The following is a 57,671-nucleotide window of genomic DNA, read 5'->3' as shown; positions in this document are numbered from 1 at the left end:
GACGATGTCGGTGCGGTCACGGGTGTTGTCGCCAATGGCGGCACCACCGACGACACGCGTCCGGCGATCGCCGGCACGGGCGCAGAGGCCAATGCCACGATCTCGGTCTATGATAATGGCACGCTGCTGGGCACGACCACGGCCAATGGCGCGGGCGCTTGGTCGTTCACGCCGGCTGCGGCGCTTGGCCAAGGGGCGCACAGCTTCACCGTCACCGCGACCGATGCGGCGGGCAATGTCAGTGCACCGTCGGCTGCCTATACGGTGACCGTCGATACGGCTGTCCCGGGCGTGCCCGTGATCGCCTCGGTGACCGATGATGTCGGTGCGGTCGTCGGCGTCGTGGCCAATGGCGGTGCGACCGACGATACGATTCCGGTTATCGCCGGAACGGGTGCCGCGGCGAATTCCACGGTCTCGGTCTACGACAATGGCACCTTGCTCGGCACGACCACCGCCAATGGGGCGGGCGCCTGGAGCTTCACGCCGGCTGCGGCGCTCGGTCAGGGTGCGCACAGCTTCACCGCGACTTCAACCAGTGGCGGCGGCAGTGAGAGTGCGCCGTCGGCGGCTTATGCTGTGACGATCGACACCGCGGCACCCGCCGTTCCGGTGATCGGTTCGATCACCGACGATGTCGGGGCGGTCACGGGCGTTGTCGCCAACGGTGGTACCACCGATGACACGCGCCCTGCGATCGCCGGTACGGGAGCGGAGGCCAATGCCACCATCTCGGTCTATGACAATGGCACGCTGCTCGGCACGACGACGGCTAATGGCGCCGGCGCCTGGTCCTTCACCCCGGGCGCCGCGCTCGGCCAGGGCGCGCACAGCTTCACCGTGACCGCAACCGATGCCGCGGGCAACGCGAGTGCGCCGTCCGCGGCCTATGCAGTGACGATCGACACCGCGGCACCCGCCGTTCCGGTGATCGGCTCGGTCACCGACGATGTCGGGGCGGTCACGGGCGTGGTCGCCAATGGTGGCACCACCGACGATACGATTCCGGTCATCGCCGGGACGGGTGCCGAGGCCAACGCGACTATCTCGGTCTATGACAATGGCACCTTGCTCGGCACGACCACGGCCAATGGGGCGGGCGCCTGGTCGTTCACGCCGGCCGCGGCGCTGGGGCAGGGCGCGCACAGCTTCACGGTGACTGCGACCGATGCCGCGGGCAATGTCAGTGCGCCGTCGGCCGCCTATGCGGTGACCGTCGATACGGCTGTCCCGGGTGTACCGGTGATCGCCTCGATGACCGACGATGTCGGCGCGGTCGTCGGCGTCGTCGCCAATGGCGGCGCGACCGACGACACGATTCCGGTCATCGCCGGAACGGGGGCCGCGGCAAATGCCACGGTTTCGATCTACGACAATGGCATTTTGCTCGGCACGACCACCGCCAATGGCGCGGGCGCCTGGAGCTTCACGCCGGCCGCGGCGCTCGGTCAGGGCGCGCACAGCTTCACCGCGACTTCGACCAGCGGCGGTGGCAATGAGAGTGCGCCGTCTGCGGCCTATGCGGTGACCATCGATACCGCGGCACCGACGGTGCCGGTCATCGGTTCGGTCACCGACGATGTCGGTGCGGTCACCGGCGTCGTTGCCAATGGTGGCACCACCGATGACACCCGCCCGGCGATTGCCGGCACGGGAGCGGAGGCCAATGCCACCATCTCGGTCTACGACAATGGTACGCTGCTGGGCACGACGACGGCCAATGGTGCTGGCGCCTGGTCGTTCACGCCGGCCGCGGCGCTGGGCCAGGGGGCGCACAGCTTCACCGTCACTGCGACCGATGCTGCGGGCAATGCGAGTGCGCCATCGGCTGCCTATGCGGTCACCATCGATACTGCCGCGCCGACGGTTCCGACGATCGGCTCGGTCACCGACGATGTCGGGGCGGTCACCGGTGTCGTCGCCAATGGCGGCACTACCGACGATACGATTCCGGTCATCGCCGGAACAGGTGCCGAGGCCAATGCCACAATCTCGGTCTACGACAATGGTACGTTGCTGGGCACGACGACGGCCAATGGCGCGGGCGCCTGGAGCTTCACGCCAGCCGCGGCGCTCGGGCAAGGTGCGCACAGCTTCACCGTCACCGCGACCGATGCCGCGGGCAATGTCAGTGCACCGTCGGCCGCCTATGCAGTGACCATCGACGCGACCGCGCCTGGCGTTCCGGCGATCGCTTCGGTCACCGACGATATCGGCCCGATCGTCGGCATCGTCGCCAATGGCGGGTTCACCAACGATACGATTCCGGTCATCGCCGGGACAGGGGCGGAGGCGAATGCCACCATCTCGGTCTACGACAATGGCACCTTGCTCGGCACGACCACTGCGAACGGTGCCGGCGCCTGGAGCTTCACCCCGGCCGCGCTTGGCCAGGGCGTGCATAGCTTCACGGCGACCGCAACCGACGCGGTGGGCAATGTGAGCGCACAGTCGGCCGCCTATGCGGTGACGGTGGACACGATCGCGCCTGCCGCGCCTGTGATCAATCCGACCAATGGTGGTGCCGTCACCGGTACCGCCGAACCTGGAACGACCCTGAATCTCGATGTCGGCGGCAATGGCAGCGTCGATGCGACGGTGCCGGTCGATGCGTCCGGGAATTGGAGTTATACGCCCCCGGCGACGATCCCGGACGGCACGACGATCACCGCGACCGCGACCGACGCGGCGGGTAATGTTTCAGGCCCGGCCAGCGCCATCGTCGACGACGGTGCTCCCCCTGCGACGCCGGTGATCACCTCGATCACCGACGATGTCGCGCCGGTCCTCGGCACGGTCGCCAATGGCGGCGGGACCAATGACACGATCCCGGTGATATCGGGGGCGGGCGCCGAAGCGAATGCCATCATCTCGGTCTATGACAATGGCGCATTGCTCGGCACGACCACCGCGAACGGTGCCGGGGCGTGGAGCTTCACCCCGGCTGCGGCACTCGGCCAAGGCGCACACAGCTTCACGGCGACCGCAACCGTGGGTGGCAATGTCAGCGCTCCGTCGCCTGCCTATGCCGTGACCATCGATACGGCTGCTCCCGTCACGCCGGTGATCGGTTCGGTCACCGACGATGTCGGTGCGATCACGGGTGTCGTCGCCAATGGCGGTATCACCGACGACTCCCGCCCGGCGGTCGGCGGCACGGGCGTCGAGGCGAATGCCACGATCTCGGTCTATGACAATGGCACGCTGCTGGGCACGACCACCGCGAACGGTGCGGGCGTCTGGAGCTTCACCCCGGCCGCGGCGCTTGGCCAGGGCGTACACAGCTTCACCGTGACCGCGACCGATGCGGCGGGCAATACGAGCGCGCCTTCGTCTGCCTATGCGGTCACGGTCGACACCGCTGCTCCCGCCATTCTCGTGATCGGTTCGGTGACCGACGATGTCGGCGCAGTCACGGGCGTCGTCGCCAATGGTGGCGCGACCGACGACACGCGTCCGGTCATCGCCGGCACGGGTGCGGAGGCCAATGCGACGATCTCGGTTTATGACAATGGCACATTGCTCGGCACGGCGGTCGCCAATGGTGCGGGTGCCTGGTCGTTCACGCCGGTATCCGCGCTTGGGCAGGGTGCGCACAGCTTCACGGCGACCGCGACCGATGCCGCGGGCAATGTCAGTGCACCGTCCGCTGCCTATGCGGTGACCATCGATACGGCCGCGCCGGGAGTTCCGGTGATCGGCTCTGTCACCGACGATGTCGGGACAATCCTGGGCGTTGTCGCCAATGGCGGCATCACCGACGACACCCGTCCGGCAATCGCCGGCACGGGCGCGGAGGCCAATGCGACGATCTCGGTCTATGACAATGGCACCTTGCTCGGCACGACCACCGCGAACGGTGCCGGGGCGTGGAGCTTCACCCCGGCCGCCGCGCTTGGCCAGGGTGCGCACAGCTTCACCGTGACCGCGAGCGATGCCGCGGGCAATACGAGCGCGCCGTCGGCGGCTTATGCGGTCACGATCGATACCGCTGCTCCCGCCGTTCTGACGATCGGTTCGGTGACCGACGATGTCGGGGCAATCCTGGGCGTTGTCGCCAATGGCGGTGTGACCGACGATACGCGTCCGGCAATCGCCGGCACCGGAGCCGAGGCCAATGCGACGATCTCGGTCTATGACAATGGCATCTTGCTCGGCACGACCACCGCGAATGGCGCGGGCGCGTGGAGCTTCACGCCGGCTGCGGCGCTCGGTCAGGGCGCGCACAGCTTCACGGCGACCGCGACCGATGCCGCGGGCAATACAAGTGCGCCGTCGGCCGCTTATGCGGTCACGATCGATACGGCCGCGCCGGCGGTTCTGACGATCGCCTCGGTCACCGACGATGTCGGGACAATCTTGGGTGTCGTGGCCAATGGCGGTGTCACCGACGACACGCGTCCGGCGATTGCCGGCACGGGTGCGGAGGCCAATGCGACCATCTCGGTCTATGACAATGGCACCTTGTTGGGCACGACCACGGCCAACGGTGCGGGCGTCTGGAGCTTCACACCGGCTGGGGCGCTTGGCCAGGGCACGCACAGCTTCACCGCGACCGCGACCGATGCGGCGGGCAACAGCAGCGCGCCGTCGGCCGCTTACGCGGTGACCATCGACACGACCGCGCCCGCATTCCTGACGATCGCTTCGGTCACTGACGATGTCGGCACAATCACGGGCATCGTCGCCAATGGCGGCGTCACCGATGACACGCGACCGGCGATCGCCGGTACGGGCGCCGAGGCCAACGCGACCATTTCGGTCTATGACAATGGTACATTGCTCGGCACGACGACGGCGAATGGCGCCGGCGTCTGGAGTTTCACGCCGGCTGCGGCGCTCGGCGAGGGCGCGCATGCCTTCAGGGTGACGGCGAGCGATGCCGCGGGCAATGTGAGCGCACAGTCGACGGCCTATACGGTCACCATCGACACCACGCCGCCTGCGACCCTGGTGATCGCTTCGGTCACCGACGATGTCGGGCTGTTGGTCGGCACCGTCGCCAATGGCGGATTCACCGACGATACGCGCCCGGCCGTCGCCGGCACGGGCGCGCCCGCCAACGCAACGGTCACGGTCTATGACAATGGCACATTGCTCGGCACGACGACTGCCAATGGTGCGGGCGCCTGGAGCTTCACGCCGGCTGCGGCGCTTGGCCAGGGTGTCCACAGCTTCACTGCGACCACGAGCGATGCCGCGGGCAATGTGAGCGTGCCGTCTGCCGCCTATGCGGTCACGATCGATACCGCGGCACCCACGGCCACGATCGCGATCACCGCCCTGGCGGACGATACCGGCGCGTCGGGTGACTGGAGCACGGAAGACCGTTCCCCCACGATCCTCGGCACGTTGAGCCAGGCGCTGGGTGCGAACGAGCGTGTCGAGATCAGGATCGATGGCGGCGCGTGGACGGAAGGGACCGACAATGGAACGACCTGGTTCTACGGTTACGGTACGCTTGCCGCCGGCAATCACACCATCGATGTCCGGGTGATCGATGCTGCCGGCAATGTCGGCAATGGCGACACCCAGCCGATCACGATCACCAACACCAATCAGGCGCCGATCGTCCAGGCGAACGAAACCGCACTGCTGGGATTGATCAGTGCGGAGACGCTGGGTCTGCTCGACATCAACGCACAGTCGCTGGTGGCGTTCGATCCCGACAATAATCTCAAATCGGTTCAGGTCCGCTATAATCCGCTGATCAACCTGAATCTGGGCGCCTATGAACTGACGGCGTCCGAACTGCTTGCAGCAGAACTGGGATTGAAGGTCGCCGTCAAGAACGACCCCGGTCTTCTGGGCATTATCGGCCCACTCTCGGAACTCACGATCACGGCCATCGATGGCGGCACGATCGACAATCGCGCGGTCAACGAACTTCTGGCGACAGTGCATTTCGAGCAGGACCTGACCCTGCTGGGACTGCAGGTGCTCAATGAGACCAAGATCACTGCAACCGACAGTCTGGGGCTGAGCGACAATGACTTCACCGGAACATTGCTCGACCTGAGCCTGCTCAACAGCAACGGCAATTCCAACATCAAGCTCGGAACCGTCGGCGCCGAGACGCTGACCGGGGGCGATGCCAACGAACGTCTCTACGGCTTTGCCGGCAACGACACGCTGCTGGGCGGCAAGGGCAACGATCTGCTGCGCGGCGGTGACGGCAGCGACAGCCTGAATGGCGGGGAAGGCAATGACGTCCTCGTCTATGACGCTCTGGACGTGAAGATCGACGGCGGTGTGGGCTTCGATACGCTGCTGATCGACAAGGGAACGGGGACCGTCCTCACGCTCGATGGCGGCGCGACCAACATCGCCAATATCGAGCGGATCGACCTGGGTGTCGGCGATCCGGGGCGCAGCATCACATTGACCGAGGCTGGCGTGATCCAGGTCACCGACAGTGATCGGGAACTCTATGTGACCGGCGATATCGGTGACTCGGTGACAATGACCGGTGCCGCCTATGAGGGGCAGATACTCGTGAACAACCACGCCTATAATCAGTACGGTCTGGGCACCGCGACGATCTTTGTCGAAGCTTCGGTGACCGTGATCGCCTGATCCGGCCCGCAACCGGCCACCCCCGGCCGAAGGCTCGCCATCCCCTTGGACGGGCCTTCGGCATGGGGATGGCCGGAATCGACCGATATCCCGTTGCAATCCGAGACTGGCTGTGCAACGATCCATCCGTGGCGAGGAGTTCGCCACGGATATATTTTCGAGGGAGCCTCGAATGCACGGACAGGATTTCGGCGTCTTTATCGGACGCTTTCAGCCTCTGCACATCGGCCACGAACATGTGGTCCGCGAGGCGCTTTCCAGGACAGACCATCTCATCGTCCTGATCGGATCGGCGAACGTCGCGCGCGATCCGCGCAACCCCTTCACCTATGACGAGCGGCTGGCGATGTTTCGCAAGGCCTTTGCCTATGAAATGGCGAATGGCCGGCTGGTCGTGGAGCCGCTGGACGATCATCTCTATTCCGACGCCGCATGGTGCGGCGAGGTGCAGCAGCGTGTGAAGCGGATCGTGCTGGAGCTGGGCAATCGCGGCGGTTTCGCCGCAAGCGGAATGGCCGATTTCAACGTCAGCCTGACCGGTTACGGCAAGGATGCCTCCAGCTACTATCTGAAGATGTTCCCCGAATGGACGAACATCCAGATCGACAGCCAATATGGCACTTTCAGTTCCACCGATGTCCGCAAGCAATATTTCCAGAGGATTCCGGCGGTTCCCGCATCGATCCTGTCCCCCGGCATCGCCGAATGGATGGAACAGTTCAAGCTGGGCGAAGAATTCCGCACCTTGCTGGCCGAGCGCGAATATCTCGACGATTATCCGCGGCAATGGGGCAAGGGGCCGTTCGTCACCGCCGACGCGGTGGTGATCCAGTCCGGCCACATCCTGCTGGTCGAACGCGGGCAATTGCCGGGCAAGGGGTTGCTCGCGCTACCCGGTGGCTTCGTCAATCCGGCCGAGCGCGTGCGCGACGCCGCGATCCGCGAACTGCGCGAGGAAACCGGAATCTCAGACGGCAAGGGACAGATCCCGCCCGCCATGCTCGCCTCGTTCATCGATGATGGCCGGACGCGCATCTTCGATGCGCCCGACCGGTCGCTGCGCGGGCGGATCATCACCCATGCCTATCTGTTCCGCATGCCCGAGCGGCGGAACCTGTTTTCGGTAAAGGGCGGCGACGATGCCGCGCATGCGCGCTGGTATCGCATCGGCGACCTTTCCGCCGAGCAGTTCTTCGAGGATCACTGGTCGATCATCAACCTGATGGCTGACCTTTGAGAGTCTGTTTGGAAATTCGCCCAATGGGAATTTCCAAACGGGCTTTGAAATCCGCGCGCCGGGGAGTCCGGCACGCGGCCAATATGTGAGGAGTTCACATCATGACCAACCGTATCCTGGCGACTGACAGCTACAAGCAGAGCCACTTCCTCCAATATCCGCCCGAGGCGCGCAAGATCTCCGCCTATATCGAGGCGCGGTCCAATCCGTTCAGCGAAGACCTGATCTTCTTCGGATTGCAGGCCTTCCTGATCGATCATCTTGCCGAACGCATCGACATGGCGGACATCGATGAGGCCGAAGCGGTCTGTGCCGCACATGGCGTGCCGTTCAACCGTGCTGGCTGGGAAGCGATACTGGCCGATCATGACGGCTTCATGCCGCTCGCGATCAGCGCACTACCCGAAGGGACGATCGTGCCGACCGGCGTTCCGCTGATCCAGATCGAGAATATCGATCCGCGCATGCCCTGGCTGAGCACGTTCATCGAAACTGCCCTGCTTCGCGCGATCTGGTATCCGACGACGGTCGCGACCCTGAGCGGCAAGGCCAAGCGGATCATCCATGCCGGGCTGGTCAGGAGCTCCGACGATCCGATGGGGCAATTGCCGTTCAAGCTGCATGATTTCGGCGCGCGCGGGGTTTCCTCCGGCGAAAGCGCGGCGCTGGGCGGGCTGGCGCATCTGGTCAATTTCCAGGGTACCGACACGATGGAGGCGCTGGTTGCCGCGCGCCGCTTCTATGGCGCGGACATGGCGGGCTTCTCCATTCCCGCTGCCGAGCACAGCACGATGACGAGCTGGGGCGAGGCACGCGAGGAAGCGGCCTATGCCAATATGCTCGACCAGTTCAAGGGCGAGGGGCGGACCGTCGCGGTCGTTTCCGACAGCTATGATCTGGACAATGCGATCGAGAATATCTGGGGCGGCAGCCTGCGCGATCGCGTCCTGGCCGAGGGCGGCACATTGGTGATCCGTCCTGACAGCGGCGATCCGGTCGGGACGCCGGTGCGCGCGCTGCACACGCTGTGGGAGAAGTTCGGCGGCGCCGTGAACGGCAAGGGATATCGCGTGCTCGATCCGCATGTCCGGCTGATCCAGGGCGACGGCATGAATCTGGACAGCATCGCTGCGCTGGTCGACCGGGTGATCGGCGCGGGCTTCGCGATCGACAATATCGCGTTCGGCATGGGCGGCGGGCTGCTCCAGCAGCTCAATCGCGATACGCTGCGCTTCGCGATGAAGGCGAATGCGATGCAGTCCGACGACGGCGTCTGGCACGATGTGCACAAAGCCCCGGTGACCGATCCCGGCAAGGAGTCCAAGGCCGGGCGGCAGGCCGTGGTGATGGATGGCGGCCGGCTGGTCGCGCGGCGGATCGAGGCGGTCGGGACGAGCTTGCTCGAGCCCGTGTGGCGCGGGGGCGAATTGCTCAGGCGGTTGAGCTTTGCCGAAGTGCGGGAGCGGGCGGAGCGGCAGCTTTTGGGGTGATCAGCCTATCTCCCCTCCCGTTTACGCGAGGGGGCGCCGTGCCTATCGCACCACGTCGTCATAGCGCGGATCGATGTCGACGGCACGTTCGGCGTCGATCCGCGGGCGGGGGGGGTGGCCCCCCCCCCCCCGCGGCGGGTGTCGCCGCGCTGGCGGTATAGCTGGCTGCGGACATAATAGCCGCGCGCCGCGCGCGGATCGTGACGGATCGCCTGATCGAGATCGGCGATCGCGCGGTCGAGATCGCCCTGGCGCCGATGGGCGAGGCCGCGATTGAGATAGGCGAAGGCGTTGCGCGGCGCGACCGCGATCGCCTGATCGAATGCGGCGACCGCGGCATCGTCATCGCCCTCCCATGCGCGCGCCAGCCCGTCGGTGATATGGGAGGCCGCGCGTCCGGTGGCGCCCTTCGCACCGGGATCGACCAGCCGTCTGCAGCCTTTCAGATTGCGGGTCGGATCGTCGACGGTGCAGGCGTTCCAGTCGCCGCGCCGTTGGTCCGCCTTGCGCTGCACACGCGCGCCGGTCACCACGATCGAGCTGTTATCGGTCTCGGTTTGTTGGACCCGCGAGCCGGTCACGACGATCGAACGGTCGTCGGTTTCGGCGGCCGCCGGCCTGGGCGCCGCTGGCGGCGGTGGGGCAGGGGCCCTTCGCTGTAAAGCGGATGATGGCGCCGTCGCCGCCGCAATCTCGGCACGCTGGGTGTCTGCCCTGACACGTCCGGCGCTCTCATTCTCCACGGATATCGCTGCCGGTGGCGGCGGCGGCACCGCCAGAGCCATTGCAGGCACATCGGCGAGTGCGATTGCAGGCGCCGCAACGGCTTTGGTCGCGGGCGGCGGCGGAACCGTTGCGGGTGGTGCGACGGGGTTTGCTGGCGATGGCGAAACGGCGACGTCCTGTGGCCGGGCGGGCTCCTCGACCGACATCGGCGCTTCGGCGGTGTTGGTGAGCGCGTCCGGTGCATGAGCGGTCGGGCTGTTCTCGATCGACATCCAGATCGCGGGAATGCCGACCAGCGCGACGAGGGCGACGCTGACCATCGCTCCGATTTGCGGACGGCCGAGCTGTCGCCACCAGGGCAGCGGTTCGGGTCGCGCGGGTGTGTGCCGCCGGGTATCGGGTGGTGTTCCCGCGCCGGCCGCATCGAAGCGCCGCAGTGCCACCTCGATCGCGGCGTCGCGCCGGGCGGGCGCGGGCGGCGGCGGTTCGGGCAGCGATGCGGCGATATCGTCGTCGTTCACCGTTCGGCCTTTCCGGCCGCACACATGGTGCGACCAGGGCCCGACAAGCGGCCGCGTGACCGGTTGCGGCGGGGAGGAAGAAACGACATCGGCGCGCCTTATACCCGAAATAGCGGGCCGGTCGAACGCAGGATCGCGCCCGGCCGGCCTGTCACTTTCCGGGGTTCTAGCCCGGCATCGACCGTGCGGCCTTTGCGGCGCGAATGAGCTGGATGAGCTCGGCGCGATAGCCGAATTCATCGTCGCCGCGTGCCGTCGAAACGAGCCTCAGCACATCGTCATAGCTCATCGATCCGCTATGCCGGCCGCCGCGCAGCAATTCGGCAAAGGCGGCGACTCCCGTCGCGAAGCGTGCATCCTGCGGTGCGGCATCGAAGCTGGCGACTTCGGAACGGCGATCGATCGGCGTCGCGATGAGCCGGCTGGTATCCGATTTGGGCAATTTGTAGCGGATCTTCACAAAGCCATATTCGCTGCCGAGATCGGGTTGGGCGATGCGCCGCTGCGCAAGGATCGGGGCCGGCGTCGAATAGCGCAGATCGCCGATCGCACGCGGTCCGCCGACGGGCACGATCTCGTACAAGGCAGTCACGGCCTGGCCCGACCCGACATCGCCGGCATCGACCTTGTCATTGTCGAAATCGTCGCGGTTGAGCAGTCGCGTCTCATAGCCGACCAGGCGATATTCGGCGACGGTCGCCGGATTGAATTCGACCTGGATCTTCACGTCCTTGGCGATCGGAAACAGCGTCGAGGTCGCTTCGTCGACCAGGGTCTTCCGCGCTTCACCGACGGTGTCGATATAGGCGGCGGTGCCATTGCCGTTCTGCGCCAGCGTCTGCATCAGCGCGTCATTGTAATTGCCCATGCCGAAACCGAGCACGGAGAGGAATACGCCCTTGCTCCGCTCGCGTTCGATATAGCCCTTGAGTTCCCCCTGGTCGGTGATGCCGACGTTGAAATCGCCATCGGTGGCCAGGATGACGCGGTTGACGCCTTTCGGATCGAAATTGCGGCCGGCGAGCGTATAGGCTTGGCGGATGCCTTCGGCGCCGGCGGTGCTGCCGCCTGCGCCGAGTTGATCGATCACAGCGCGGATCCTTTCCCGCTGGCGGGCGGGTGTCGGCTCGAGCGCGGTGCCGGCGGTGCCGGCATAGGTGACGATCGCGACACTGTCGTCGGCGTCGAGCTGATCGAGCAGCATGTTGAGCGACTGCTTGACCAGAGGCAGCTTGTTCGCCTGGTTCATCGAGCCAGACGTGTCGATCAGGAAAACGAGATTGGCGCGCGGTCGCGTGGCCTGCTGGATCGCATAGCCCTTGATGCCGATCCGGACGAGCTTGCGTCCGGGCGACCAGGGGCTCGGGAACACCGCGATATTGCTGGTGAAGGGTTCGGCGGCGCTGCGCGGCGCCGCATAGGCATAAGGGAAATAGTTGACCATCTCTTCGGTCCGCACGGCTGCGGGCTGCGGCAGGACATTGCGGTTGAGCGAAGCGCGGACGAATGAATAGGACGCGGTGTCGACGTCGATTGAAAAGGTCGAGACCGGCTCCTCACGCGCAACCTTGAAGGGGTTTTCGGAGATTGCGGTGAAGCGGTCGCGCCCGATAGGCGGCGGCATGGGGATGTAATGCTGGTCGGCATAGGCCGGCACGCGCGCCATCAATGCGCCGGTGGCAACCATTGGGGCCGGCGGTGGGGGAGGCGGTGGCGGCGGTGACACCACGGATCGCGCTTCTTTGCGCCGCGACTCTGACAGCATATCGGCCCGCCTGTCCAGGCGCTGGCTGGTCACGACGATCGACTCGTCTTGCGCGGACAGTTCCGGCGCCGCCGTGGATTGTGGATCGGCGCCCGATCCGGCGCAGGATGCAAGCGCCAGACCGGCAAGGCCGACGGCGATCGCTGGGTGCAAACGGTGCATGACAATCTCCCTGATGACAGCGGCGCACAATCGTCCGCATGTCACTGGGACGCGCCTCACCGGGAAAAGCTTGGGTGATCCTGAAATTTTTTTTGAAAGAGATGATTGAGCTCAGCCGGCACCACCGCGATCCTCGGCGATCAGTCGCCGGACTTCGTGCATCCGCCACGAGACCGTCGATTCCGCGATGCCCAATATCTCGGCCGCCTCGCCATGGGTGAGTTGCTGACCGACGACGAGGATCGCCGCTTCGCGATAGGCGGGCTTCAGCCGCATGATCGCGCTCTTCAGCCAGATCGCGTCATAGAGATCACGGCCATCGGGTGCGCGCGCCAGGCCGGCGAGCACCGCGAGCCTTTCGGTGAAGCCGCCAAAGCTTCTGCGGCGGCGGCGAAGGTCGCGGCAGGCATTGAACACGATGCCGCAGAGCCATGTCGTGAATTTCGCGTCGCCCCGAAAGGTCGCGATCTTTTCGACCAATGTGCAGCAGACATCCTGGGCGATATCGTCGGCGTCGGCGCGCGACCCGGTCAACTGCCAGGCCAGGCCATGGACCCGGTTGTAATGCCGCTGGAGCAGCGCGCCGAATGCGTCGCGATCGCCGCCAATGGCGGCGGAGAGAAGGTCGGCGTCCGGATCATCCCCCATATCGGCCATGCGTCAGCATCGATCGCGATATGTGCCGCGGTCCCCGCGTGGCGGCGCCTGCCTGGCCACACTCGCGCGACAATGAATCTTCATCGACCAGCCCGTCGTCCCATGCCCCGACACAGACTGCTCTGTGCACCATTCGGCGCGACGATGCCATCATTGGCCTGAACCGACGGCCATTGGCCGACTGTCCGGTTTGGACGGGAGCGTCCGGGGGCCGGACGCTCCGCTATCCTGCAGGCTTATTTGGTGCTGGCAGCGCTCTTGCGGCCGCGGGGCGCCTTGGCCGGGGCCGCCTTGCTTGGTGCGGCCTTGGCTGAAGCCGCTTTTGCCGGGGCCGCCTTGGCGGACGCCGTCTTTGCGGGCGCCGGCGCGGCAGCCGCGGGTGCTGCCACCGGTGCGGCCTTGCTCGCGGCCTTCTGGCCCGGCTTGCGGCCCAGGCCGATCTTCTTGGCCATTGCGCGGCGCGCTTCCGAATAGGTCTCTGCGACCATCGGGTAATCGGCCTTCAGGCTGTAACGCTCGCGATACTGTTCGGGAGTGAGGCCATGCGTCGAGAGGTGACGACGAAGCGTGCGATAGGGCTTGCCGTCGATCAGCGAGATGATGTGGTCCTTCGACGCCAGCGACTTGCGCACGGTGACGGCCGGGGTGAATTCGGCAGCCGGCGCGGCTTCGGCCGCGGCAGGGGTGTCGGATCCGGTGAGATCGGCAACCGCACCATGCATCGACTTCAGAAAGGCGGGCACGTCCTCCGCGCTGGCGCGGGTGTTGGGATTGGACAGCCACGCCATCGTCAGGTCGGCGGCAAGTTCCACAGTGTTGATGCCGGTATCTTCATTGTCAGCCATGTTCGGACTCCCGTAAAAATGTCGCAATCCGCCTGCATCGACATGGCGCGACTTGCAAGCCAAAACGGACCTAATCTGGATAGCTATACTCAATAATTGTCATTCGCGAACTGCGGAAGCCGACAATTATGTTCCATTGCGGGGCGATCCGGGAAAGCATCCGTCCGACGATCGACTGCCCGAGTACCATATTTTTTCCCATCGATGACCCATATGAACAGCCGGTCGAGATGCGGTTTGGGACGATGGAGCGATGTGATCGACCCTGAACGATTGTTCATGGAAGCATCAACTGATCATGGATCCAAATCGTCGGTGAAATGCTCGTAGATCGCCGGACAGGACATACCGGTTTGCATCGATCATCTGATTGCCCATTATATCCGCAACATTCATGGCTGTCGTAATCGTCGGATTGCTTATCGGGCCGTGTCACACCGGACGATGATCCGGGATGTCGATCAAGAGATGGCGATCGGCCGTTTATGCGGCTGCAAGCGCAGCCATGACGGGCGCGTGAAGCGCGGCGTCGATCACGTCATGAACACTGCCTGCCGCGATCCAGCGGCGCATCGGTTCGCGATCACCCGCAAAACATCGTGCGAGTGCGCGTTCGCCGTAATCGTCGCGGATCGCCGCCAGCCGATCGACGCGGCGGCCGACATATTCATGCCAGTCTTCGCGGGTGAGCGAATAGATGCGCGCTCGCCCCACGCATGGCGGCGGTTCGAGCCGCATGACGACGAGCAACGCGACGGTGCGGGGATCGCGGGTCCAGTCGACAAGCGCATCGGTGAGTGTCATGTGGCGAATATACGATAATCGTATATTTTGTCAATGGTGCCCGGAGCCCCCGGCATCCAGCCGCGATGTCCGGGCGGCATTCGCGGGCCCGTCGTTTCGGCCCATGGAGAACGAAATAGGAAATTTCCTATTCACATGTAGGGAAATTCGCGCCAATCATATGGAACGAAATGGGAACATCGATTCGGGGAGAAACTGATCGTGCGACGTGTCGAACTGGCCGATCCCGAATGTGCCGGCGGTTGCGCGCCATGTTTTCTCGATTGCGCGATGACGCGCATGGTCATGCTCGACCGATCTCGCGAAATCGAGCGACTGCTCCGCGCGCGGCCACCCCGAGCGCATCGGGGCTGGGATGCGTGGCTGTCGGCTTACCGAGAAGCGCAAGGCCATATGCAAGAGCTTGCGCCAAGACTTGAACGGATCGCTCCGACCGGCCCGTCGATGGAACGAGCGGCAGCAACGCGTCGAGCAATGGCGCAAGGGTCTCTGCATTGAATGCGGTGAAGTCCGCATTCCCGGCCATCTCGGCCAGGCCGAAACGCTCGATCAGCGTGCGCCCCTCATCATATGACAAAGTCCGCAATCTGCCGTTGCGGTCGGGCCGATACAGCTTGTTGGCATTGGGCTGGGTGATGCCGATCGCCTCGGCGATCTGCTTTTGGGTGACGCCGCGCTCGACCAGCGCGTCCAATATTGTGGCTGCATCCTTCATCGGTGTCTTTTGGCGCATGACGATCGGCAGGTCGATATCAAATTTCGTATGATATCTTGACAAAATATACGATAATCGCATATATCAATCATATTGGACGGCGGGTCGCGAAGCCGATGCCGCGCAAGGAATTGGAGGTTGGGCAATGGACGATCGAGTCAATGAAGCGGCCGGCAAAGCCATGCCATCCGTAACGGGTGCGCCGCCGCGCACAACGCGTCGACGGCGATTGACCATCGTCACGATGGAGCGCGGACGCGAAGTGGCGGCGGATCGCGCCGAGCGTGTCCGGCTGGAGGCGGCGACCGCGATCGAGGTCAACCGCATCTTCGGCCGGATCGAGGCCGCGGCGGAGAAACCGATCGAGGTCGGCGACCGCGCCGATGTCGAGCGGTTGATGCGGGTGGTGGAGCGGCGCATCGTCGAGGCGGTGTGGACGCTGGCGCGCCTGCCCGGCGGCGATCCCTTTTACAGCCGGCGATGCGGTGTCGCCTATATCCAGGATCCTGCCGACCGCTTTGCCAACGCCGTCGCCAATGGCGGGACATGGGATGAACCGGCACCGCGCCCGCCGCGCCCCTCGCCGCGCGAGATCGATGCTTATGAACGCCCGCTCGAATGGCTGACATTGCTCGAGCGCAACCATGCCAAGCTGCTTTCGACCGCCGCCGGCACGAAACGCGGTGACGTGAGCCGCAACATCAACTGGGACCGTGTGCGCAGGGCGCTGCCCGAGACGCAGGGATTGTCGGTCAGGACGCTGCAGCGACGCTATGAAAGCGGGCTGCGCACGATCGCCAGCGATGTCGAGTGACGAGGCGTTCGAAAATCGTCCGGGCCTGATCGGCATGGCGGATCTTCGGGAGAGATTCTAGAGCAGGCTGTGATCCGACGGAAGCGGATCGCCTACTCCAGATGTTTGTTTAACCGCGATTTTCGAGTCGTTCGATGATTCCATCGAACTACAAATCGCTCTAAAGCAGGTCATGATCGACAGGACGACGTCACCGGAAAGCCCAATCGACCGGGTGCCTTGCATGACGGTCGCCGAACTGTCCGATTTCCTCGACGGCGCCTTTCCGGTTGCGGCGCGCCCCGCTTTTGGCCGGATCGTCGACATCCGGCCCGATCATGTCCGCATGCGGCTCGATCCCGGCGCGGACATGGTCCGGCCCGGCGGGATCGTCTCCGGGCCGACATTGATGGGGTTGGCCGATGTGGCCGCCTATGCCGTCATCCTCGCGCATATCGGGCCGGTCGCAATGGCGGTGACCAATAGCCTCAACGTCAATTTCCTGCGCGCATGCCGGGTCGATCCGGTGATGGCCGACGCGCGACTGCTCAGGCTCGGGCGACGGCTCGCCGTGGTCGATGTGCGGATCTGGCAGGCGTCGGAGGCACAGCCGGTGGCGCAGGCGACGGTGGGCTATGCCTTGCCGTGAACGGCCAGGGGCGCGTTTTCCGACCTTCGCCCCCATTGTCGTCGTCCGGTCGTGATCCCATCTTCGCGACGCGCGGGTATCGCGGCGACGCGGGAGTCATGATGATCGACGTCAGCACCTATCCCAGCCCCGAAGCTGCCGATGCGACCGCGGTCTACGCGGTGGGCGACGTGCACGGCCGGCTCGACCTGCTCGAGGAGATCGAGGCGGCGATCGCCGCAGACATCGCCGCCACGCGGCCGGCGCGGCCGGTGATCTGCTATCTCGGCGACTATATCGATCGTGGTCCGGCCTCCGCGCAGGTGATCGACCGGCTCGCCACGCCATTTGACGACGGCGTGACGCGTGTCTTCCTGATGGGCAATCATGAAGACCGGATGCTCGGTTTCCTCACGGCGCCCGCGGCCGACGGGCCGGCCTGGTTGCAATATGGCGGCCGCGAAGCGCTGGAGAGCTATGGGCTGACGGTTCCGTCGCTGCCGCTGGCTGCCGACTGGCCGCGGCTGCGCGACGCACTCGCCGCCGCATTGCCGCCCGCACATCTCGATTTCCTGCGCGGATTGCGGCTGGCCTTTGCCTGGCGCGGATATCTGTTCGTCCATGCCGGGCTCGATCCCGCGCGGCCGATGAACGCGCAGGATCCGCGCGATCTGATGTGGATCCGCGAACCGTTCCTGAGTTCGGATCGCGACTGGGGCCTGCGTGTCGTCCATGGGCATGTCATCGTCGATGCGCCCGTGTTCCGTGCCAATCGCATCGGTATCGATACCGGCGCCTATCATAGCGGTCGGTTGACCTGTCTGGTCGTCTCGGATGGGGAAACGCGGTTGATCCAGACCGCCGGTTGATCATTCCGGTGTGCACGCCGCTTGCGATCCGCCCGTCCCGGCGGCAAAGCGTGATGTGGCGGCACATGACGTGACCGGCTTTGCCGGAAAGGGGGAATTGAGGTGCAGGGCGGTAGGAACGGACTCCCGTCGCGACGGGCGACGCCGAGGCTCAAGATTTTCCAGCCGGCACAGATGATGCTCGGCGACCGGTCGGTCCGCGTCCATCTGCTCGACATATCGGTGGGCGGCGCGCTGGTGCATGCCGCGACCCCGCCCGAGCTTGGCAGCCGGGTGACGCTCGACTGCGCCGGGATCGCGCGCCCGGCGACCGTGCGCTGGGTCGGTGGCAGCCGCTTCGGTGTCGCGTTCGACCGACCATTGAACGATGCGGAGGTCGAGGCGGTGATGGCCACCCAGTCGCCGAGTCCGCTGCAATCGCGCAACGACGCGCCGGCGCGCTGATCGGAGCGATTCCGCGTCCGATCGGGCATAGCCGTTCGCGTCACGCCCTTGGAACGGGCGGAGAGGGCGCGAGCCCCAATCGAACACTCACCCCGACCTAGCCGTTCGGATGGGCGGGCAGATAGGCCGCTCCGTCCAAAGATAGCGTGAAGTCTATCGCGGCTTCGCCTTTACTCCCATTCGTCAATCGTACCGGTCCGCCCGGAACGATGCGGAGGCTGGAACAGACCCCGCCGGACAGCAGGAGCCGTTCGACCATGAAAAGAAGGGGGGAATTGATGACCGTCATATTCGTACGTTCGAGGCGCATTGCATGCGCCACGCCGCTCGCGCTGGCCGCCATGCTGGCTGCCGGCTTGCCCGCGACCGCCCGGGCGCAGGCGACCGATCCGCAGGCCCAGTCGCAACCCGAAGCCGCCGAGGGCGACGACGTCATCTATGTCACCGCGCGCAAGCGGATGGAGCGGCTGCAGGATATTCCCGATTCGATCGCGGCGTTCGGTGCGGAGGCGATCGCCAGCGCGAACATCCAGAATGTGAAGGACGTCGCGGTCCGCGTGCCCAATGTCTCGATCGTGGAGGCGCAGCAGCCCGGTGTCGCGCTGATCAACATTCGCGGCGTCGGCCAGGCGCGTAACGGCGAATCCCCGGTCGCCGTCGTGGTCGACGGCGTCCAGCTCAGCAATGCCAGCCAGATCACGCAGGACCTGTTCGATATCGAGCGGATCGAAGTGCTGAAGGGGCCGCAAGGCGCGGTCTATGGCCGCAATGCGATCGGCGGGGCGATCAACATCGTCACGCGCCAGCCGACCAACGATCTCGAGGGGTTCGTCCAGGGCGGCTATGGCACCGGCAACGATATCCGCGCCAGCGCGAGCGTCAGCGGCCCGATCATCGCCGACAAATTGCTGTTCCGCATCGCCGGATCCTTGCGCGATTTCGACGGCGATATCGACAGCCTGAACACGCCGGGCCGCGACAAGGCCAATTGGCAGAAGGACCGCAATGTCCGCGCGAGCCTGCTCGCCAAGCCCAGTGAGGCGGTGACGATCGATCTGCGCTATGCCCGGCTGCAGACCCGTGCGGGTGCCGCCTATTATGTGCCGATCCCGGCGGGCGTCTCGATCGATGCGCCGCTGCCCTATATCGGCAACGTGCCCGGCCGCGCCAGCCGCGTGCTCAACGACTGGTCGGCCAAGGTGGATGTCGATCTGGGTGCCGCCACGCTGACATCGGTCACCGCCTTGTCGAAGGTCGGATCGTTCATCGACGAGGATCTGGACTATACCCCCGCCGACGCCACTGCGGCGCAGCAGCGGTTGAAGGCGAAGAATTTCAGCCAGGAACTGCGCATCGCATCCGACGGGTCGGGGCCGACCAAATGGCTGGGCGGTGTCTATTTCCTGCGCACCCGCCAGACGTTGGACACCAAGATCTTCGTCGGTGCGGACTTGCTGCCGCTGTTCGGCCTGCCGGCATCGCTCGCCCCGCTGCTGTTCTCGACCAGCGGCGCACGCGACCGCAACAAGGCCTATGCCGCATTCGGCCAGCTTTCCCACCGGTTCGACAACGGCCTCGAGCTGACCGGCGCGGTGCGTTACGATGTCGACGACCGGCATCAGACCGATCTGATCGCGGTCGGCAATCCCGAATATGACACAAGCTTCAAGTCGCTCCAGCCCAAGGCATCGGCGGCCTATTTCTTCAATCCCGACGCGATGATCTATGCGACCGTCGCCAAGGGCTTCCGCAGCGGCGGTTTCAATCCGCAGGCGCGCCTGACCCGCCGTTACAAGAAGGAAGAGAACTGGAATTACGAGGCCGGTTTCAAGACCAGCCTGGCCGACCGCAAGGTCACGTTGAACGGCGCGATATTCTATACGCGGATCAAGGATCGTCAGGTCTATGTGCTCGACCTGATCAATTCCGCGCAGACTCTGGTCAATCCGATCCCCAAGGCGGAAGTCTATGGTGCGGAACTGGAGCTGAGCGCCCGTCCGGTGGCCGGGCTCGATCTGGCCGCATCGGTCGGGGTCACCGGATCGAAGATCCTGACCTATGACACGACCGTCTTTGCCGGCCTGCCTTCGGCGGGCGATTTCAAGGGCAACAAGCTGCCCCAGGTGGCCGGAATCTCCTATGCGCTTTCCGCGCAATATCGCTTCGAGATGGCTGGCGATGTCGCGCTGATCCCCCGGCTCGAGCTCAACGGATCGGGTGGCGCCTATTATTGGGAGATCGACAATCTCGCCAAGCGCGGCAGCACCAATCTGATCAATGCACGGCTGACGGTGGAGGCGGGCAAAGTCTCGGTCACCGCTTTTGCCGAGAATCTGCTGAAGGAACGCTACGTCCTCGAATATGTCCCGGCGCAATGGAGCGGTGCGGCGGGTGATTTCTCGGCCGCCGCACCGGGGCGACGCATCGGCGTGCGTGCCCGGCTGGATTTCTGATGCTACTTCGCCCGCTCTCATCTTGTCATTCCCGCGAATGCGGGAGACGTAGTCGACCGTAGGTCAATCCAGCTTCTTCTTCTTTTTGATGCTTCACGGAAAAGCTGGATCCCCGCGTTCGCGAGGATGACAAAAGGGAGTCGACAACAATAAGGAACGACAATGGGACAGGCACAGGTGGTGCGGCGGATCTCGGCCCCGGCAGCGGCGGTCTGGGACCTGATATCCTGGCGCGGCATGGCGCAGCTCGTCGGCGACGGGCTGTTCGAGGGAGTCGTGTTCGACGACGACAGTGTCGCGCCTGGGGCGACCAAATGGGTGCGCGGGCCATGGCCGCTGCCGATCCGCGAGCAGCTGGAATGGATCGACGAGGCACGGACCAGCTATGGGTATCGCGTGGTCGACAATGGTCCGCTGCCGGTGACCGATTATGTCGGCACGGTACGTGTCGTGCCCAATGGGCCTGACGCCTGCTCCGTCACGATCCGGTGCGACTATGTCGGCGTCGATGTGACCGATGCCGAATGGCAGGCGACATGGGAGGCGATGGAGGGCGGCCTTCTCGATACGGTCGCCGCGCGTTTCGGCGATGCGCCGACGGCGCGGGCCGAGGAGGACATCGCAGCGATCGTGCGTGCGCGCAGCGACGTGTTCCAGGCCGATTTCGCGACCGGCGACGCGGCGCGGCTGGTCGCCAACTATTATGTGCCCGACACGCATGGCGGCGGCCCCCGCGTGGTGATGCCCGATGCGCCGATGCTTGTCGGCCGGGATGCGATCGCGGCGATGTTCACGGGCATGATCCGCGATTTCTCGGCGTGCGAATTGCGCCAGGTCGAAGTGCGCCGATCGGGCGACATGGCCTGGGAATTGAGCGAGGCGACGGTCACGCCGCGCGACGCGGCCGCCCCGCCGCTGGCAGTGCGTTACATCATCGCCTGGGCACTGACCGGCGAGGGCTGGCGTGTGGCCGTGGACTTCTTCGCCTGGGGTGATCTGGGACTCGATTCACCACCGGCTTGATGACATGATGCCGGACTTGAACGGACGGAAAGGGGATAAGGAGGTCGCACTGCCCGATCATGGACCCGATCGATCGCCCGGTGAGGACTTCGGCGAAACCTGGGACGATATGCGCGCGGCCGATCCCGGTTTCGCGGCCGAACTGCCTTATCGCTATGCGCCGCGTCCACCCAGCGGCTTCACCGTCGTGCGCAAGGATCTGCTGCGCCATCTGACCGAAGCCAGCCTGCTCAAGCAGCTTTCGATCGTTCGCGGCCCAGCAGGCTCGGGCAAGACGACCTTGCTCTCGCAATGGCGCGACGTCGGCCGCGAGATGGATCGCGCGATCGCCTGGCTGACCATCGACGGCGCCGATCGCGAGCCCGGCCATTTCGTCGCGGGGCTGGCCGATGCGCTCGACGGCGCGGGCTGTACCGCCACCGCTCAGGGCTTCCGTGCGGTGTGCGACGGGATTGCGGGCCGATCGACGGTGCAGGTCGCGCAAATGCTGGCATCGGTCTGCAATCGCGCCGGTGAGCGCCCCGTCATTGTGCTCGATCAATATGAGGATATGGACGGTGCGCGGGCGGGCGAGATCATCCGCGGCTTCCTGCAGCATGCGACCAGCGCGCGGCTGGTGATCGCCAGCCGTGTCCGCCCCGCCATTCCTCTCGGCAGCTTGCGCGCACGCGATCAATTGTTCGAGATCGGCCCGTCCGACCTGAACCTGACCCCGCTGGAGACGCGGGCGGTGTTCGACGCCGACGTGCCCGAACTCTACACGCGTCGCCTGCATTTCGAGACCAGCGGTGAGGCGGTGGCGATCGGTTTTGCCCGGCGCGTGATGGACGAATTGCCGCGCGACATGGTCGGCACCGAGAATTGGCAGGATCAACTCCACGAATATTACCGCGCCGAAGTGCTCGACGCGTTGCCCGCCGAACTGCGCGCCGCGATGAGCCGGTTGGTCGTGGTCGAGCGGTTCGATCTGTCGCTGGCCAACGCGCTGCTCGGCCGCAACGCCACCGAGATGATCGAGCGGCTGCACCATATCGACGGGCTGTTGCTGCGCCATCGCGGCACGCAGGAATTCTATTTCTCCGAAATGCTGCGCCGTTTCCTCGAACAGCGCCTGGCCTGGCTCGAGGATGACGAGCATGCCGCACTCCACGGCCGCGCCGCGACCTGGTTTGCCGAGCGTGGCCGCAATGTCGAGGCGTTGCGCCATGCCGTCGCCGCCGGCAATCGTGATGAGGCGATCCGGCTGCTCGATCGCATCGGCCATGCCAATCTGTTGCCGCAACAGGGCGTGCCGGCGACGCACCAGTTGCTCGAAGCGATCGGCCTGGTCGAGGAAGCGACGACGGGAACATTGCTGTCGATGGCGCTGATCCATGCGCATGAGGGCGATGTCGAGGCGGCCGCGGCGCGGCTGGAGGAAGCCAAGGCGCGTATCGCACGCGATGGCGATGCCGATGCGGCGGTGCAGGGGCAGTTGATCCGCGCCGAAGCCTTTGTCGCCGGTTTCCGCGATGAGACCGTCGGCGCGGAGACCGCGCCCGCGCTGCAACGCTATCTGGAAAGCATGGCGGAGAGCGAGCATGACGGCCGTGCCCAGGCCCGCATCCTGCTGTCCTGGGATCTTTTCTGCCGCGGCGACCTGCCCGGCAGCGCGCAATTGATCGAGGCCGCCGCCGACGATTATGCGGAGACCGAGGCGGTCTATGGCTGCCTGTTCATGCATGTCCACCGCACCCTGGCGCGTTTCTGGCGCAACGATCTCGATCGTGCGCTGGAGGATATGACGCTGGCCGAACAGATGACGCGGATCTTCTTTCCGGAGGATCAGCGGCTGCGCGCGATGACGGGGATGCTGCGCGCCGGATTGCTGTTCGAACTGGGGCGGCCCGATCCGCTGATCGATCTCACCGCGCTCGTCGGCGCGGTCGGCGCGGTCGAGAGCTGGAGCGAGATCCAGATCTGGAGCCACGTCCAGGGCGCGCGCGCGGCGATGGCGCAGGGACGGCCAAGCGAGGCGCGCGGCATTATCGGCTATGGTCTGGAGGTTGCGCGGCGGCTCGATTCACCGCGGCTCGGCTGGGCGATGCGCGTCAGCGGGATCGATGTCGCGGTCCGCGTCGGCGATCTCGATCGCGCCGCGCACGAGGCCGCGGCCATGGGACTGGCCGATGACGATTTCGCCGGTGCGGAAGCCGGCAAACTGACCTGGCAGGAACGCATCGGCGGCCTGCTCGCCGCGGTCCGCCTGGCCGATGCGCAAGGCGCCCTGGATGATGCCGAAAGGCTGATCGAACGCGCGGACAGTCTGGCGGCGGCGACTGGATCGACGCGCCACGCGGTCGCACTCGGCATTGCGCGTGCCCGGCTCGCGCATGCGCGCGGCGATGCCGATGCGACCCAGGCGGCGCTGGATGCCGCGCGGCAATTTTGTCCCGAGTCGGTGCCGGTGCAGCTTTTCCTCGATGGGGGCGAGTGCCTGCGCGCCTATATGCCCGATCTCGCATCATGGGCGATCCCGAGCATCGCGCGCGCCGGCCGACTGGCCGACGAGCCTGCGGCCCGGGTCGGCGCCCGCGATCCACTGACGGCACGCGAACGCCAGATCCTGCTGTTCATGGGGGAAGGGCACCCGAACAAGGTGGCCGCGCACCGGCTGGGCCTGAGCGAAGCGACGGTGAAATTCCACCTGCGCAATATCTATCGCAAGCTCAGGGCACAGAACCGGACCCAGGCACTGGCGCGGTATCGGACATTGTCGCGCGACGGGGTTTCGTTCGGCTAAAGCAACATCATAGGACAGGCATGCCGTGATGATGTGCGATCACGGCATGTGCGGGCGACTCACCGATCATATTTCCGCGTTCCGCGCCGGCCCTGAGTCGGCGTCGCGTCGCCCGGAGCCCGATTCTCATCCGCTGCGTTCGCATCGGCGGAGACGCGCCGATCGGCGGCGCTGCCGTCGGGATCCATCCATTTTCGCCTGTCGATGCCGAAGCCGCCGCTGTTCTGGAAACCGCGCGGCGCACGAAGGAAAAGGCCGGTGAGCCATGCCGCCGCGGCGACAAAGCCGATCACGATCACGATAGCGAAGATGGCCAATCCCGACATATCATTTGCGCCCATTTTTTCGTTCAGCCCGAGAGCCGCCAATGCGCAGATTGTTTAGATCGGGTTCAATATATCATTAGTTAAGGCGGCTCGGAAATTGAGATGAACCGTGCAAGGGCGGCCGTCGCTCAACTATGCCCTGACTTGACGGTATCCGCCCGATGATCGCCGAATCCGGACCGATCAGTGATCGAAGTTGGCCGACTGGAACCATTGCTCCGGCAAGGCCTGCGCGCGCGGCCAGACTTCATCCAGCGTTTCGGCGTCGTAAATCCGGCCGTTCTTCATCACCAGGCTGATCGCGCGGGCATTGCGGATGTCGGTCAGAGGGTCGGCATCGAGTATCAGCAGGTCGGCGAGCTTGCCGGGTTCGATGCTGCCGATGTCGGTGGCATGGCCGATGACCTCCGCCGATCCGATCGTGGCGGCGCGGAGCACTTCGAGCGGGGTGGCGCCGCCCGCGGCATAGGCCTCCATCTCGTAATGATAGCCCAGGCCCTGAAGTTCGCCATGGCTGCCGATGCCGATCAGTCCACCGGCGCGCTGGATGCGCAAGGCGTCGGCGGCAAAGGCGGGGTAGAGGCTGTCGTCGGGTGACGACCATTCGCGGCCGCGCATCTTGGCGTCGACCACACTCCCCGGCATGAAGCGGCGCAGCTTGGCGTCGCGGCTGGGATCGTCGCGGATGATCATGTCGTCGAGCGACGGCATGCCGCCATACATGACGTTGAAGGTCGGCGAATAGCCGATCCGGGTGCGCGCATAGAGCTGGACGACATCGTCGCGCAGCGGCGTGACGGGCAGGCTGTGCTCGTTGCCGGCGAAACCGTCGATCGCATGGGTCAGGTTGAGCGTCAGGTCGCTCGCGCCTTCGGTGGTCGGCATCATGCCGAGCTCGGCCGCCGCCTCGGTCATGAACTGGCGCTGGCGGCGGTTGCCGATCATGTAGGATTTGATGTTGCGCGTGCGATAATGGTCGCGATAGCGGGTCAGCACGTCGATCGCATCGGCCTTCGAATTGACCTCCGCATTGACGAAGATGCCGGGGCCGGTGGTGAAGGCGCGGGGGCCAGGCATCATGCCGGCATCGATCATGTCCTGATATCCGAACATGTCGACGGTGAAGGGCTGGACCTCCAGGCCGGAGGTGACGCCATAGGCGAGATTGGCGAGGAAATCCCAATGGCCGCGATCGAGCAACCCGCGGCGGATCTCGAACCAATGGGCATGGGTGTCGACCAGGCCGGGCAGGATGAACTTGCCGGCGACGTCGCGGATCGCGGCGCCCGCGGGTACCGCGACTTCGCCGGTCCGGCCGATGGCGGCGATGCGGTTGCCGGTGACCACGACATCGGCGCCCGTGACGACTTCGTCCCCCCGCATCGTCACCACGGTGGCGCCGCGCAGCACGACGCTGCCGCTTGGCATGTCGCGCGGCAGCGAGATGGGGGTGGGGAAGCTTTCTGCGCGGCTTTCGGCGGTGCCGGGCGGCGTACCCGCGATACCGGTGAGCGCGACGGTGCGGATCGTCGATCCCACCGACCACAGGATCGAGGTGCCGTCCCGGCTCCAGGCCAGATGATCGGCGCCGATCCGCGTCAGCCGCGTGAGCGCGATCGATGGCGCGGAAAGCTGGATGGTCGCGCCGCCGGGCGCATTGGCCGGGGGCAGATCGACCAGATAGAGCTGCGACGCCGCCTTGACGAGCGCGCGATCACCCGCCGGGCTGATGCGGACATCCTCGGGCGGCACCGGCATCCCGGCGTAATATTGATTGCCGTTACGCGCCTTGAAGGCGATGTCGCGGCGCAGATCCTCGCCGTCGAGCCGGATCGAGCTCGTTCCTTCGGGGGCTGTGAAGCGCAGCCGGCCGGCATTGCCGAATTGCAGCGCACGAATGCCGAGGCCGCTCGTTACCAGCCTGACCGGTCCGCCGCCGCCGGCCGGGAGCAGCACGATATCGGTCTGCCGGTTCTGCGAAAGCTCGTCATTGGTCTCGAGCCGGTCGTGATGATTGGCGCGCAGCACCGCGATGCTTCGTCCGTCGGGCGCGAATTGTGGTTCGCTGTACATGGCGGACGCCTGGGTCAGCCGGCGCGGGCGCCCGCCGGCGGCGGGAACCGTCCACACCTGTCCGCCCTCGCTTGCGGTCCAGGTGACATAGACGATCGAGCGCCCATCGGGCGACCAGCTCGGCTGGAAGGCCATGCCCTCGACGCCCGACACCGGCCGCGCGGCGGCGCCTTGTGTCAGCGCGCGCGTATAGAGCCGTCCCAATGCGGTGAAGGCGACGCTGCGGCCATCGGGGGACGGGGCGGGTCCCTGGAGCACGCGCACTGTCACCGGGCCGTCGTCGAGTGTCTGCGCGACGCGCGTCGATCGGCCGACATCGAGCGCGACCGATGCGCTGAACGGGATCGGCGCGGCCTTGCCGCTGGCGAGATCGATGCGCGATAGCCCGCCATTGACGCTCGTCAGGATCGATCGGCCGTCCGCGTTGAAGCTGAAGCGCGGAACCAGGTCGACATAATAGCCGCCCTCGCGGCTGTCATGGTCGATCGCCGCGATCCAGCGATCGTCGCCGGTATCGAGGTCGCGCAGGCGCAGGCCGGTGCGCGTGCCGGTGCGGCTGGCATAAGCGAGCCGGCGGCCGTCGCGCGACAGCATCGGCCGCATCGCGCCGCCGGGCGAAGCGAGAATCGTCGCTTCCGCACCGCTCCGCAGGTCGCGCCGGACGATCGACCAATGCGGCAGATAGCGATCGTACCAGAGCGTGCCAGTCTTCTGCGCATAATAGAGATAGCGCCCGTCCGGCGACGGCGCGGCACCCAGCGCGTTGATACGCTTGTCGAACCCCTCGGTGCCGCTGGGCTTCGCCTTGGTGATCTGGACGCCCGCACCGCCGTCGCGATCGTACATGAAGATCTCGAACGCCAGATCGGCATGGATCGAGCGTGAGACATAGACGAAACGGCCATCGGGCGACCAGGCGGGCGACGAATAGATCGCCGCGCTCTCGTCGCGCGAAAGCTGTTTCAGGCCGGTACCGTCGCTGTTCGCGATCCACAGGTTCGCCGCCCCCGAACGATCGCTGACAAAGGCGAACTGGCGGCCATCGGGCGAAAAGACCGGCTGGGTTTCATAGGCCAGCCCGCGCAGCAGCGGCCGTGCCGTGCCGCCCTCGGCATCGATCGCATAGATATCGCCTAAGATGTCGATCAAAATGGTCCGCCCGTCGGGCGAGAGATCGGGTGCCATCCAGGTGGCTTCGCCGACCTGGAAATCGAGCCGACGATCGGGCGCGAGCGTCAGGGCCGTATCGGTTTCGGCGGCTGCAGCGGGGCCGGCCAGCAGCGCGCAGCCTGCGAGCATCAATCCCATCAGGCGTGCGTGCGACCTCACCATCGTCTTCCCCCTCGGCAAATCACATGGACACCGTTTCCGACTTTCTGGGAAGACGAATGCGTTTCACAAAACCGACATAATCGGCCCGGATTTCTTTGGATCGATGGGGAAGGCCGTGGCGGCGCCTCAGAAGCTCAGCCGCTTCTCCGAGACCGTATCCGCATCCACCTCCGCCGGCGTGACCGGGCGGGCCTTGCAGTCGAAGCTCGAATAGAGCTGCTGCTGGTCGCGATAATGCGCATCGGGCTTGCCGTCGGGCGCGATGAAGCCGCTCTGGCCCGGCGGCACCGCGTCGCACATCGAGACCTTGCCGTTCTTGAACACGTACATCGCGTTCATTGTACCGCGTTTCTGATTGGGCTTGGCGACGTATTTTTCGTCGGGGCCGCTCCACGGCACATCCATCGGGCTGAGGTTGCTCCAGGTCTTGGGGCGTGTCTCCATCAGCCAGCGCGATGGCTCCGCGCCGTAGCGCTTGCCCAATTCCTTCTCCGCATCGGCCAGCGTCGCGCGGACGAATTCGGCGGGCGGGGTGCCGTGCAGGAAGTCGAAAGGCTGGGCCGGTTCGCCATTGCCGCCGTTCAGCGCGGCGTAGAGCACCTGCGCGCCGAGCGGCTGGCCCCAGGGGCAGTTGAGCGCCGACCCGCGCGAGCCGCAGCCACCGAGATAGTGTTTGGGGATGTCGCGCGCGTAGAAGCGGGTGAGCGCGGTTTCCATCCATTGATAATAAGCGGCGACGCCGGGGGAGGTATAGCGCCCGGAGCGGCCGGCATCGTCTTCCTGCCCGTCCCAGCCCGTGATCGCATCGGCGATCGCGCGTATCCGGCTGTCCGCCGGTTCGCCCGCGACCGCGGCCTTGATCAGCGGCACGAAATAGGGATGCTGCTCGCTGGCATAGGATGCCTTGCGGTTGACGTCCCACACTTCGGCGACGGTCATTTTCGGCTTGGCGTCGAACTGGTCGGTGATCGCGTCGACATGGTTGAGCCGCGACCAGAGCAAAGTGTCGGTATTGAGCACATCGATCGACGGGCGATTGTTCCAATTGGCGATATAGCCGCGCTTGGGGTTCATCACCCGCGCATTGTCCGTGGTGGGCTGAAAGCCCAGCCATTCGCGCTCGCCGGTGCCCGGTGTCGGCAGCTGGATCTCGAAATCCTTGGGGCGCACGGGATAACGGCCCGCCTGGATATAGGCGATATTGCCGTCGCGATCGGCATAATATTGGTTCTGATTGTTGGACTTGCGTGCGATCGCTGCCGACCATTCGCTGAAGGACTTGGCCTTCATCTCGTCATAATAGGCGAACATCGATTCCATCTCGCGGCCGGCCCAGGCGCGCCGCTTGGTATAGGCGGTGCGGTTCTTCTCGTCGAAGGCGATGACGGGGCCGTGGACGGTCGCATAGAGATCGAGCGTCACCGGCTGGCCGTCGCGCACCTTGATGGTGACGCTGCGCTTCGTCATCGCCACCCATTTGCCCTTGAAGCGATATTCGCGCGGATTGGCGGGGTTCAACTGCTCCTGATAAGTGTCGATGATGCTGCCGGCGAGCGCGGTGCGGCCCCAGGCGATGGTGCCGTTGGTGCCGAAATGGAAATAGGGCAGGCCGGGATAGGTGAGGCCGGTCACGTCGAGCCCGGCACCGTGGAGCGACGCCCCCCAGATCATGCTGGGCACCTGATCGCCGACCTGCGGCCCGCTCACCAGCACGGCATCGGCATCGACCAGCTTGGTGCGGTTGGCGAGCCAGGTGTTGCTCGAATGCGGTGTCTTGTCGGGCCCGGTGCCACCCCACAAAGCGATCGACTGGCGTGCTTCGGCATCCCCGGTTTCGGGCGACAGCGGCCTGAGTGTCGAGAGCTCGACCGGCTTGAAGACGCGTCCGGGCTTGCCCGCGCGGCCCGAGTCCTGATCCTCGATCTGAACGGTCAGCGGTGACGACGGATCGTCGCGCCAGCGCAATGTCGAGAAGATCTTCGTGGCGGTGGCGTCGCCATGCGCCGCTTTCAGTTCCTCGAGCAGAGCGACGTTGGAGATTTGCGACGTATAGTCGGAGAAGCGGAACAGGAGTTGCCCGACCCAGGACATGGCGATGTCGAGGTCGGTCCAGGGTTGCGGGCGAAATCCGAAATCGCTGAATTGCTTGGGAAGCAGGCGGTCGGGATCGGCCAGCACCTCGCGGATACGGGCGTTGATGCCGGCGACCATGCCGTCGACCGCCAGGCGGTGCTCGCCCTTCAATGCGGCGAGTTGGGGACGCAGCGCGTCGGGATCGTAATTGGTCAGGACATCGCGGTCCTTTTCCAGATAGGCGGGGCCGAACACTTCGGCGGCGCGGCCCTGAGAGGATCTGCGGGTGGATTCGATCTGGAACAGCCGGTCCTCGGCGAGTGCATAACCATAGCCGTAGAACAGGCTATAGGTGTCGTCGGCGAAGATGCTCGGAATACCGTAGCTGTCGCGCTTGATGACGGCGGAGCCGCTGGGTGCGGCATGGACCGGCAATGCGGAGGCGGTGGCGATCAACCCGGCGGCGATGATGATCCTGTTCCTGCGCGACGTCATTCCATTCTCTCCCGGATCATTCTCATTTTACTTGGCTTCCAACTTGTCATTCCCGCGTTCGCGGGAATGACAAGGAGGGGGGATCAGTCGCCTCATCAGAAGGAGAAGCGGACGCCGACCCGGTAGAAACGGCCGAGCAGGTCGTACAGGGCAGCGTTGGTGGCGCGCACCAGATATGGATTGGCGCCTGCGGTCGCGGCCCTTGGCGGATCGAGGTTGAACAGATTGTCGACCTTGAAGAAGATCTCGCTGCCGAACCCGTCATCCTTGCGGCTGATGGTGTAGCTGCCGCCGAGATCCCAATAGAGTGCGCCCTTGATGTGATTGTCGTTGACCGTCGGATTGTTGATCGTCGGGATCGGGCAGTTCGATGTGCATTCGATCCAGTTGTTGGCGATCACGCCGGGGCTGATATAGCGTTCGGTCAGCGTCAGCCGGATACGGTCGTTGCTGTAGCTCTGTGTGCCGTAGATGCGCCATTTCGCGATATTGCCGCTGTTCTGGCCCGCCGCTTCGGTGATCACCGCGTTGGGAATGCCCGAATTGGTCTTGTAGCTGAACACACGCGTCGCGAGCGCGCGGATCGTGATGTTGCCGTCGGCGCCCGGGAAGATATCCGACAGGTCGGTGCGGTACGATGCTTCGATGTCCATGCCGTGGGTGACGGTCGACGCCAGGTTGACCGGCTTCAGCCGAACCTCGGTGACCATGCCCGCGGCGTTGCGGCTGATGAAGTCGCACAGCGTCTGGTTGCCCTGGAAACAGAGGTCCATTTCCTGCTGCGCGGTGATCGTGCCGATCGCGCCCTTCACGCTGATATGATAATAGTCGACCGAGGCGCTGAACCCCCTGAACCAGGTCGGCTGATAGACGGCGCCGACCTGCTTGGTGCTCGATTTCTCGGGATCGAGTTCGGTATTGGCGAGCGTGGCCTGGTTGATCGTGAACGCCTGGCCGGCGAACGGGCCGATGCGGTCGATCACGGTGCCGGTGAAATTCTGCGGCGCACGGAAGAGTTCGCTGAGATTGGGCGCACGGATGTCGCGCGATTGCAGGGCGCGCAGCCGCAATCCGTCGAGCGGCGTTTCCCATGTCGCGCCGACTTTCCACGTCGTCACATAACCGGCCGTGCTGTACTGGGTCGCGCGCGCGGCGAGGTTGAGCTCCGCCTTGCCCAGCGCATCATTGTCGACGAGCGGAATGACGGTTTCGCCAAAGGCTTCCCAGACATGGAAGCTGCCCGCGGCGGGGCGGAAATTCCCGGTGAACCAGTTGTTGCCAGCGGCGGAGAGCAAAGGATTGCCGGCGTTGCCGTTCGATTCCGCGTCCGCCTCCTGGCTGAAGGCTTCGCGGCGATATTCGCCGCCGAACGCGATCGAGACGGGGCCGGCCCAATTGTCGAACGGCTCGCTCGACACGCTGACCGCGGCGACATCCTGCTTGAGCCGGGTGATGAGATAGGGGGTGCCGAGCACATAGTTGATCGCCGATTGCGATGCGACGCCGGTGCCGATGATGTTGAACGGCACGCAGCCATTGGCCTGTGCGACGGCGGACCGGCACACGATCGTACCATTGGGGCCGCGCACCGCGTCGATCGCGGCGAACAGCAGGTTGTTGAGCCCGCCATTCTTGATCGAACTGTGCGTATAGGTCTGGCCGTGCGAATAATAGGCGTTGAGCGTCCAGTCGCGGTCGAACAGCTTGAACTTGCTGTCGAGCCCGGCGGTGAAGCGGTCCATCGTGCGGCGGTTGACGGCGACGCTGTCGGGCAGGTCGGCAATATAGCTGCCGAACTGGAAGCTGGTGATCTTGTTGGTCGCGCAGGCAGCGGCGATCGTCGCCGGCAGAAAGGCGTTGTCGCACTGGATGGTCAGGTTGCCGGTGCGATACTGGCCCGGATAGGAATGGGCGGTCGTGCGCACATTGCCGTGATTGTACGTCGCATAGATGTTGGTGACCGGGCTCAGATCATAAGCGAGGCGGACATAGAGGCTTTCGCGGTCGAGCGTCGAATCCAGGTTGGAATTGTTGCCGACATCGCCGGTCTGGTCGCCGCCCGACATATTGGGGCTGGCGATCAGCGATCCGTACTGGAAATTATAGGGCGTGCCGCCAGGGCCGAACGCGATGCCCATCAAGGGGCCCGCGGTGATCAGGCCGCCGGGGGCGAGCCGCATGTCGACCACATTGGGTGCGACGATATATTGCGGCTGTCCGGCCGGCGTCCCGGCGATCGTGCGTTGCAGGATGCGCGTGCCGTCATACCATTTGCGGCTGCCGATGCCGCGCGGAATGCCGGCATTGGCCTGGATCTCGCCGCTGATGATGAAATGCGCCCGGTCATTGGCGAATTTGGTGCCGTAGGTGAGCGAGATCGAGCCCTGCTCGTCGTCGCCATAGGTGGTGATGCCGCCGCTGATCATGCCCTTGACCCCGGTGAAATCGTGATCGAGCACATAGTTGACGACGCCGGCGACCGCGTCCGATCCCCAGGATGCCGACGCGCCGCCGGTCACGATCTCGACGCGCTTGACCAATGCCTGCGGGAAAGCGCTGGCATCGGTGACGCCGATATTGAGCGCACCGACGACGCGCTGATTGTCGAGCAAGGTCAGCGTCCGGTTGGTGCCGAGCCCGCGCAGGTTGAGCGTGCTGAGGCCGCCGGTCGCGGTGCTCTGGGTGGTGCCGAAGGTCGATGTCGAATTGCTGCCGGCCAGCGACGGCAATTGAACTGCGGCCGAGAAGACATTGATTTCGCCTGCCTTCGCGATGTCTTCTTCACCGAAGACGGTAAGCGGCGTCGGCGCGGAATAACCATCGCGCAGGACGCGTGTCGCGGTCACCGTGATATCGGGGCCTTCGCTCTGCGGATCGGGCGTCTGGCTTGGCAATGCGGCGGGCGGCGTTTCCCTGGGCGATGGTGCGGACTGCGCAAGGGCCGGCTGCGACAGCGATGCCGCGATGATCGCCAGGCCGATCGGACTGGCAGAAGCCAGAATTCGAGAATGACAGCGCGATTGATGCCTGTTGCTCATGATCCCCCCAGTTTTTGCCGCGCCGATATCTGTTTTCTCGGCGCTGGTTCCCCCGCCGATATGACCGGCTGAGCAGGGTGAAGATGGGGGGAGGGTGCTGCGGCCAGCAATGACAATTAGGGGATAAGTTCATAACCCCGAATGGAATGGCGATCCGAAGCTGAAATGCCGAAAGCCTCGCGCATGGCTTCAGGTTTGCAATTTAATAAATTGAAAATAAATAATATTATTTGAAAGTCAGCCGCCTCGGGCGGTCAGGGCTTCAAACGCTCGATGTTCGTGCGCGGGCTTCCACTTCCACCTCGTGCATGAATGCACGGGCCGGACTCAGCATCGAGCGCACCGGGCTGGTGACCAGTCCGATCGGCCGTGACGCCTCGGGCGCATCGAGCGCGCGCCATGTCAGTTCGGGGGAACGGATCTGTTCCATCGCGAGCCGCGTCAGCACGCTGATGCCGAGCGACGCGACGACGAGTGCGGCGGCGGTGGTCGGGTGTTTGCAGTTGAACAGCGGGTCGACGACGACATCGGCGGCGGCGAATGCTCGATCGATCAGCGCGCGCAGGCCGGTATCGGTCGACATCGCGATGAACGGCCGCTCGCGAAAGACCGTCCAGTCGTGACGTTCCTGTCGTGCCAGGACATCGTCGGCGCGGCAGGCGAGGATCAGCTTGTCCTGGAAGATCGGCTTGAAATTCAGGTTTCGCGTTTCCGCCGGGGGTGGCGCGATGCCGATATCGGCTTCGCCCTCCTCGATCACGCGATGGATGGGCGCACCGACATCTTCCCAGATCTCCACCGTGACGCCGGGGTGGCTCAGGGCGAAGCGGTGGATCGCGGCCGGCAGCAGGGTTGCCGCAACCGAGGGCGTGGTGGCGATCCGCACCCGGCCGGCGCGACCGTCGACATAGGCTTCGAAATCGCGGAACGATTCCTCATAATCCTTGATGAGCTGCAGCGCGATCGGGCGGAGGCGTTCGCCGGCGGCGGTCAGGCGGACGTGACGCGTATCGCGATCGAACAGGCGCACGCCGACCCGCGCCTCGATCTGCTGGATCGTCCGGCTGAGCGCCGGTTGCGACACGCCCAGTTCCAGCGCGGCGTCGCGGAAGCTGGCAAGCGCTTCGAGCTTCAAAAAGGCATCGAGCTGCGGAAAGGTGAGGCGGACATGCATGATTGCCGCGTGAGACTATCGCCACCCCGAACAGCGTCAATGCCGATCGTGGCCCGAACGGCGCATCGCATCGAATGATACCATCGCCGACATTGAGCATGATCGTCGATCCTCTACCATCCGTGCACACGCACCGGCCGTCAGGGCCGGCGATGATGGGGGAGTGGGAATGACGTTCGCGACTGGCCGTTCGAGTTGGACGTCGGCATGATTCCGCTTCTGCAAGATATTCGGATATTGGAGGTGGGCGCGGTCGTGCTTGGCCCGCTCGCCGGCCAGATCCTCGCCGATCTCGGCGCCGAGGTGATCAAGGTCGAGCCGCTGGGCGGCGACGTCGCGCGTGACTCGCACCCGCAGGGCGCCGGCGACGGTGCGCTGTTCGTCAACAACAACCGCAACAAACGCATGATCGCGCTCGACCTCAAACACCCCGACGGGCGGGCGAGCTTCGCGCGGATGATGGCGAATGCCGACGTGCTGCTGCACAATATGCGCGCCGATGCGGCGGAGCGTCTGGGGCTCGGGTTCGAGGATGTCGCCGCGATCAATCCGCGCATCATCCATTGCGCGGCGATCGGTTTCGGCCAGCGCGGGCGCTATCGCGACCGGCCCGCGTTCGACGACATCATCCAGGCGGCCAGCGGCCTAGCCGGGCTGGCGGCACAGCGCGGCGGAGAGCCGCAATTCATCCCGACGATCCTGGCCGACAAGGTCGCCGCACTCCATGTCGTTTATGGCATCCTCGCCGCACTCGTCGCCCGCGCCCATGGCCGCGAGGGTGCGATCCGCGTCGAAGTGCCGATGTTCGAGGCGATGGCATCGTTTACGCTCAACGAACATCTGGCCGGCGCCACCTTTGCCGATGACGGCGCGCTCGGCTATCCGCGCGTGCTCGCCGCAGATCGGCGCCCCTATCGCACCGCCGATGGCTGGATCGCGGTGCTGCCCTATACCGGCGATCAATGGCGCCGCTTCCTCGACGAAGTCGGACGCAACGACGTTTCCGAACAGCCCTGGTTCGCCGACCCCCGCATTCGCCAGGCCCGGATCGACGATCTCTACGCGATATTGGCGGAAACACTGCCGCGGCGCTCGACCGGCGCGTGGATTGCGGCGCTGTCGGCACGCGACATACCCTGTTCGGAGGTCAACATGCTCGAGGACCTGATCGACGATCCCCACCTCGCCGATGTCGGATTTTTCGACGTCGATGCGGGATTTCCGCCCGAGATCCGGCGTTCGCTGCCCCAGCCCGTGGAATTTGGCGGGATCGCGCCCGTTCGCGACACGCCACCCGGGGCGGTCGGAGCGGACAGCCGTGCGATCCTGCGCGAATGCGGTCATGATGATGCCGAGATCGATGCGCTGGTCGGGGCGGGGGTCGTCCGCGTGGCGCCGCCAGCCGCTGCTGCACGCGCGGCCGGAGCAGGCGGATGACCGCGATGGCCGCCCAGCAGGGATCGTCGGTCGAGCAGCTCAGCCCGCGCCAGCGCATTGCCGCCGTGATGGCGGGATCGGCGGGCAATCTGATCGAATGGTATGATTTCTACGTCTATGCCTTCACCGCGATCTATTTCGCGTCGTCCTTCTTCCCCGCCGGGGACCGCACCGCGCAATTGCTCAACGTCGCCGGCATCTATGCGGCCGGTTTCCTGATCCGGCCGCTCGGCGGCTGGTTCTTCGGCCGCTTCTCCGATCGCCGTGGTCGCCGCGCCGGCATGGTCGTGTCGGTGCTGATGATGGGCGTCGGCTCGCTGATGATCGCCGCGCTGCCCACCTATGCGCAGGTCGGCGCGCTCGCGCCCGCATTGCTGCTGGTCGCGCGGCTGTGCCAGGGCTTCTCGACCGGCGGCCAATATGGTGCGGCGGCATCCTATCTCAGCGAGATTTCGGTGAAGGGACGTCGCGGCTTCATCGCGTCCTTCCAGTTCGTGACATTGATCGGCGGACAGCTCTGCGCGCTGCTCGTCCTCGTCCTGCTCCAGCAGACCTTGGGCGACGAAGTCATCCGCGCCTGGGCGTGGCGCATTCCCTTCGCGATCGGGGCGGTGCTTGCACTCACCGTATTGCTCTTCAGCCGCCATATGCACGAAACCGGCGAAGCCGGGCAGTCCACCCCGGATGCGGGCACTTTCCGTGGGCTTGCCGCCCATCCGAAAGCGGTGCTGTTCGTGGTGTCGCTCAGTGCCAGCGGTGCGATCTGCCTCTACACTTTCACCACCTATATGCAGAAATTCCTGGTCAACACCGCCGGCATGTCGACCCAGTCGGCCAGCGGCGTGATGACCGGCGCGGTGGTCGTCTTCATGCTGCTGCAGCCCGCGATCGGGCGGCTTTCGGACACGATCGGCCGGCGCACCTGCCTGCTGATCTTTTCGGGGCTGATGACCTTCGGCGCGGTGCCTTTGCTTACCGCGCTGTCGGGGGCGAACACGCCGCTGGGCGCATTTGCCTTGGTCGTCGCGGCGCTGGTGATCCTGAGTTTCTACACATCGGTCAGCGGGTTGTTCAAAGCCGAGCTGTTCCCGGCGCATGTCCGCGCGCTCGGCGTCGGCTTCGCGCACAGCGTCGCCGCCGCGATCTTCGGGGGCACTGCGGAATATGTCGCGCTGCTGTGTAAGCAGATGGGGCATGAAAGCGTCTTCTACTGGTATGTCGCCTTCGCCGCGGGCACCGCGTTCCTGACGGCTTTGCTCATGCCCGAGCCGAGCAAGACCGGGAAGCTTTAGGACGTCCCGAACAACCCGGTTCTACAGGATTGGAGACCTTGCTAAGACACCCCTGATTCTGCCGGGTCTTGGGCAGAGATCTGTAGCAGGGGTTAGCGTATGCGTTTTCGTTCCGTCATTGTTTTTGCCGGTTTTTGCGTTCCGGCCGTTGCGCAGGCGACGACCTGCGAAGAGAGTTTCGCCAAGACCGGATCGCCGATCGGTGGCTTGCGCTTTTCCGCGTCGACCACGGTTCCCAATCTGGCGCCGGCCAGCGCGATCGGCCAGATGCGCGGGATCGCGGTCAGCAAGGGTTATGACGTGCTCGCGGCAGAGGCCGAGGACGGCAGCATGCTGATCGAGCAGCCGCAGACCGGCAAGGCGCGCGCCTTTCCAATCACGATCACCGCGACCTCCAGCGCCGGCGTCGGCACCGTGCTGATGGAAGCGAAACTGCGCGCCGGCATGATGGCCGGATCCGATGGCGCGAAGACCGAGATGTGCGCCATGCTCAACCAGCTCAAGGGCGGAAAGGCGGGTGCTGCCGCCGCGTCGAGCGGCATGAAGGCGGTCGGCACCTCCGCGCCGCTGGCGATCGGCGCGCTCGCTCTGTCGCACCAGATTTCCAAGGATACCGAACGCAATGCCGCGGCCGTGCCGCTGCGCTACAAGGGCAAGACCTTCATCGTCGACGGCCTTGTCGATTTCGTCACCAAGGACGGCGACGCCTATCGGGTCGGCTACAAGATCCCGCATCCTTATGAGGAAGTGCTGCGTCTGCCCAACACCGCGCCGTTCAAGACCGACATCATGTGCATGATGGCCAAGGGGCAGGCGGCGTACACGCTCCAGCTCAAGCCGGGAAAAAGCATCAAGCTCAGCGGCGTCTATGACAATTTCAGCGAAGCCCGCCATGTGCTGTGGCTCAGGGATTGCCGCCCCGCCAAGTGACGCCGCGCTCGCGTTGACAATTAGGTTGCTATCAACATAATTGCCCGATGGCGGACGACATGACGGTCCCGTTCGAAACCACGCTGCATGTGCGCGACCATTGCCTGTGCCTCGCCACCCAGCGGGCGGCACGGGCATTGGCGCGCCGCTTCGACGACGCGCTGCGCCCGGTGGGGCTGACCAGCGGTCAATTCTCGCTGCTGATGTCGCTCAACCGGCCGGCGCCGCCGAAAATGGGCGCGGTCGCGACGCTGCTGGCGATGGACCGCACGACGCTGACCGCCAATCTCAAGCCGCTCGAACGGCGCGGCCTGCTCGAAACCAGAGTCGATCCGGGTGATCGGCGCGGGCGACTGCTGATGCTGACCGATGCGGGGCGGGACGCGCTGCGGCGCGCGATACCGATCTGGGAAGCGACCCATGGAGAGGTCGAGCAGTCGCTGGCGGCGCCGGATGCCCTGCGCGCCGGGCTTTGGGCGCTGGCCTGACGAACGCCGAGCTGTGATGATGGAGGCCGGGCGATGCGACCCAGCCTCCGCCATCGCGTCAGGCGGCCGCCTGCGCCTTCCTTTCCAGATGCGCCAGGATCGCCAGCGCCAGCGGATCGGCGGAGGCCGGGTTCTGGCCGGTGAACAGCGGCGGATCGGTCACGACATGCGCGGCGAGCGGGGCGGCGGCGGTGTAGATGCCGCGCAGCTTGCGCAGCATTTCCTCGGGCAGGACGGGCACGATCCGGTCGAGGCCCATCATCACATCCTCGGCATTGCTGATCGCGGTGACCTGGCGGTTCTTGACCAGCGGCTCGCCATTGGCGTCGACCGCCTGGACCAGACCGATCACGCCGTGACAGACGCCCGCGATCACCTTGTCCGCCGCGAAATAGCTTTCGACGATCGCCTTCAGCGCCGGGTTGCCCGGAAAGTCCCAGGTGGTCGCGGCGCCGCCGACCATGAAGACGCCGTCATATGCCTGGGGATCGATGCGATCGAGCGGCACCGTATCCGCCATCGCGGCGCCGGCGGCCGGATCGGCCAGGAAGCGGCGGCCAGCCTCGCTCACCCAATTATCCTCGATGCTCATCGGATCGACGGGCGCGGCGCCACCCTTGGGCGACGCGATCGTGATGCTGTGGCCGGCATCGATGAAGCGCCAATAGGGCGCGGCCAGTTCCTCCAGCCAGCTGCCCGTCTTGTTGCCGGTCGTGCCGAGCTCCCCATGCGAGGTGACGACGAAAAGGAAATTCTTGCTCATCCAGACAGGCTCCCGTCCCGGGGTTTTCGATGACGGGCTTGTCCCACAGCGCGGGGCCGCCACCCACTCGTCCGATCGGTCAGAACGCCCGTCCTTTCGGACAGGCGTGCGCCCGCCCGGCAAAGGTCAGGCCGGGGCGATGGGGCACCCGTCCTATTGGGCGGGTAGGCATGGGGGCCATGCTGCGACAGTTTCGCTGACGGAACCCACCGACTCTCATATCTGATGGAGGCGCGCCATGTCGCTCGATGATCCCCGGACCCAGCCCCGCGCCGCAACCAAGGCGCCCGAAATCTTCCGCCGCGCATTCGGCAAGTCGGTGCCGTTCGAAGGCGAAGGGGGCACCTTCACCCAAAGCTGGTATCCGATCTGCATGTCGAGCGCCGCGACGTCGGACTTTGTGCGCGGTTTCGATTTCCTCGACGGCCGCGTCATCGCCTTTCGCGACAAGGACGGTAATCCGCACGTCATGAGCGCTTACTGCCCGCATCTCGGCGCCGACCTGTCGATCGGCGACATGATCGACGGCAATGTCCGCTGCGTCTATCACCACTGGAAATACGGCGCCGATGGCCGCTGCAGCGGCATGCCGAGCAAGGATCCGATCCCCGGCACCGCACGGCTGTTCAAATTCCCGGTCTGCGAGAAATACGGGATCCTCTGGGCCTATAACGGGCTGGAACCGCATTACGAGCTGCCCGATTTCAAATTCCCGCATGAGGATCTGGTGTTCAAGACCAAGGTCTTTGGCGAGGAAGTGCCCGTCGATCCCTGGGTGCTGTGCGCCAACACCCCCGACATGCAGCATATCCGCTATCTCCACGGCATAGAGATCAACGGCGACAATCCGCACGAGGCGGTCGAATGGACCGACCATTCGATGTTCTACGAATTCGAAGGCACGCATGTGACGGGTGATCCGGTGAAGCACCGCATCGGCATCGTCGGCACCAGCATGTATTTCCAGAGCACCGAATTCGCGGGCCAATGGTTCGGTTTCGTCTCGCCTTTCACGCTGACCCGGCCGGGCCGCTCGACCGTGTTCATCACCGTCTGCGCGCGCAAGGACATGGGCACGCCCGAGGAAGTCGACCAGTTCCTCGAAGCGATCGCCGAGATGGAGACGCGCGTCGTGCTCGACGATCTGATGAACATGCAGACCATCCATCTGCAACCCGGCACGCTGACCCGCAGCGACCTGACCCTGGCGCGCTTCTTCGATTATATGCGCGACTATCCGCGCGCTCATCCGTCCGCGGAGTTCATCCGCTGACGGCCAGCCGGCATTATGACGCGCCCGAGGATGTCGACGGCCTGCTCGCGCTGCTGGCCGCCGATCCCGATGCGATGATCCTGGCCGGGGGGCATAGTCTGCTGCCCGCGCTCGCCCTGCGCGGACAGCGATCGGGGCGGCTGGTCGATATCGGGCGGATCGCGGCGCTGAAACGGATTGCGCTAAATGGTGACGGCGCCGTGATCGGGGCCGGGGTGACGCTCTCGGCGATCCTCGCCTCGCCGGTCGCGGCGGCCTTGCCGGCGTTGGCACAGGCGCTGCGCTTCGTCGGCAATCATGTCGTGCGCAACCGTGCGACGTTGGGCGGGTGCCTGGGCTGGGCCGATCCGCGCGGCGAAGTGCCGCTGATCCTGGCGGCGCACGACGCCGTGATCGTCACCAGCCGGCGGACAATCGCGGCGGAGGATTTCATCACCGGACCCTTCACGACCGCGCTGGAGCCGGGCGAAGCGATTTTGGAGGTTCGTATCCCGCCGCCGCCGCCAATCGCCTTCGACGAAGTGCTCGGGCGCAATTCGACGGGGCGGGCGATCCTGTCCGCTGCATGCGCGATATCGTCCGACGGATCGGTGCGGCTGTCATTGGGCGGGCTGGTCGACCGGCCCGTGCGCAGCGCCGCCTTGCCCTGTGCCGATGCCGATGCGCTCGATGCGCTGGCGGTCGGCTTCGTCGCCGGGATGCTGGCCCGATACCCGGCGCTGCCCGACGCCAGCACGATCGATTATCGCCGGACGATCGCACCGCGGCTGTTGCGGCGCTGCCATATGCGGGCGGCCTCGGCATGAGCGCGGGCGCCGCGACCGTCAATGGCGAGCGTCGTGCGCTCGATGCCGCGGGCTGGACCAGCCTTGCCGACTGGCTGCGCGGCGATCTTCATCTATCGGGCACGCGGATCGGCTGCGGCGAGGGTGTGTGCGGCAGTTGCACCGTGCTGATCGACGGAGAGCCGGTGCGCAGCTGCCTGACGCTCGCCGCCCAGGCGGCGGACTGTGCGGTCGTCACCGTCGAGGGGCTGGCCGCCGATCCCGAGGGTGCCGCGATCCAGCGCGCCTTTGCCGATCATCATGCCGCGCAATGCGGTTTCTGCACCTCGGGCATGCTCGCGGTGGTGCGGCATTATCTGGCGGACGATGGCGTGCCCGATCATGGCGACGAGGCTGCGATCCGGTCCGCGCTCAACGCGGTGATCTGCCGCTGCACCGGCTATCAGCCGATCGTCGCGGCGGTGAAGGCCGTGGTGAAACAGCGGGAGGCCGGGTGTGGTTAGGGAGAATTCCAGCTCCATTTCAATCTCAGTCCCACCACGTCATCCCAGCCCTTCGACTGCCTGCAAGCAGGCGCTCAGGATAAACCTCGCCTTTGGCGAGGGCGGGGATCTGCCAACCAGATCGCGCTCAATTTGTCGGGAGATCCCAGCTTTCGCTGGGATGATGGGTGGGGGACAGCTTCGATGAAACCCGACCCATCCGGCCCCGGCTCGATCATCGGCAGCGCCGCGCGCCGGACCACGCTCGATCGCTTCGTCGCGGGCAAGGGGCGCTATCTCGCCGATATGCCGTTGCCCGGTGCATTGGTCGTGCGCATGGTGCGCAGTCCCGTTGCCCATGCCGAGCTCCTCGCGATCGACACCGTAGCGGCACGCGCGATCCCCGGCGTCGTCGCGATCCTGACCGGTGCGGATCTGGCTGCGGTCGCGCCGCAGCCTTCGCTCTGGGATCTGCCGGGCCAGAATTATTCGAACCTCAAGGCGCTGGCGATCGACCGGTTGCGCTGGGTGGGGCAGCCCTATGCGGTGATCGCCGCGATCGATGCCGATGCGGCCGATGCCGCGGCGGACGCGATCATGCTCGATCATCGCGCGCTGCCGATCGTGACGACGATCGATCAGGCATCGGCGCCCGATGCCGTACGCCTCTACGATCACTGGCCCGACAATCATGTCGCCACCCAGCATTGGACGACGGGTGACGTCGATGCCGCGCTGGCGGGGGCGGCTTATCGCATCGCCGACCGCTTCGTTTCCGGGCGCGTCCATGCGTTGTCGATCGAACCGCGCGGCGTATGCGCGGCGCCGGACGGGGAGGGGGTGACGGTCTGGACCTCGACCCAGTCGATCCATCAGGTCCGCGCCGGGATATCGGGCTGCCTCGATCTGCCCGAGCATCGCATCCGCGTGATCGCGGTCGATGTCGGCGGCGCGTTCGGCATGAAGGGCTGCACCTATGGCGAGGAGACGCTGGTCGCACTGCTCGCGCTCAGGCTCCAGCGGCCGGTGCGCTGGATCGAGGGGCGGCGGGAGGCCTTTACCGCCTCCACCCATGGCCGCGACATCCGTGTCGACCTGGATGTCGGCTTCGACGCCGAGGGGCGGATCGTCGCGCTCAGGGGCGATGCGATGCTCGACAAGGGCGGCGATCCCTATGCGACGTCGATGGGCACCGGCTGGATCACCGGCGCGCTACTGACCGGCCCCTATCGCGTGCCGGCGATCGATATCCGCGCCGGCGCCGTCGTCACCAACAAGACGCCGACCGGCGCCTATCGCGGCTTCGGACAGCCCGAAGCGAATTTCGCGCTGGAACGGCTGCTCGACATGGCGGCGCGGCGGATCGGCATCGATCCCGCCGAGATCCGCCGCCGCAACCTGCTGACGCCCGCGGAACTGCCTTATGGAGTGCATAGCGGCGTGGTGCTCGACAGCGGGCGCTATGCCGATCTGCTCGATGCGACGCTCGATCGCTTCGGCTATGCTGACGCGCTCGATCGGGCGGCGGCGACGCGGACGCCCGAACGGGCGACCGGCATCGGCATCGCCTGCTATTCCGAAGTCACCAATTTCGGGCCGTCGCCGGTGTGCAAGGTGATCGGGATCAACAATGGCGGGTTCGACAGCACGATCGTGCGGATGGAGCCGAGCGGCCATGTCCGCCTGTTCCTCAGCCAGACGCCGATGGGGCAGGGGATCGAAACCAGCATGGCGCAGGTCTGCGCCGATGCGCTGTCGCTGCCGGTCGAGGATGTCGCGGTCGTCCATGGCGACACGCTGACCGCGCCCTATACCGGCTATGCCAGCGGCGGCAGCCGCGGCGCGGGCGTGGGCGGCATGTCGGTCAGGATCGCGACCGACCGGCTGGCCGATCGGCTGCGGCGCTGGGGCGGCTTCCTGCTCGATGCCGATCCCGATGCGATGATCCTGGTGCAGGGCGGCGTGCAGCATCGCGACGATCCGGCACGCCGCGTCTCCATGGCCGCGATCGCGCACGAGGCCTATCGCGCCGCCGCCGTTCCGCCGGGGCTGGAGGCCGGGCTGGAGGATCGCGCAGCCTATGATCCGCCGGCGCTTGCGGTTTCCTACGGATCGGTCGCGGTCGAGGTTTCGGTCGATCTCGAACTGGGCAAGGTCAGTGTGGAGCGCGTCACCTTCGGCCATGATTGCGGCGTGCAGATCAATCCGCCGATCGTCGACGGCCAGGTGCGCGGCGGCGTCGCCCAGGGCATAGGTGCCGCCCTGTTCGAAGCGATCCGCTACGACGAGGCAGGCCGGCCACTGACCCTGTCGCTCCACGATTATCTGGTGCCGCTGGCGGCGGACGTGCCGCCCATCGACCTGCTCCACTTCGAAACGCCGACGCCCTTTTCGCCGATCGGGGTGAAAGGGGTGGGCGAAAGCGGCGTCATCCCGATTCCCGCCGCGATCGCCAATGCGGTGCGCCATGCGCTGGGCGCGGATGCGGCGGAGCTGAATGTCCTGCCGCTGACGCCGGAGACGGTGCTCGCGGCAACGGCGCCGGATCGAGGACCGTCATAGCGGACACGGCAATTGACATGCCCCGCCGGACATGGACTGATCCGCGCATCAACCAGAGGAACCGGGCATGACCACGATCAGCGTAATGTATCCGCGTGCGGCGGGCGCCAGCTTCGATTTCGATTATTACACGGCGACGCACGTGCCGCTGGTCGAGGCGCGCTGGGGTGAGGCGGGGTTGACCGGCGTACAGGCATTCCGGGGTCTTCCCGGTCCCGACGGCGCCGAGCCGCCCTATTTCCTGATCGCGCTCGTCAATTTCCCGGATGCCGGGGCCCTGGCGACGGCGCTGGGCGGCCCCCATGCCGCCGAGATCATGGGGGACATTCCCAATTTCACCAGCGTCCGGCCCGTCATTCAGATCAACGAGCCTCTTTGAGCGAAGGTGAGGGCGGCCGGACCTGTCCGGACCGGATTTTCTAAGCTTTCACCCACTGATGTCCTGGATTTTCTGGCGGGATTGGTTGTGAGCGCCGCAATTGCGATGATCGCAGCCGAAACATCGATGTTGAGACAAGATTCGGATCTTGCCGCAAGCATGGCTTCGTAGCCAAGGTCGCTGCCACCCCAACTCCGTTTGTCCCGAGCGAAGTCGAGGGAGCCGTCCGAGCGAAGCCGAGGACCAACTGCGCCATCAGCCTCGGCTGCGCTCGGCTTAGTCCCTCGACTTCGCTCGGGATGAACGGGTTTTTGGGCTCGATCACCTCGCCGCCGCCTCTTCAGAGTGCCGCTGAAGCAGGGATGTCGCGCTATTGTATACGTTCAGCGCAAATCCCGGACAGCAATGCGCTCCGGATTGCCGCGGCGTCGGGAAATCCTTTCATCCCGCCTCAGAAGCGGCGATGATCGCGCCCGTCGATCCGGTCGCAATTTCCCCTGAACGCATAGCTGCCGGTGCCGCGGATCGAGATGCGGCCGCTGCGGCGGTCGATCGTGAGCCTGGGCTTGTTGAGGCCGTTCAGGCGATAGGTGGCGGTGATCTGGTCGCGGCCGGACGAGACGTTGATGAGATCCCACCAGCCGCTATCGCCGCGCGAATTGATCGGCGGAACCAGCTTTCTCGGCAGCCGGATGCGCCCGCCGCCGTTCCAGATCTGGATCGTCACCGACGTGTCGAAATCCTGTGACGAGAGCTCGGTGCGATTGCCATAGTCGTAACGATCGCGCCGGTCGTTCCACGTCCAGCCATAGCGGGTCGCAAGTGCCGGGCGCTGGCCTTCGCCGAAACAGACCAGCCCCATGTCGATCTGCCGGCCGCCGGCCCAGCCATAATCATTGTCGCCGGGGCGCCCCGGCCGATCGGGACGATCGGGCCGGTAACCCGGGTCCGGGCGGTAACCGGGATCGGGGCGATAGCCCGGATCGGGCCGATAACCGGGGTTGCGGTCTCCGCCGCCACCGCGACGACAGTCCGCTTCGGGCGTGCTGACGATCGACTCATAGCGGCCATTGACCGTGGCGACGGTGATGCACGACCGCCGTTGCGGGTTCCACCAGTTGGTCCATTTGCGGTCGTCGCCGGTTCGGGTGGAAACGAAATTATAGCCGCGCGCCGCGAACTGCCCCTCCGCCTGACCGGCGCGGGCGCCGACCAGGTCGAGCATGTCGTTGGGCGTGGACTGGGCCGTCGCCGCCACGCCATAGGCCAGGGCCGATCCGGCAAGGCCGACCAAGATCATGTTTCGCATATCGATACTCCCTGTCCGGCCCCCCGAAGAATGCTACGCCCGATCGGGGAGGGCGGCAATCCGCTCGACATTGCCGACCGGGTTACATCGGCTATCATATTGGCCTGGAATCGCACCACGACTCCTGGCCGGTCACCGTCCGGACGATTGGCGACACAGACACTAAGGGGAATGCCATGAAGCGGGTTTTCGGGACGTCCTTGCTCGCCCTGGTGCTGGCCTTGCCGGCCACGCCGGCAGCGGCGCAGTCGGTACCGGCGCAAGCTGCGCAATCCTCGGGCCTTACCCGGCTGCTCTCGGCCGAACTGGCGCGCTTCCCGTCCAAATCGGGGATCTACGTCAAGAATCTCGCGACCGGCGAGGAGGCGATGGTCGATCCCGATGGCCATTATGACAGCGCCAGCACGATCAAGGTCGCGGTGATGATCCTCGCCTATCAGCTCGCCGATCAGAAGAAGCTCGACCTGAACGAGCGTCACGAGATCAAGGCCGCGGACTTCCGCGGCGGCTCGGGCATTTTCCGTTTCAACGATTTCGGGTTGAAGGCCAGCCTGCGCGACATCATCACCCAGATGATCATCACCAGCGACAACAGCGCGACCGATATCATGATCGCGCGCGTCGGCGGCATCGGCGCGGTCAACGATTTCCTGCGCCGCTCCGGCTATGCGACGCTCAGGCTCAACTACACCACGCTCGACTATTTCCGCGGCTTCTATGCCGTGCTCGATCCGAAATATCGCGCGCTCGGCGCCGAGGATATTTTCGCGCTGGGCACCGATATCCCCTGGTTCACGGCGCCGCGCGAAAAGCTGATTGCAGAGGTGCGCGCGGCCGGTGCCGGGGGCAAGCAGATCGACCTGATCCGCAACCGCTCGGCCGACGAGACGAGCTGGCTGGGCATCATGACCCCGCGCGAGAGCGGGCGGATGATGGAGACGATCGAGCGCGGTACCGCCGCGTCGAAGGCGGCATGCGACGAGATGAAGCGCATCCTGCTTGCCCAGCAGGCGGGCACGCGCAAGATTCCGCACTGGCTGTCCGCACCGGTCGGGCACAAGACCGGGGAAACGGTGGGCGTCACCAACGATATCGGTATCGTCTATGCGAAGTCGGGGCCGATCGTGATCACCTCGTTCAACATGGATATGGCCGGCCTCGCCGCCGATGGCGACGACCGCATCGGCGCGGTCTCGCGGCTGATCGTGGAATATTTCGACGGGCGGTGACCCGATCCATGGACCATGCGGAAAAAAGGGCCGCCGCTTCCTGAAGCGACGGCCCCAAGGCAAGGAATAAGCGGGATATGACCTGTCAACGCGGGTCATTGTCATCCGTTCAACGCCCGGGCGTGGCGGGGGCTCGCCCTGGCGGAAACCGGCACGCCGATCATCTCGGTATCGGGAGATATGCATGATGTTCGATATGCTCTTGATGGCGCTTTCGCTGGCCGGTGCGACGCCCGATCAACCCGTCGCGATCGTGCAGCAGCAACTCGATGCCTATAACCGGCATGACATGGCCGCGTTCGCGGCGACCTATTCCGACGATATCGAACTGTTCGATCTGGGCGCGAATGCGAAGCCGAGGCTGACCGGAAAACCGGCGCTGATCGCGCTGTACAGCCGCTTGTTCGTGCGCGCGAAGCCCCGGGCGACGATCGTATCGCGCGCGGTCACCGGCGCCTTCGTCACCGATCATGAGCGCGTCACATTGGACGGCGGCCGGACCTTCGAAGCGGTCGCGGTCTATCAGGTGGAGAAGGGGCTGATCCGCCGCGTGTGGTTCGCGCAATAGAACATTTTGAAGTCGGGTGGAATCACCTGGCGACGCGCAAAATATGGAAAACAAATAATAAATAGAACGAGACGTGCTTCAGCCCAAGCGCATCTCGCTCCAGGGTTTGATCCATCCGATTCCAAACACCAACCATCTTGTCACTCCCGCGAACGCGCAGTGCTGTCCGGGATTTTATTCAGGATGCGCGAAGGCGAGATTCTCTCCTCTCCATCGAAGATGGGGAGGGGGACCGCCGGCCAACGGCCGGTGGTGGAGGGGAACTGCGATGCTGACGGCACGCACGGTTTTCGATGGCGTTATCCCGCAATTTCTGGTCGTTGCGGTGGGGAATGACACATCGAAATTCCCCTCCACCACGCCGCTTCGCGTCGTGGTCCCCCTCCCCACGCTGCGCGTAGGGAGGAGAGGTTTGGGCGTCCCAAGCCAGATCATGTCTCGGCAGCAAGTTCGTGGGCATACTCCCAGGAATTATCGGATCCGCGAGAAATTTTGACAATAAAATCCCGGACACCAATGCGCGTTCGCGGGAATGACAAGATGAGTTCATCTAGCTGAACCAGACTCTAGCCGTTCATCGGCGTGCCGCGCCCGGCCCCTCGACGCTTCACCGGCGCTTTCATGTCACGTCCGGATCGGGCAAGTCGTATCGATCGACGATGCTCCGCAAGGACGGGAGCGAAGCGATGAGAGGAGAGAGATGACGATGCTCGGCGGCCTGATGCAGACGACACCCTTGCTGATCAGCGGCATATTGCGCTTCGCATCGCAGGCGCATGCCGATCGCGAGATCGTGTCGCGCCTGGTCGATGAGCCGATCTGGCGCTACGATTATGCCGGCTGGGGACGGCGCAGCGCGCAGGCGGCGCATATGCTCGCCCGGCTCGGCGTGAGGCCCGGCGACCGGGTCAGCTCGCTCGGCTGGAACACCCATCGCCATTTCGAGCTTTTCTATGCGGTGCCGGGCAGTGGGGCTGTGCTCCACACCGCCAATCCGCGGCTGCCCGACGATCAGATCGCCTATACGATCAACCATGCCGAAAGCGGCGTGCTGTTCTTCGAACGCAATTTCCTGGCGCTGGTCGAGCGGTTGAAGCCGCTGCTGCCGACGATCCGGCATTTCGTGATGCTGTCCGATGCCGAACGGCTCGATCCCGGCACGCTGGGCGCCATGAGCTACGAAGCGCTGATCGCCGGCGAGCCCGAAACCTGCGACTGGCCAGTGTTCGATGAGAATAATGCGTCGTTCCTCTGCTACACCTCGGGCACCACGGGCGATCCCAAGGGCGTGCTCTACAGCCATCGCTCGGTCGTCCTCCACGCCATGGCGGGCGGGCTGACGGGCGCTTTCGGTTTTTCGGCGTTCGATTGCGTGATGCCGTGCAGCTCGCTTTATCATGCCACCGCCTGGGGGCTGCCCTTCGTCGCACCGATCAACGGGTGCAAGCTGGTGCTGCCCTGCGACCGCATGGACGGTGCGAGCCTCGACGAACTGATCCAGGCGGAAGGCGTGACCTTTTCGGGCGGCGTGCCGACGATCTGGACGATGTATCTGGCGCATCTGGAGCGGACGGGCGGGAATACGGCGGCGCTGGAGACATTGGTCATCGGCGGGTCGGCGGTGCCGCGCGCAATGGCGGAGACATTCCAGCAGCGCTACGGCGTCAAGGTCCGTCAGCTCTGGGGCATGACCGAGACCAGCCCGATCGGCGTGGTCTCGACGCCGACGCCCAAGCTCGCTGCCGAGGGCGGGGATGCGATGGACGAAGTGATCTGGACGCGCCAGGGGCGGCTTCAATTCGGGATCGAGCTGCGCATCGTCGACGAGGAGGGCAATGATCTGCCGCACGACGGCGAAGTCTCCGGCGCGCTGCTGGTACGCGGGCCATGGACGGTGCAGCGCTATTTCAGGGCGGAACAGGATGCCACCGACGCCGATGGCTGGTTCGACACCGGCGATATCGCGACGATCGATCCGTTCGGCTTCATGCGGATCACCGATCGCAAGAAGGATGTGATCAAGTCGGGCGGCGAATGGATCAGCTCGATCGATCTGGAGAATATCGCGGTCGCCTGTCCCGGCGTGCGCATCGCCGCGGTGGTCGGCGTCTATCATCCCAAATGGGAAGAACGTCCGCTGCTCGCGATCGAGCCGCATGAGGGGGAGACGGTGACCGAGGCGGCGGTGCTCGCCTTTCTCGAGCCCCGCCTCATCAAATGGTGGATGCCCGATGCGGTGGTGATCACCCAGGTGCCGCTGACCGCGACGGGCAAGATCGACAAGAAGGTGCTGCGCGACCGCTATCGCGATCATCTGGCGGGCGGGTGATCGCCTGGTTTGTTTCCGTGTTGACTAACTACTCCGACTTGTCAGGGCTTGCCGCGGTAAGTTTGGCCAGCAACGCAAGCGCTTCCCTGCGCTGGTCCTTATCGTGCGGACTATACGCGATAGGCGTCAGCAACAGTCTGACCTGGTCTGGCTTCTGGTCGGCAAAAAGCTGTCTTGCGAGCATCAGCCGCAGGTCGGCATCCTCGGGCGCGAGCAAATGCGCTCTCATCAATCCCGTCGCGGCATTCGGTGTCGGTGTTTCGCCGGCGACGATGAAACTGCGATAGAACAAGATCAGGGGGACGGGATGATCCGCATCGATCCGGTTCGCGCTCAAGGCGAAACGTCGCGCCTCTTTGGCGAAGCGCACTTTATCGTCCTTCCCGGTACTGGCCGATGCACGCCTTAGCGCGACTTCGGCCTTGATCATCAGAGCATCTATTGATGTTCCATCCGAAACGAGAACGCGATCGGCTGCGGCGTCTGCCTCGTCCATATTTCCACTTGCCAGTTCGGCCTCTGCGAGATTGCCCAGAACCCGCACATCCGCAGGCCATTGCGCCGCGGTTCGCCGAGCATCGGAGGCGATGTCACGGTCGAGTTTCTTCTCGGTCGCCAGGCGCGCCCGGATCAGCGTCGGGATCATCGCCGCTTCGCCAGGGGTGGGGTCACGCACATCGATCGGGCCGATCGACAGCTCTTCGGGCGATATCCGCGCGGTCTTCATCGGCTTGGTTCGGTACGCCATCACCTCGCGTTCGAGCTGCTTCAGATTTCCGAATGCCTTCACCGCCGCCTCACCCGGCGGCTGGCCGCGATTGATCGCGTCGAGATAGGCGGCGAGCTGGCCCTTGCGGGCATCATTGAACGTCAGATAGTGCGTCAGCAGCCAGCCGAAGCCATAGAGTTCCATCATCCCCACACGCTGGGAATTGCCTGGATCGGTCAACATGCGCGGCACGTCGGGATTCTTGATGGCCGCGATTTCATAAGCGCGGTGATTGGCCGGTGCGCCGATCTCCATGCCGCCATCGGCCTGGAACCTGGCCGTGGAATAGAATTCGGCGAAGCCTTCGACGAACCATGTCGGGTAGGCCCCGGGGAAGCGGCGCAGCATGAAGTGGTGCGTATATTCATGGAGCAGAACGACCTGCGGGTTGAGCTCGGACCAATGCTCCGCTTTCTCGCGAGAGCTGACGGCTATCGAGGCGCCAGCCCTGCTGTGATAGAAGCCGGCGATGCTGGCGCCTGGCGCACCTGCCAGCTTCGCCGCCGTTTCATTGTTCTGAACGATGAAAACGGTCAGTCTGTTGGCTTTGCCTGCGGGATTGTCCGGCAGTCGTCTTAAGACCCGCATGGCCTTGTCAAAGCGCTCGAGTTGCGCCGCGTAGTTTCGCAAGGCCTCCGGCGTATACTGCGCGTAGATTACGAAGTTGGCGCTCGACGCGACACGCCAGGGCTCCGCGGCTGATGCAGGGGCGGGGCTCAGCATCAGAACCCATAGCCAGCAGCAAATTGGTCGCAGGAAGTTTCCTAATCTTACCATGGCTTGCGATAGGTCGAATTGCCATCGAGGTGCAACCCGGCTCACAGGCGCGGCGGTGATTCTGATCGGCGGCAAGGCGGCCTAAATTCCGCCGTTCATCCTCCCACCGAGCGATCCCAACAGCTGCCGTCAGGGTGCAGATGGCAAAGATTGGTGAGCAGCAGACCTTTAAAAAGAAGTGTCCAAGCGCAGGTTAAAGGGCTTGCCCGGTTCCGCTGCGTGCCATCCGCTGGCCAACGCTAAACGAATTGCGTGCGCGACTTTGCTGGGGGTTGCCACAGGATGAGAATGTTTCCACCAATGCCCATCCAGGGGCGTCCCAAGCGCACGAATTAGCAGGGTGGCGCCAGCCTGATCATCGGACGAAACAGCAATCGTCAATTCGTTATCGTGAGTAACTTGCTCACTAACCGACCAGCGATACGTGACAGCATCAACTACAATGAGTCGGCTGCCCTTGCGAGCGATTGCCATTGAGCTTCTTAACAAGTCGCACGCCCTTTTCAACGTCAGTAGCTGGGGCGTTTGCCGACCGGCAAGAGTCCCGCTCGTCCACGGCGTGTGCAACGACCGAGATTGAGTGGAAGCTAGCCTTTAGCGGACTATCCGAGCAGGGATTCCGGTAGCAGTGCACCTAATTGCTGTTGAAGTGGATTGTGATTCATTGCGCCAGAATGGATTTAGTGCACTGTCACCGGAATCCGGTTCTGCTAAATGCGCCGACATCTGTCCGGATTGGGCAGAGCTAATCCTGCGCGCTTCAACAAGCCTCATTCTCACAGCGCTGAAGCGTAGCCGGGTCTATCGTCATGTCGATGCTGCGACCGTACACCTGAGCACAGACTAAGCGCGCTGATATAATCTGACATCCTTCCATAATTCGTGCGACTCGTCCCCTGCATAAGCCCAAATTGATGCCACTTAGACATCAAGGGGATGGCTGATCCTCGAATAAATATTATTTAATATCAATAAGATGTGTACAATTTGACATTGTAGCATTTTTTTTAATAGTATCCTGACATGAGTGACGGACCATATCGATCGCTGCCCTTATCCCGCCGCTGGAAGAAGGTCGCGGAATGCGCCGAGAACGACAGCTTCACCGAAGCGCAGATCAGCGACGCTTTGCCAGCCGCGCTGGCGAGCGACTGGCGCGCGGGCGATCTTCCCGAGCTTGTCGCTGCTATCGAGGTCGTCCTCGACGATCGCCAGGCATCGCTGTTCGATCGTAGCGATCAGCTCGAGGCGCTTGCTGGGACCTCGGCCGGCGTCGGACTACGACAAGTCTTGGTCCATTGCGCCTTGCAGCGTGTCCACGCTGGCGAGGCCGGTGCGCTCGCGCTCGACCGAGCCGTCGCCGATGCCCTGGCCGTCTGGGCCGCGCGGCATACCCGTCCGATCGAGGAACATTATCGCCGTGCCTGGGGGGGCGGGGCCGCGGCTGTCGTCCGTGCTCGCATCGAGGCCGGGTTCGCCGGCGTCGGGTATGACGCGGTCGCGCGCCAACTGCTCGGGCGCGAGCCGCGCGGCACCATTCGTGCCGCGCCCAAGCAGACCGGTCTCCATGATGGGCCGTCGATCGCCCCGTTGCGCAGCGTGCGGATCTGAGGGGAAGGAAAGCAAGATGAACGTGCTCGCTCCGCAAATGCCGCCTCCGGTCAAGTCTGCCCGGATCATGGTCACCGAGCCCGGCGATCTGCCCGGTGAGGGCTGGGAGGGCTGTACGATCGGTCATGGCATCACCTTCGACGTGGATCGCCTCTCGACCTACTTCTTTAAGCGCTGGAACCCGGTGCTCGAGGATGCCCTGCTGGTCGCAGGCGCCGTCGAATATTGCGATATGGCGGTGCGCCGGCCCGCGCGCAGCTGGGCGCGCGACATCACCCTCCATCTCCCCGTTCATGAACTCGCGCGGTGGTGTCAGCCCGCGGTCGCCGATACACTGCATGCGACGTTGAACCAGCTGACCGGCGACCGCTGGACGATCAGTTTCACCGCACGTCGCCCCGGCGGTGCTTGGGTCGGACAGAATGTGCTCGAGCTCGGCTATCACGCCGACGCCGTCATCCCATTCAGTGAAGGTCTCGACTCTTGCTCGGTCGCCGACCTCGTATCGCGTGAACCCGGCAACGTGCTGGCGCGCATCCGCTTAGGGGCGAGCGATCGCGACAGGCGCCGAAAGTCGGCGCGCGGGCAGGCCTTTGCCAACATTCCTTATGCGGTGCGCGGCCCGCGCAAGGAAACCAGCATGCGCTCGCGCGGCTTCAAGTTCGGGATCATCAGCGGTCTCGCCGCTTATCTCGCCGACGCGTCGCGCGTCATCCTGCCCGAAAGTGGACAGGGGGCGCTGGGTCCCGCCCTTGCGGCGCTCGGCCAAGCCCATCCCGATTACCGCAACCATCCCTGCTTCTTGAGAAAGCTCGAGGCGTTCCTTGAAGCGCTGCTCGATCGGCGTATTACTTATGAGCTGCCGCGCCTCTGGTCGACCAAGGGAGAAACGCTTGCTGCGCATCTCGACGGTTGCACGGGCGATGCGACCGCCTGGCGCGGCACCCGCTCCTGCTGGCAGCAGAACCGCCATGCCGGGGTCAATGGTCGCCTTCGGCAATGCGGCATCTGTGCCGCTTGCCTGCTCAGGCGCATGAGCATTCATGCCGCAGGGCAGGGCGAACCGGTCGATACCTATATCTGGGAGAATCTCTCCGCACCGACGTTGGAAGCTGGAGCTGCAGTGGATTTCGAGCGGCGGAAAATTACGCGCAAGATGCGCGAATATGCCATTGCCGGAACGCTCCATCTCGACCATCTGGCGGGTTTTCGACAATCCGCGACCACCCAGCCGGAGCTCAACTTGCACATCTTCCAGCTTGCCCGCGCCTGCGCGATGTCGACTGAGGCGGTTCGCCTCAAGATCGATCGACTGCTCGCGGCGCACGCGGCGGAATGGGCCGCCTTTCTCGATCATCTGGGGCCGGACGCGTTCCTGCGCGAATGGGCGGCGGGATCGTGACTGCACTCAGCGAACTTGATCAAATCCAGGTCGGCGAACGCTTACGTAAGGCGCGCGACGCCGCTGGCATTACCCAAGCGCACGCAGCCGATGCGATCGGCGTGGTTCGCCCGACTCTCTCCGCCATAGAGAAGGGGCAACGGCGCGTCCGCTTGTCCGAGCTGCAGAAGCTTGCTCAGCTCTACGGGACCTCGGTCAATGCGATCGTGCGGGACGAGGCTGTCCATGTTGACCTCGCTCCGCGGTTCCGCCGGCTCCAAGACAGCCAGGATGATGCGAGCCTCGAAGCAGTGCAACTCCTGTCCGACCTCGCGCGCGCCGAGGTCGAGCTCGAGAATCTGCTCGGCGTCCAGCGGGTACGCAACTATCCTCCCGAGCGCCCGATCGCGCGCGGCGATGTTCGTGCGCAGGCTGAGGATGACGCCAATGAACTGCGCCAACGCCTGGGTCTCGGACTCGCACCCATCGCCGATATCGTGACGCTGATGGAGTTTGAGCTCGGCGTCCGCGTTTATGTGCGACGTCTCAAGAGCAGCATCTCCGGCTTGTTCATCTACGACGAGGCGTTAGGGCCCTGCATCCTGCTCAACGCCAACCACCCAAAAGCGCGCCGCACCCAGACGGCCGCCCATGAATGCGGCCATTTCATCTCGACCAGACGAAGCCCCGAGATCTTGCACTTGGGCGAGATCGAGAATTCGCGCGAGGAACGTTACGCCAATGCATTCGGCGCCGCTTTCCTGGCGCCCGCTCGCGCGGTCATGCAAAAGTTCCAGGAGGTCGTCGCCGGCTCCGAGGTTCTGACCCGCCACCACGTCATCGTGCTGGCGCATTATTTCAATATCTCGCGCGAAGCGCTCGTGCACAGACTCGAGGACCTCAAGCTCGTCACGCCCGGCAAATGGAACTGGTTTCAGGCCCAGGGTGGGATTACCGACGAACAGGAGCGCCAGGTGCTTGGCGACCTGGTCTCGCCCGATGCCGGCAAGGCCGACGCCCAACGGCCGACCTCGTTGCGTCTCGGGCTGCTTGCCGCCGAGGCTTGGCGCCGGCAACTGATGAGCGAAGGCCAGTTGGCAAAGCTCCTGCGGCTCAATCGCGCCGAATTGCGCGGAATGCTCGCCGATCTCGAACTGGAAGGGAGCGATGCCGATGGCATCCCCATCCTTCCGGATTGACCGGACGGCGTCCATCATTTTGGACACCAGCGCCGCGATCAACCTCAATGCCTCGGGCCATGCACCCGTGATCGTCGAAGCCCTGCCCTGCGCGATCGCCGTCACCGATGTCCTGATCGCTGAGCTCAAGGAGGGCCGCTCAAGGGGGCGGACTGATCTCGATGCGATCGAGCGGTTCATCGCGGCAGGGCTGATCGATATCGTCGGCCTCGACGAACGCGGGGACGCGTATTTCGAGGGGCTGGTGATCGGACCGACAGCGGAGACGCTCGACGACGGCGAGGCAGCGACCATTGCCTGTTCGGTGGCCGTTAACGCGATCGCGGTGATCGACGAGCGCAAGGCTACTAACCTGTCCGCGCGGCGATTTCCGGATCTCCGCGTTCTGACTTCGCTCGATCTCATGCTTCAGCCCGATGTGGTTGAGGCCCTTGGCCAAGCAGGGCTGCGTGACGCGGTGTTGGGCGCATTGCGCATAGGTAGGATGGGAGTGCCCGCTCGGTTCGAGGACTGGGTCGTGGCCTTGATTGGCGCCGATGATGCCGCAGCGTGCCCGAGCCTGCCTGCCCGTTTGCGCGCGCGGAGTACGGGGGCGGTCTGAGAACCTGGGCGGGCAGGCTGTCGGCCGGGCTTCCGGCGTGCGGCGACGTCGCATGAGCAGCTGGATCTAGCTAATCGATCAAGTTGAGCCGCTTGCAGATCCAAGAAATCTGCGCGAGTGCGTGGTGACGCGGCGGATTCACGATCAAGTGCCAGACGAGATGGCTGCTCAAGCTAGCCAACTGAGCCTGCTCAAATGTCCGCTCTGCCGAACGGCAATCTGAAACCCGGCAGACAGAAACCGGCCCACAATCCGTCAGTGGCGATGATGCTCGGCGATCTTCTCGTCCGTCAGGCGAAGGAAACGCGCGGCGTTATTGTAGAAGATGTTTCGCTTTTGCCGGTCGGTGAGAAACGGAGCCTCCTCGATTGCGCGAACCGAAGCTTCGATGACACCGGGCCAGATCATCTGGTCGGATCCGAACATGATGCGGTCGGCATAGCCTGCGTCGACGAGTTCGCGAAGAAAGCCGTAAAAGGCCGGCCGGGGTTCGGTGTAAACGATCG

The 57,671-nt window shown here is 64.9% G+C and carries 40 protein-coding genes and 1 pseudogene (2 of these 41 running past the window's edge); 26 read left to right on the top strand and 15 right to left on the bottom strand.

The annotated features are described in order from the left end of the window. From AC3WN8_RS04580 to AC3WN8_RS04570, 3 genes are all read left to right on the top strand, one after another. Window positions 1-6,576: part of an Ig-like domain-containing protein coding region (locus AC3WN8_RS04580; RefSeq protein ID WP_492668206.1), annotated on the top strand (this coding region is incomplete at its 5' end). The annotated region extends 18 nt beyond the left edge of the window; the window shows 6,576 of its 6,594 annotated nt. A gap of 172 nt (window positions 6,577-6,748) precedes the next feature. Next, window positions 6,749-7,813 carry a bifunctional nicotinamide-nucleotide adenylyltransferase/Nudix hydroxylase gene (locus AC3WN8_RS04575; RefSeq protein ID WP_492668205.1) on the top strand — a complete coding sequence of 355 codons (1,065 nt, stop codon included), beginning with the start codon at window positions 6,749-6,751 and terminating at the stop codon, window positions 7,811-7,813. Window positions 7,814-7,914: 101 nt separating this feature from the next. Next, window positions 7,915-9,303, top strand: coding sequence for a nicotinate phosphoribosyltransferase (locus AC3WN8_RS04570; RefSeq protein WP_492668204.1), 1,389 nt, complete (start codon window positions 7,915-7,917; stop codon window positions 9,301-9,303). Window positions 9,304-9,308: 5 nt separating this feature from the next. On the opposite strand, the gene AC3WN8_RS04565 is transcribed toward AC3WN8_RS04570, so the two are convergent. The 6 genes and pseudogenes from AC3WN8_RS04565 to AC3WN8_RS04540 all read right to left on the bottom strand — a co-directional run bounded on the left by AC3WN8_RS04565 (window position 9,309) and on the right by AC3WN8_RS04540 (window position 15,498). After that, the gene (locus AC3WN8_RS04565; protein WP_492668203.1) at window positions 9,309-10,550 is read right to left on the bottom strand and encodes a tetratricopeptide repeat protein; all 1,242 of its coding nucleotides are present in this window, start codon (window positions 10,548-10,550) and stop codon (window positions 9,309-9,311) included. Window positions 10,551-10,716: 166 nt separating this feature from the next. Then, window positions 10,717-12,477: a vWA domain-containing protein gene (locus tag AC3WN8_RS04560; protein WP_492668202.1), complete on the bottom strand. Its 1,761-nt coding sequence runs from the start codon at window positions 12,475-12,477 to the stop codon at window positions 10,717-10,719. Between the two features lie 111 nt (window positions 12,478-12,588). After that, window positions 12,589-13,134, bottom strand: a complete 546-nt coding sequence (locus AC3WN8_RS04555; protein WP_492668201.1) for an RNA polymerase sigma factor — start codon at window positions 13,132-13,134, stop codon at window positions 12,589-12,591. 371 nt (window positions 13,135-13,505) lie between these two features. Further along, window positions 13,506-13,979, bottom strand: a pseudogene (locus AC3WN8_RS04550) (Ros/MucR family transcriptional regulator); the annotation flags it as partial. Between the two features lie 483 nt (window positions 13,980-14,462). Next, window positions 14,463-14,783, bottom strand: a complete 321-nt coding sequence (locus AC3WN8_RS04545) for a hypothetical protein (RefSeq protein ID WP_492668200.1) — start codon at window positions 14,781-14,783, stop codon at window positions 14,463-14,465. 283 nt (window positions 14,784-15,066) lie between these two features. Beyond that, window positions 15,067-15,498: a hypothetical protein gene (locus AC3WN8_RS04540; RefSeq protein WP_492668199.1), complete on the bottom strand. Its 432-nt coding sequence runs from the start codon at window positions 15,496-15,498 to the stop codon at window positions 15,067-15,069. 145 nt (window positions 15,499-15,643) lie between these two features. On the opposite strand from AC3WN8_RS04540, the gene AC3WN8_RS04535 reads away from it, so the two are divergent. The 7 genes from AC3WN8_RS04535 to AC3WN8_RS04505 all read left to right on the top strand — a co-directional run bounded on the left by AC3WN8_RS04535 (window position 15,644) and on the right by AC3WN8_RS04505 (window position 24,490). Then, a complete protein-coding gene (locus AC3WN8_RS04535) occupies window positions 15,644-16,312 on the top strand; it encodes a hypothetical protein (protein ID WP_492668198.1) in 669 nt (222 codons plus the stop codon). A 223-nt stretch (window positions 16,313-16,535) separates the two neighbouring features. After that, complete coding sequence (locus AC3WN8_RS04530) at window positions 16,536-16,940, top strand: PaaI family thioesterase (RefSeq protein ID WP_492668197.1); 405 nt, start codon at window positions 16,536-16,538, stop codon at window positions 16,938-16,940. Between the two features lie 101 nt (window positions 16,941-17,041). Next, entirely contained in the window at window positions 17,042-17,788 is a 747-nt protein-coding gene (locus AC3WN8_RS04525) for a metallophosphoesterase (RefSeq protein ID WP_492668196.1), read from the top strand. Window positions 17,789-17,890: 102 nt separating this feature from the next. Beyond that, a complete protein-coding gene (locus AC3WN8_RS04520; protein WP_492668195.1) occupies window positions 17,891-18,232 on the top strand; it encodes a PilZ domain-containing protein in 342 nt (113 codons plus the stop codon). Between the two features lie 278 nt (window positions 18,233-18,510). Then, window positions 18,511-20,685, top strand: coding sequence for a TonB-dependent receptor (locus AC3WN8_RS04515; RefSeq protein ID WP_492668194.1), 2,175 nt, complete (start codon window positions 18,511-18,513; stop codon window positions 20,683-20,685). 162 nt (window positions 20,686-20,847) lie between these two features. Continuing rightward, window positions 20,848-21,708: an SRPBCC family protein gene (locus tag AC3WN8_RS04510; RefSeq protein ID WP_492668193.1), complete on the top strand. Its 861-nt coding sequence runs from the start codon at window positions 20,848-20,850 to the stop codon at window positions 21,706-21,708. Between the two features lie 16 nt (window positions 21,709-21,724). Then, on the top strand, window positions 21,725-24,490 hold the full coding sequence (locus AC3WN8_RS04505; RefSeq protein ID WP_492668192.1) for a LuxR C-terminal-related transcriptional regulator: 2,766 nt from the start codon (window positions 21,725-21,727) through the stop codon (window positions 24,488-24,490). A gap of 59 nt (window positions 24,491-24,549) precedes the next feature. On the opposite strand, the gene AC3WN8_RS04500 is transcribed toward AC3WN8_RS04505, so the two are convergent. From AC3WN8_RS04500 to AC3WN8_RS04480, 5 genes are all read right to left on the bottom strand, one after another. Beyond that, window positions 24,550-24,816: a hypothetical protein gene (locus AC3WN8_RS04500; RefSeq protein WP_492668191.1), complete on the bottom strand. Its 267-nt coding sequence runs from the start codon at window positions 24,814-24,816 to the stop codon at window positions 24,550-24,552. Between the two features lie 183 nt (window positions 24,817-24,999). After that, complete coding sequence (locus AC3WN8_RS04495) at window positions 25,000-28,221, bottom strand: amidohydrolase family protein (protein ID WP_492668190.1); 3,222 nt, start codon at window positions 28,219-28,221, stop codon at window positions 25,000-25,002. Between the two features lie 126 nt (window positions 28,222-28,347). Beyond that, window positions 28,348-30,789: a penicillin acylase family protein gene (locus AC3WN8_RS04490; protein ID WP_492668189.1), complete on the bottom strand. Its 2,442-nt coding sequence runs from the start codon at window positions 30,787-30,789 to the stop codon at window positions 28,348-28,350. A 95-nt stretch (window positions 30,790-30,884) separates the two neighbouring features. Then, window positions 30,885-33,827, bottom strand: a complete 2,943-nt coding sequence (locus AC3WN8_RS04485; protein WP_492668188.1) for a TonB-dependent receptor plug domain-containing protein — start codon at window positions 33,825-33,827, stop codon at window positions 30,885-30,887. Window positions 33,828-34,089: 262 nt separating this feature from the next. Then, complete coding sequence (locus AC3WN8_RS04480) at window positions 34,090-35,001, bottom strand: LysR family transcriptional regulator (protein WP_492668187.1); 912 nt, start codon at window positions 34,999-35,001, stop codon at window positions 34,090-34,092. A gap of 207 nt (window positions 35,002-35,208) precedes the next feature. Here AC3WN8_RS04480 and AC3WN8_RS04475 point away from each other — a divergent pair, with 207 nt between their 5' ends. The 4 genes from AC3WN8_RS04475 (at window position 35,209) to AC3WN8_RS04460 (ending at window position 39,148) form a co-directional block, all read left to right on the top strand. Continuing rightward, a complete protein-coding gene (locus AC3WN8_RS04475) occupies window positions 35,209-36,438 on the top strand; it encodes a CaiB/BaiF CoA transferase family protein (RefSeq protein ID WP_492668186.1) in 1,230 nt (409 codons plus the stop codon). Further along, the gene (locus tag AC3WN8_RS04470) at window positions 36,435-37,730 is read left to right on the top strand and encodes an MFS family transporter (RefSeq protein ID WP_492668185.1); all 1,296 of its coding nucleotides are present in this window, start codon (window positions 36,435-36,437) and stop codon (window positions 37,728-37,730) included. The genes AC3WN8_RS04475 and AC3WN8_RS04470 overlap by 4 nt, the downstream gene beginning before the upstream one ends. 99 nt (window positions 37,731-37,829) lie before the next feature. Beyond that, window positions 37,830-38,660, top strand: a complete 831-nt coding sequence (locus AC3WN8_RS04465; protein WP_492668184.1) for a hypothetical protein — start codon at window positions 37,830-37,832, stop codon at window positions 38,658-38,660. A 59-nt stretch (window positions 38,661-38,719) separates the two neighbouring features. Further along, entirely contained in the window at window positions 38,720-39,148 is a 429-nt protein-coding gene (locus tag AC3WN8_RS04460; RefSeq protein ID WP_492668183.1) for a MarR family winged helix-turn-helix transcriptional regulator, read from the top strand. A gap of 58 nt (window positions 39,149-39,206) precedes the next feature. Here the strand turns inward: AC3WN8_RS04460 and AC3WN8_RS04455 are convergent, their stop codons facing one another. Further along, window positions 39,207-39,911, bottom strand: coding sequence for a type 1 glutamine amidotransferase domain-containing protein (locus tag AC3WN8_RS04455; protein WP_492668182.1), 705 nt, complete (start codon window positions 39,909-39,911; stop codon window positions 39,207-39,209). Window positions 39,912-40,149: 238 nt separating this feature from the next. On the opposite strand from AC3WN8_RS04455, the gene AC3WN8_RS04450 reads away from it, so the two are divergent. The 5 genes from AC3WN8_RS04450 to AC3WN8_RS04430 all read left to right on the top strand — a co-directional run bounded on the left by AC3WN8_RS04450 (window position 40,150) and on the right by AC3WN8_RS04430 (window position 45,392). Next, the gene (locus tag AC3WN8_RS04450; RefSeq protein ID WP_492668181.1) at window positions 40,150-41,184 is read left to right on the top strand and encodes a Rieske 2Fe-2S domain-containing protein; all 1,035 of its coding nucleotides are present in this window, start codon (window positions 40,150-40,152) and stop codon (window positions 41,182-41,184) included. Beyond that, on the top strand, window positions 41,181-41,990 hold the full coding sequence (locus tag AC3WN8_RS04445; protein WP_492668218.1) for an FAD binding domain-containing protein: 810 nt from the start codon (window positions 41,181-41,183) through the stop codon (window positions 41,988-41,990). The genes AC3WN8_RS04450 and AC3WN8_RS04445 overlap by 4 nt, the downstream gene beginning before the upstream one ends. After that, entirely contained in the window at window positions 41,987-42,472 is a 486-nt protein-coding gene (locus AC3WN8_RS04440) for a (2Fe-2S)-binding protein (RefSeq protein WP_492668180.1), read from the top strand. Before AC3WN8_RS04445 ends, AC3WN8_RS04440 begins: the two co-directional genes overlap by 4 nt. A 183-nt stretch (window positions 42,473-42,655) precedes the next feature. Continuing rightward, window positions 42,656-45,013 carry a xanthine dehydrogenase family protein molybdopterin-binding subunit gene (locus AC3WN8_RS04435; RefSeq protein ID WP_492668179.1) on the top strand — a complete coding sequence of 786 codons (2,358 nt, stop codon included), beginning with the start codon at window positions 42,656-42,658 and terminating at the stop codon, window positions 45,011-45,013. Between the two features lie 67 nt (window positions 45,014-45,080). Continuing rightward, a complete protein-coding gene (locus AC3WN8_RS04430) occupies window positions 45,081-45,392 on the top strand; it encodes an EthD family reductase (protein ID WP_492668178.1) in 312 nt (103 codons plus the stop codon). A gap of 451 nt (window positions 45,393-45,843) precedes the next feature. On the opposite strand, the gene AC3WN8_RS04425 is transcribed toward AC3WN8_RS04430, so the two are convergent. Beyond that, window positions 45,844-46,701, bottom strand: coding sequence for a hypothetical protein (locus AC3WN8_RS04425; protein ID WP_492668177.1), 858 nt, complete (start codon window positions 46,699-46,701; stop codon window positions 45,844-45,846). 176 nt (window positions 46,702-46,877) lie between these two features. On the opposite strand from AC3WN8_RS04425, the gene AC3WN8_RS04420 reads away from it, so the two are divergent. The 3 genes from AC3WN8_RS04420 to AC3WN8_RS04410 all read left to right on the top strand — a co-directional run bounded on the left by AC3WN8_RS04420 (window position 46,878) and on the right by AC3WN8_RS04410 (window position 50,827). Then, entirely contained in the window at window positions 46,878-47,930 is a 1,053-nt protein-coding gene (locus AC3WN8_RS04420) for a serine hydrolase (protein ID WP_492668176.1), read from the top strand. A gap of 184 nt (window positions 47,931-48,114) precedes the next feature. Beyond that, window positions 48,115-48,498: a nuclear transport factor 2 family protein gene (locus AC3WN8_RS04415; RefSeq protein ID WP_492668175.1), complete on the top strand. Its 384-nt coding sequence runs from the start codon at window positions 48,115-48,117 to the stop codon at window positions 48,496-48,498. Between the two features lie 700 nt (window positions 48,499-49,198). Next, a complete protein-coding gene (locus tag AC3WN8_RS04410; protein ID WP_492668174.1) occupies window positions 49,199-50,827 on the top strand; it encodes a long-chain fatty acid--CoA ligase in 1,629 nt (542 codons plus the stop codon). Window positions 50,828-50,855: 28 nt separating this feature from the next. On the opposite strand, the gene AC3WN8_RS04405 is transcribed toward AC3WN8_RS04410, so the two are convergent. Continuing rightward, entirely contained in the window at window positions 50,856-52,319 is a 1,464-nt protein-coding gene (locus AC3WN8_RS04405) for a tetratricopeptide repeat protein (RefSeq protein ID WP_492668173.1), read from the bottom strand. Between the two features lie 1,077 nt (window positions 52,320-53,396). Between AC3WN8_RS04405 and AC3WN8_RS04400 the strand changes: the two genes are divergently transcribed. From AC3WN8_RS04400 to AC3WN8_RS04385, 4 genes are all read left to right on the top strand, one after another. Then, on the top strand, window positions 53,397-53,984 hold the full coding sequence (locus AC3WN8_RS04400; protein WP_492668172.1) for a hypothetical protein: 588 nt from the start codon (window positions 53,397-53,399) through the stop codon (window positions 53,982-53,984). Between the two features lie 67 nt (window positions 53,985-54,051). Beyond that, window positions 54,052-55,386 (top strand): hypothetical protein, encoded by a 1,335-nt coding sequence (locus AC3WN8_RS04395; RefSeq protein ID WP_492668171.1) that lies wholly within the window; start codon window positions 54,052-54,054, stop codon window positions 55,384-55,386. Continuing rightward, window positions 55,383-56,564: an ImmA/IrrE family metallo-endopeptidase gene (locus tag AC3WN8_RS04390; protein WP_492668170.1), complete on the top strand. Its 1,182-nt coding sequence runs from the start codon at window positions 55,383-55,385 to the stop codon at window positions 56,562-56,564. Before AC3WN8_RS04395 ends, AC3WN8_RS04390 begins: the two co-directional genes overlap by 4 nt. Then, window positions 56,539-57,165 (top strand): PIN domain-containing protein, encoded by a 627-nt coding sequence (locus AC3WN8_RS04385; RefSeq protein ID WP_492668169.1) that lies wholly within the window; start codon window positions 56,539-56,541, stop codon window positions 57,163-57,165. Before AC3WN8_RS04390 ends, AC3WN8_RS04385 begins: the two co-directional genes overlap by 26 nt. A gap of 255 nt (window positions 57,166-57,420) precedes the next feature. Here AC3WN8_RS04385 and AC3WN8_RS04380 read toward each other — a convergent pair whose 3' ends face one another. Further along, a protein-coding gene (locus tag AC3WN8_RS04380; protein ID WP_492668168.1) for an amidohydrolase family protein crosses the window boundary here: on the bottom strand, window positions 57,421-57,671 show its final stretch. 766 nt of this gene lie beyond the right edge of the window; 251 of the gene's 1,017 nt are visible here — the last part of the coding sequence; its start codon lies off the right edge, out of view — the gene reads right to left on this strand; it ends in the stop codon at window positions 57,421-57,423.

This window comes from Sphingobium sp. FW305-3-2-15-F-TSA7 (assembly GCF_058787155.1).
The sequence above is the reverse complement of the archived record's forward strand: the minus strand, read 5'-3'. Positions and strand labels throughout refer to the sequence as shown.

Excerpts from the sequence above, each read along its gene's own strand:
- AC3WN8_RS04460 (WP_492668183.1), top strand. The coding sequence starts at position 38,720 with ATGACGGTCCCGTTCGAAACCACGCTGCATGTGCGCGACCATTGCCTG.
- AC3WN8_RS04405 (WP_492668173.1), bottom strand. The coding sequence starts at position 52,319 with ATGCTGAGCCCCGCCCCTGCATCAGCCGCGGAGCCCTGGCGTGTCGCG.
- AC3WN8_RS04415 (WP_492668175.1), top strand. The coding sequence starts at position 48,115 with ATGATGTTCGATATGCTCTTGATGGCGCTTTCGCTGGCCGGTGCGACG.
- AC3WN8_RS04400 (WP_492668172.1), top strand. The coding sequence starts at position 53,397 with ATGAGTGACGGACCATATCGATCGCTGCCCTTATCCCGCCGCTGGAAG.
- AC3WN8_RS04410 (WP_492668174.1), top strand. The coding sequence starts at position 49,199 with ATGACGATGCTCGGCGGCCTGATGCAGACGACACCCTTGCTGATCAGC.
- AC3WN8_RS04480 (WP_492668187.1), bottom strand. The coding sequence starts at position 35,001 with ATGCATGTCCGCCTCACCTTTCCGCAGCTCGATGCCTTTTTGAAGCTC.
- AC3WN8_RS04495 (WP_492668190.1), bottom strand. The coding sequence starts at position 28,221 with ATGGTGAGGTCGCACGCACGCCTGATGGGATTGATGCTCGCAGGCTGC.
- AC3WN8_RS04425 (WP_492668177.1), bottom strand. The coding sequence starts at position 46,701 with ATGCGAAACATGATCTTGGTCGGCCTTGCCGGATCGGCCCTGGCCTAT.
- AC3WN8_RS04420 (WP_492668176.1), top strand. The coding sequence starts at position 46,878 with ATGAAGCGGGTTTTCGGGACGTCCTTGCTCGCCCTGGTGCTGGCCTTG.
- AC3WN8_RS04555 (WP_492668201.1), bottom strand. The coding sequence starts at position 13,134 with ATGGCCGATATGGGGGATGATCCGGACGCCGACCTTCTCTCCGCCGCC.
- AC3WN8_RS04470 (WP_492668185.1), top strand. The coding sequence starts at position 36,435 with ATGACCGCGATGGCCGCCCAGCAGGGATCGTCGGTCGAGCAGCTCAGC.
- AC3WN8_RS04530 (WP_492668197.1), top strand. The coding sequence starts at position 16,536 with ATGACGGTCGCCGAACTGTCCGATTTCCTCGACGGCGCCTTTCCGGTT.
- AC3WN8_RS04545 (WP_492668200.1), bottom strand. The coding sequence starts at position 14,783 with ATGACACTCACCGATGCGCTTGTCGACTGGACCCGCGATCCCCGCACC.
- AC3WN8_RS04570 (WP_492668204.1), top strand. The coding sequence starts at position 7,915 with ATGACCAACCGTATCCTGGCGACTGACAGCTACAAGCAGAGCCACTTC.
- AC3WN8_RS04465 (WP_492668184.1), top strand. The coding sequence starts at position 37,830 with ATGCGTTTTCGTTCCGTCATTGTTTTTGCCGGTTTTTGCGTTCCGGCC.
- AC3WN8_RS04510 (WP_492668193.1), top strand. The coding sequence starts at position 20,848 with ATGGGACAGGCACAGGTGGTGCGGCGGATCTCGGCCCCGGCAGCGGCG.
- AC3WN8_RS04385 (WP_492668169.1), top strand. The coding sequence starts at position 56,539 with ATGGCATCCCCATCCTTCCGGATTGACCGGACGGCGTCCATCATTTTG.
- AC3WN8_RS04500 (WP_492668191.1), bottom strand. The coding sequence starts at position 24,816 with ATGTCGGGATTGGCCATCTTCGCTATCGTGATCGTGATCGGCTTTGTC.
- AC3WN8_RS04430 (WP_492668178.1), top strand. The coding sequence starts at position 45,081 with ATGACCACGATCAGCGTAATGTATCCGCGTGCGGCGGGCGCCAGCTTC.
- AC3WN8_RS04435 (WP_492668179.1), top strand. The coding sequence starts at position 42,656 with ATGAAACCCGACCCATCCGGCCCCGGCTCGATCATCGGCAGCGCCGCG.
- AC3WN8_RS04525 (WP_492668196.1), top strand. The coding sequence starts at position 17,042 with ATGATCGACGTCAGCACCTATCCCAGCCCCGAAGCTGCCGATGCGACC.
- AC3WN8_RS04560 (WP_492668202.1), bottom strand. The coding sequence starts at position 12,477 with ATGCACCGTTTGCACCCAGCGATCGCCGTCGGCCTTGCCGGTCTGGCG.
- AC3WN8_RS04515 (WP_492668194.1), top strand. The coding sequence starts at position 18,511 with ATGACCGTCATATTCGTACGTTCGAGGCGCATTGCATGCGCCACGCCG.
- AC3WN8_RS04485 (WP_492668188.1), bottom strand. The coding sequence starts at position 33,827 with ATGAGCAACAGGCATCAATCGCGCTGTCATTCTCGAATTCTGGCTTCT.
- AC3WN8_RS04395 (WP_492668171.1), top strand. The coding sequence starts at position 54,052 with ATGGTCACCGAGCCCGGCGATCTGCCCGGTGAGGGCTGGGAGGGCTGT.
- AC3WN8_RS04575 (WP_492668205.1), top strand. The coding sequence starts at position 6,749 with ATGCACGGACAGGATTTCGGCGTCTTTATCGGACGCTTTCAGCCTCTG.
- AC3WN8_RS04535 (WP_492668198.1), top strand. The coding sequence starts at position 15,644 with ATGGACGATCGAGTCAATGAAGCGGCCGGCAAAGCCATGCCATCCGTA.
- AC3WN8_RS04490 (WP_492668189.1), bottom strand. The coding sequence starts at position 30,789 with ATGACGTCGCGCAGGAACAGGATCATCATCGCCGCCGGGTTGATCGCC.
- AC3WN8_RS04455 (WP_492668182.1), bottom strand. The coding sequence starts at position 39,911 with ATGAGCAAGAATTTCCTTTTCGTCGTCACCTCGCATGGGGAGCTCGGC.
- AC3WN8_RS04440 (WP_492668180.1), top strand. The coding sequence starts at position 41,987 with ATGAGCGCGGGCGCCGCGACCGTCAATGGCGAGCGTCGTGCGCTCGAT.
- AC3WN8_RS04450 (WP_492668181.1), top strand. The coding sequence starts at position 40,150 with ATGTCGCTCGATGATCCCCGGACCCAGCCCCGCGCCGCAACCAAGGCG.
- AC3WN8_RS04540 (WP_492668199.1), bottom strand. The coding sequence starts at position 15,498 with ATGAAGGATGCAGCCACAATATTGGACGCGCTGGTCGAGCGCGGCGTC.
- AC3WN8_RS04475 (WP_492668186.1), top strand. The coding sequence starts at position 35,209 with ATGATTCCGCTTCTGCAAGATATTCGGATATTGGAGGTGGGCGCGGTC.